Source organism: Nocardia sp. CA-135953 (assembly GCF_050955735.1).
Classification (GTDB): Bacteria; Actinomycetota; Actinomycetes; order Mycobacteriales; family Mycobacteriaceae; genus Nocardia.
Window position 1 is genome coordinate 4,690,982 of record NZ_CP192082.1, and the last position, 57,671, is coordinate 4,748,652.

Annotated in this window: 43 protein-coding genes, 1 tRNA gene, 2 rRNA genes and 3 pseudogenes (2 of these 49 running past the window's edge); 15 read left to right on the forward strand and 34 right to left on the reverse strand. The window is 65.3% G+C overall.

Going from position 1 to position 57,671, the window contains the following annotated elements:
• Positions 1-463, forward strand: the 3' portion of a protein-coding gene (locus tag ACQPXH_RS21620; protein WP_433598358.1) for a DUF2165 domain-containing protein. 107 nt of this gene lie to the left of the window's left edge; the window shows 463 of its 570 coding nt (coding positions 108-570); its start codon lies off the left edge, out of view; it ends in the stop codon at positions 461-463.
• A gap of 124 nt (positions 464-587) precedes the next feature.
• A pseudogene (locus ACQPXH_RS21625) lies at positions 588-761 on the forward strand (MFS transporter); the annotation flags it as partial.
• A gap of 5 nt (positions 762-766) precedes the next feature.
• On the opposite strand, the gene ACQPXH_RS21630 reads toward ACQPXH_RS21625, so the two are convergent.
• Positions 767-1,504: a GntR family transcriptional regulator gene (locus ACQPXH_RS21630; RefSeq protein WP_433598359.1), complete on the reverse strand. Its 738-nt coding sequence runs from the start codon at positions 1,502-1,504 to the stop codon at positions 767-769.
• Positions 1,505-1,697: 193 nt separating this feature from the next.
• On the opposite strand from ACQPXH_RS21630, the gene iolC reads away from it, so the two are divergent.
• From iolC to ACQPXH_RS21670, 8 genes are all read left to right on the forward strand, one after another.
• A complete protein-coding gene (gene iolC, locus ACQPXH_RS21635) occupies positions 1,698-2,663 on the forward strand; it encodes a 5-dehydro-2-deoxygluconokinase (RefSeq protein WP_433598360.1) in 966 nt (321 codons plus the stop codon).
• Complete coding sequence (locus ACQPXH_RS21640) at positions 2,660-3,583, forward strand: Cgl0159 family (beta/alpha)8-fold protein (protein WP_433598361.1); 924 nt, start codon at positions 2,660-2,662, stop codon at positions 3,581-3,583. Before iolC ends, ACQPXH_RS21640 begins: the two co-directional genes overlap by 4 nt.
• A 5-nt stretch (positions 3,584-3,588) precedes the next feature.
• The gene (iolB, locus tag ACQPXH_RS21645) at positions 3,589-4,470 is read left to right on the forward strand and encodes a 5-deoxy-glucuronate isomerase (RefSeq protein WP_433598362.1); all 882 of its coding nucleotides are present in this window, start codon (positions 3,589-3,591) and stop codon (positions 4,468-4,470) included.
• A gap of 93 nt (positions 4,471-4,563) precedes the next feature.
• Entirely contained in the window at positions 4,564-5,454 is an 891-nt protein-coding gene (locus tag ACQPXH_RS21650; RefSeq protein ID WP_433598363.1) for an alpha/beta hydrolase family esterase, read from the forward strand.
• A gap of 327 nt (positions 5,455-5,781) precedes the next feature.
• The gene (gene gndA / locus ACQPXH_RS21655; RefSeq protein WP_433598364.1) at positions 5,782-7,227 is read left to right on the forward strand and encodes an NADP-dependent phosphogluconate dehydrogenase; all 1,446 of its coding nucleotides are present in this window, start codon (positions 5,782-5,784) and stop codon (positions 7,225-7,227) included.
• 76 nt (positions 7,228-7,303) lie between these two features.
• Positions 7,304-8,689: a hypothetical protein gene (locus ACQPXH_RS21660; protein WP_433598365.1), complete on the forward strand. Its 1,386-nt coding sequence runs from the start codon at positions 7,304-7,306 to the stop codon at positions 8,687-8,689.
• 16 nt (positions 8,690-8,705) lie between these two features.
• Positions 8,706-9,170 carry a YbaB/EbfC family nucleoid-associated protein gene (locus ACQPXH_RS21665; RefSeq protein WP_433598366.1) on the forward strand — a complete coding sequence of 155 codons (465 nt, stop codon included), beginning with the start codon at positions 8,706-8,708 and terminating at the stop codon, positions 9,168-9,170.
• 61 nt (positions 9,171-9,231) lie between these two features.
• A complete protein-coding gene (locus ACQPXH_RS21670; protein ID WP_433598367.1) occupies positions 9,232-10,896 on the forward strand; it encodes a hypothetical protein in 1,665 nt (554 codons plus the stop codon).
• A 338-nt stretch (positions 10,897-11,234) separates the two neighbouring features.
• Here ACQPXH_RS21670 and ACQPXH_RS21675 read toward each other — a convergent pair whose 3' ends face one another.
• Positions 11,235-11,906 carry a hypothetical protein gene (locus ACQPXH_RS21675; protein ID WP_433598368.1) on the reverse strand — a complete coding sequence of 224 codons (672 nt, stop codon included), beginning with the start codon at positions 11,904-11,906 and terminating at the stop codon, positions 11,235-11,237.
• Between the two features lie 4,095 nt (positions 11,907-16,001).
• Here ACQPXH_RS21675 and ACQPXH_RS21680 point away from each other — a divergent pair.
• The 3 genes and pseudogenes from ACQPXH_RS21680 to ACQPXH_RS21690 all read left to right on the forward strand — a co-directional run bounded on the left by ACQPXH_RS21680 (position 16,002) and on the right by ACQPXH_RS21690 (position 26,000).
• Complete coding sequence (locus ACQPXH_RS21680) at positions 16,002-25,367, forward strand: sigma-70 family RNA polymerase sigma factor (RefSeq protein ID WP_433603529.1); 9,366 nt, start codon at positions 16,002-16,004, stop codon at positions 25,365-25,367.
• A pseudogene (locus ACQPXH_RS21685) lies at positions 25,292-25,738 on the forward strand (Uma2 family endonuclease); the annotation flags it as partial. The gene ACQPXH_RS21680 and the pseudogene ACQPXH_RS21685, both read left to right, overlap by 76 nt.
• Before the next feature lie 127 nt (positions 25,739-25,865).
• Positions 25,866-26,000, forward strand: coding sequence for a hypothetical protein (locus ACQPXH_RS21690; RefSeq protein ID WP_433598369.1), 135 nt, complete (start codon positions 25,866-25,868; stop codon positions 25,998-26,000).
• Between the two features lie 74 nt (positions 26,001-26,074).
• Here the strand turns inward: ACQPXH_RS21690 and ACQPXH_RS21695 are convergent, their stop codons facing one another.
• The 7 genes from ACQPXH_RS21695 to ACQPXH_RS21725 form a co-directional block, all read right to left on the reverse strand.
• Positions 26,075-26,539 carry a DUF6294 family protein gene (locus ACQPXH_RS21695; RefSeq protein WP_433598370.1) on the reverse strand — a complete coding sequence of 155 codons (465 nt, stop codon included), beginning with the start codon at positions 26,537-26,539 and terminating at the stop codon, positions 26,075-26,077.
• A 139-nt stretch (positions 26,540-26,678) separates the two neighbouring features.
• A complete protein-coding gene (locus tag ACQPXH_RS21700) occupies positions 26,679-29,519 on the reverse strand; it encodes a tetratricopeptide repeat protein (protein ID WP_433598371.1) in 2,841 nt (946 codons plus the stop codon).
• Between the two features lie 481 nt (positions 29,520-30,000).
• Positions 30,001-30,441, reverse strand: coding sequence for a hypothetical protein (locus ACQPXH_RS21705; RefSeq protein WP_433598372.1), 441 nt, complete (start codon positions 30,439-30,441; stop codon positions 30,001-30,003).
• Positions 30,442-30,483: 42 nt separating this feature from the next.
• Positions 30,484-30,888 (reverse strand): hypothetical protein, encoded by a 405-nt coding sequence (locus tag ACQPXH_RS21710; protein WP_433598373.1) that lies wholly within the window; start codon positions 30,886-30,888, stop codon positions 30,484-30,486.
• Positions 30,889-31,036: 148 nt separating this feature from the next.
• Positions 31,037-31,159: a hypothetical protein gene (locus ACQPXH_RS21715; protein WP_433598374.1), complete on the reverse strand. Its 123-nt coding sequence runs from the start codon at positions 31,157-31,159 to the stop codon at positions 31,037-31,039.
• Between the two features lie 565 nt (positions 31,160-31,724).
• Positions 31,725-31,798 (reverse strand) — tRNA-Pro (locus ACQPXH_RS21720).
• A gap of 93 nt (positions 31,799-31,891) precedes the next feature.
• Positions 31,892-32,644, reverse strand: a complete 753-nt coding sequence (locus ACQPXH_RS21725; RefSeq protein ID WP_433598375.1) for an acyl-[acyl-carrier-protein] thioesterase — start codon at positions 32,642-32,644, stop codon at positions 31,892-31,894.
• Between the two features lie 123 nt (positions 32,645-32,767).
• Here ACQPXH_RS21725 and ACQPXH_RS21730 point away from each other — a divergent pair, with 123 nt between their 5' ends.
• A complete protein-coding gene (locus ACQPXH_RS21730; RefSeq protein WP_433598376.1) occupies positions 32,768-33,292 on the forward strand; it encodes a hypothetical protein in 525 nt (174 codons plus the stop codon).
• On the opposite strand, the gene ACQPXH_RS21735 is transcribed toward ACQPXH_RS21730, so the two are convergent.
• The 16 genes and pseudogenes from ACQPXH_RS21735 to steA form a co-directional block, all read right to left on the reverse strand.
• A complete protein-coding gene (locus ACQPXH_RS21735; protein WP_433598377.1) occupies positions 33,289-34,290 on the reverse strand; it encodes an LLM class flavin-dependent oxidoreductase in 1,002 nt (333 codons plus the stop codon). The two genes, ACQPXH_RS21730 and ACQPXH_RS21735, sit on opposite strands and share 4 nt — an antisense overlap.
• A gap of 17 nt (positions 34,291-34,307) precedes the next feature.
• On the reverse strand, positions 34,308-34,607 hold the full coding sequence (locus ACQPXH_RS21740) for an ArsR/SmtB family transcription factor (protein ID WP_433598378.1): 300 nt from the start codon (positions 34,605-34,607) through the stop codon (positions 34,308-34,310).
• 72 nt (positions 34,608-34,679) lie between these two features.
• Positions 34,680-35,051, reverse strand: coding sequence for an Lrp/AsnC ligand binding domain-containing protein (locus ACQPXH_RS21745; RefSeq protein WP_433598379.1), 372 nt, complete (start codon positions 35,049-35,051; stop codon positions 34,680-34,682).
• A pseudogene (locus ACQPXH_RS21750) lies at positions 35,006-35,194 on the reverse strand (AsnC family protein); the annotation flags it as partial. The pseudogene ACQPXH_RS21750 and the gene ACQPXH_RS21745, both read right to left, overlap by 46 nt.
• A 210-nt stretch (positions 35,195-35,404) precedes the next feature.
• Positions 35,405-36,820 (reverse strand): ribosome biogenesis GTPase Der, encoded by a 1,416-nt coding sequence (gene der / locus ACQPXH_RS21755; RefSeq protein ID WP_433598380.1) that lies wholly within the window; start codon positions 36,818-36,820, stop codon positions 35,405-35,407.
• Complete coding sequence (gene cmk / locus ACQPXH_RS21760) at positions 36,817-37,527, reverse strand: (d)CMP kinase (RefSeq protein ID WP_433598381.1); 711 nt, start codon at positions 37,525-37,527, stop codon at positions 36,817-36,819. Before cmk ends, der begins: the two co-directional genes overlap by 4 nt.
• Positions 37,528-37,559: 32 nt before the next feature.
• Positions 37,560-38,870 (reverse strand): pseudouridine synthase, encoded by a 1,311-nt coding sequence (locus ACQPXH_RS21765; RefSeq protein ID WP_433598382.1) that lies wholly within the window; start codon positions 38,868-38,870, stop codon positions 37,560-37,562.
• Between the two features lie 102 nt (positions 38,871-38,972).
• Positions 38,973-39,620 (reverse strand): SMC-Scp complex subunit ScpB, encoded by a 648-nt coding sequence (scpB, locus tag ACQPXH_RS21770; RefSeq protein ID WP_433603530.1) that lies wholly within the window; start codon positions 39,618-39,620, stop codon positions 38,973-38,975.
• Between the two features lie 332 nt (positions 39,621-39,952).
• Entirely contained in the window at positions 39,953-40,756 is an 804-nt protein-coding gene (locus ACQPXH_RS21775) for a segregation and condensation protein A (protein ID WP_433603531.1), read from the reverse strand.
• A 185-nt stretch (positions 40,757-40,941) separates the two neighbouring features.
• Complete coding sequence (locus ACQPXH_RS21780) at positions 40,942-41,886, reverse strand: ParA family protein (RefSeq protein WP_397056378.1); 945 nt, start codon at positions 41,884-41,886, stop codon at positions 40,942-40,944.
• 226 nt (positions 41,887-42,112) lie between these two features.
• Positions 42,113-42,469 carry a cupin domain-containing protein gene (locus tag ACQPXH_RS21785; RefSeq protein ID WP_433598383.1) on the reverse strand — a complete coding sequence of 119 codons (357 nt, stop codon included), beginning with the start codon at positions 42,467-42,469 and terminating at the stop codon, positions 42,113-42,115.
• 203 nt (positions 42,470-42,672) lie between these two features.
• A complete protein-coding gene (gene xerD, locus ACQPXH_RS21790) occupies positions 42,673-43,623 on the reverse strand; it encodes a site-specific tyrosine recombinase XerD (protein WP_433598384.1) in 951 nt (316 codons plus the stop codon).
• Positions 43,624-43,636: 13 nt separating this feature from the next.
• Positions 43,637-44,296, reverse strand: coding sequence for an NUDIX domain-containing protein (locus ACQPXH_RS21795; RefSeq protein WP_433598385.1), 660 nt, complete (start codon positions 44,294-44,296; stop codon positions 43,637-43,639).
• The gene (locus tag ACQPXH_RS21800; RefSeq protein ID WP_433598386.1) at positions 44,297-46,018 is read right to left on the reverse strand and encodes a CTP synthase; all 1,722 of its coding nucleotides are present in this window, start codon (positions 46,016-46,018) and stop codon (positions 44,297-44,299) included.
• Between the two features lie 127 nt (positions 46,019-46,145).
• Entirely contained in the window at positions 46,146-47,093 is a 948-nt protein-coding gene (locus tag ACQPXH_RS21805; protein ID WP_433598387.1) for a copper transporter, read from the reverse strand.
• The gene (gene steA, locus ACQPXH_RS21810; protein ID WP_433598388.1) at positions 47,090-48,304 is read right to left on the reverse strand and encodes a putative cytokinetic ring protein SteA; all 1,215 of its coding nucleotides are present in this window, start codon (positions 48,302-48,304) and stop codon (positions 47,090-47,092) included. The genes ACQPXH_RS21805 and steA overlap by 4 nt, the downstream gene beginning before the upstream one ends.
• Positions 48,305-48,463: 159 nt before the next feature.
• Here steA and ACQPXH_RS21815 point away from each other — a divergent pair, with 159 nt between their 5' ends.
• A complete protein-coding gene (locus ACQPXH_RS21815; RefSeq protein WP_433598389.1) occupies positions 48,464-48,883 on the forward strand; it encodes an SRPBCC family protein in 420 nt (139 codons plus the stop codon).
• A 5-nt stretch (positions 48,884-48,888) separates the two neighbouring features.
• Here the strand turns inward: ACQPXH_RS21815 and recN are convergent, their stop codons facing one another.
• The 9 genes from recN to ACQPXH_RS21860 form a co-directional block, all read right to left on the reverse strand.
• Positions 48,889-50,658, reverse strand: a complete 1,770-nt coding sequence (gene recN / locus ACQPXH_RS21820; protein WP_433598390.1) for a DNA repair protein RecN — start codon at positions 50,656-50,658, stop codon at positions 48,889-48,891.
• Entirely contained in the window at positions 50,636-51,628 is a 993-nt protein-coding gene (locus ACQPXH_RS21825; protein ID WP_433598391.1) for an NAD kinase, read from the reverse strand. Before ACQPXH_RS21825 ends, recN begins: the two co-directional genes overlap by 23 nt.
• Complete coding sequence (locus ACQPXH_RS21830; RefSeq protein WP_433598392.1) at positions 51,625-52,446, reverse strand: TlyA family RNA methyltransferase; 822 nt, start codon at positions 52,444-52,446, stop codon at positions 51,625-51,627. Before ACQPXH_RS21830 ends, ACQPXH_RS21825 begins: the two co-directional genes overlap by 4 nt.
• Before the next feature lies 1 nt (position 52,447).
• Positions 52,448-52,750, reverse strand: a complete 303-nt coding sequence (locus tag ACQPXH_RS21835) for a hypothetical protein (RefSeq protein ID WP_433598393.1) — start codon at positions 52,748-52,750, stop codon at positions 52,448-52,450.
• 13 nt (positions 52,751-52,763) lie between these two features.
• Entirely contained in the window at positions 52,764-53,660 is an 897-nt protein-coding gene (locus ACQPXH_RS21840) for an HAD-IIA family hydrolase (RefSeq protein ID WP_433598394.1), read from the reverse strand.
• Positions 53,661-54,214: 554 nt separating this feature from the next.
• Positions 54,215-55,072, reverse strand: coding sequence for a tetratricopeptide repeat protein (locus tag ACQPXH_RS21845; protein ID WP_433598395.1), 858 nt, complete (start codon positions 55,070-55,072; stop codon positions 54,215-54,217).
• A complete protein-coding gene (locus ACQPXH_RS21850) occupies positions 55,069-55,803 on the reverse strand; it encodes a hypothetical protein (RefSeq protein WP_433598396.1) in 735 nt (244 codons plus the stop codon). The genes ACQPXH_RS21845 and ACQPXH_RS21850 overlap by 4 nt, the downstream gene beginning before the upstream one ends.
• Positions 55,804-56,131: 328 nt before the next feature.
• A 5S ribosomal RNA gene (gene rrf, locus ACQPXH_RS21855) occupies positions 56,132-56,248 on the reverse strand.
• Between the two features lie 113 nt (positions 56,249-56,361).
• Positions 56,362-57,671: ribosomal RNA gene (locus ACQPXH_RS21860) — 23S ribosomal RNA — on the reverse strand; it runs 1,822 nt beyond the window's last position.

Sequence of the window (57,671 nt, forward strand, 5' to 3'; positions counted from 1 at the left end):
CAACTGCATCGACACCGATACCAACCGGCGCGGCGTGCAGGCCGTGCTGTCGATGCAAGCCACGATCCACCACCCCAATGTCGACTGGCATGCCATCACCAACAGCACGGTCGTCCTTATCGCCTACATCCTTATCGTGACCTGGGAGTATCTGACCGGCTTCGTGCTGCTCGCGGGGGCAGTGACCGGCTGGTGGGCACTGTTCGGCCGGAATTCCGCCAGAACCGCAGTGGCAGCGAAGTTGTCGAGCCTCGGCTGGACCATGGCGGTACTGCTGTTCGCGGGCGGCTTCCTCACCATCGGCGGCGAGTGGTTCCGGATGTGGGCGAACAAGCAAGTGAACGCCACGTCGGCGGCACTGCAGAACTTCCTCCTCGCGGCCGTGGGACTCATCCTCGTGCACATGTCGACCCGCTCCGAAACCCGAGTCGGCGTGGAAAGCGATACTGTCCCCCAGCAGTAGCAGATCACCGCTGAGCTTGCCGGTCCACGCCCGGCGAACATTCGAACGGCGGATAGCGGGAACCACGCTGCGAGGTGCACACGACACCGACCTATCGGATCGGGCTGTCGATGTTGCCGCGTACATGATCGCGGTATTGCAGCGGACATCATTCGGCGTATCCGGGTTGGCTGCCGCCGAGCGGTACCACGCGAGTCCCGCGACATTATCCGGATTCGTTGTGCTGCAGGTCATCGTGTACGCGGGGATGCAGATTCCGGCGGGGTTGACGCTGGATCGGTTCGGCTCGCGCGCGATGACCCGTCAGCGACTCAGCACCGTGGTATCGAAGAAATGGCGCGAGGCTCGGTAGACATGCCTGCCCATTTCGATGGGACGCCCGGAATCATCGAAGGCGACCCGCTGCATGGTTAGCAGCGGCGCGTTCGTGCGCTCGTCCAGCAGTTGCGCCTCGGCCCTGGTGGCACCGCGCGCACCGATCCGCTGGCGCGCGAGCGCGATGTGAATTCCCTTGGCCCGCAGGCATTCATAGAATCCGTGCACTTCGAGCTGGTCGGGCGCGGGTGCGAATTCGGCGGGCACGTAATTGGTCATGACGGCCAGCGGCTCATGCCCGGCACGGCGCAGCCTGCAGAAGGTCACGAAGCGAGCGTCCTCGGGCACGCCGAGTTCGTCAGCGATATCCGGATCCGGAGCGCCGAGCTGATAGTCGAGCAATTCGGTGGTCGGTTCCTGACCTGCCGTGAGCAGATCGTCGTACAGACTGGTCAATTCGACCGGCCGACGCACCTGGTTCTGCACCACCTGCGTGCCCACCCCGCGCCTGCGCATCAGCAGTCCTTTGTCGACCAACGCCTGGATTGCCTGCCGTGTGGTCGGCCGCGACAGATTGAGCCGTTTGGCCAGATCGAGCTCGTTCTCGAGGCGATCCCCCGGGGCGAGCCGACCTTTCAGGATCGCGTTCTCGATGCCTTGTGCCAGTTGGAAATACAGCGGGACCGGGCTCGAGCGGTCGATCGCGACATCCAGTGGCGCGGGCATCGTCGGCTCCTCGGGGCGAGCGGGCGCAGGTGAGCGCCAGTTTCTTCCACTGTAAGTCACATCGCGCAGTTCTTGTTGATATGTCCGTAAGTCAGTATGTCCTGACAAAGTCTTGACAAGCGGGTATGACGGGCGCAAAGTCTGGATACGCGGCTATGCCCGTCCCCCGAGGCCCGAACCCTGGAGTCAGCCTGTGAACGCTCAATTCGAGGTCGTATCGACCGGTCGGGTCGGCGTCGACATCTATCCACTGCACGCCGGAGTCGGGCTGGAAGATGTCGACACCTTCGGCAAGTTCCTCGGTGGCAGTGCCGCCAATGTCGCCGTCGCGGCGGCGCGGCTCGGCCGGCGCACCGCGCTGTGGTCCGGCGTCGGCGCCGATCCCTTCGGTCGATACGTGCGGCGCGAACTGGTCCGGCTCGGCGTATCAGATGCCCTCGTGCAGACCACCGATCGCCTGCCGACCCCGGTGACCTTCTGCGAGATCTTCCCGCCGGACGATTTCCCGCTGTACTTCTACCGCGAACCCAGCGCGCCGGACCTGCAGATCACCTGCGGCCAAGTCGATCCCGACATCATCCGCGGCGCGGGCGTGTACTGGTCGACTGTCACCGGTCTGTCCCAAGAGCCCTCTCGTGCAGCGCATTTCGATGCTTGGTCGATCCGGGAACGGCGGCCGCTCACCGTGCTCGATCTGGACTACCGGCCGATGTTCTGGGCCGACGAGAAACAGGCCGGCACACAGGTACGTGAGGCGCTGACCCAGGTCACGGTGGCGGTCGGTAACCGCGAGGAGTGCCGCGTCGCCGTCGACGAGACCGATCCGCATCGCGCCGCCGACGCACTGTTGGATCTGGGTGTCGAACTCGCCATCGTCAAACAGGGGCCGGACGGGGTGCTCGGCAAGACCCGCCACGAATCCGTCGCGGTGCCCCCGGCCACCGTCGAGGTGCTCAACGGCCTCGGCGCGGGCGACGCCTTCGGCGGCAGCCTGTGTCACGGCCTGCTGGCCGGATGGGAGCTGGAGACCGTCCTGCGCCGCGCCAATGCCGCCGGGGCAATTGTGGCCGCCCGGCTCGAATGCTCCACCGCCATGCCGACCAGCGCCGAAATCGACGATCTCGTCGCGCTGTCATTGATTGGAAAGGCCCGGAAATGAAAGTGGCGTCGCGCAGCGATTCGACGAGGACTGGCGAAGGAGTGCTGTCCTACGCCGAGCTGACCGAGTTGCGTGCGGCCGATCCCGGCGCCATCGCCAGAGCCTTCGCCACGCGGACCCGTCGCGGTCTGGTGCGCGGCGACGGCCGGTTGATGATCATCGCCGCCGACCACCCGGCCCGCGGCGCGCTGGCGGCGTCCGGCAATCCCTTCGCCATGAACAGCCGCAGGGAACTGCTGGACCGGCTGGTCACGGCATTGGCCCGGCCCGGCGTCGACGGTGTGCTCGGCACTGCGGACATCATCGAGGATCTGCTGCTGCTCGGGGCGCTCGAGGACAAGGTCGTCTTCAGCTCCATGAACCGCGGTGGCATCGCGGGCGCGGATTTCGAACTCGACGACCGGATGACCGGATACACCGCGCGGGCGACCGCCGCGGCCGGACTCAACGGCGCGAAGATGCTCAACCGGTTCGATCTCGCCGATCCGGGCACGCTGTCGATGATGACCGCGAGCGCCGCCGCCATTGATGAGCTCGCCGCGCTCGGTTTGGCCGCGATGCTCGAGCCGTTCATATCGCATCGGCCCGATGGGCCGGGGACCAAGGTGGTCAACGATCTGTCACCGGATACGGTCATCAAGAGCGTGCACCTGGCGCAGGGATTGGGCTCCACTTCGGCCTATACCTGGCTGAAGCTGCCCGTCGTCGCGGAGATGGAGCGAGTCATGGATGCCACCACCCTGCCCACCCTGCTGCTCGGCGGCGATCCGCAGACCGGCCCGGACGAAACCTACGCGCGCTGGTCCAAAGCCCTTGCGCTGCCGGGTGTTCGGGGCCTCATCGTGGGCCGTGCGCTGCTCTATCCGCCGGATGACGATGTCGCGGGCGCGGTCGATACGGCCGTATCGCTGGTGCGGTGATCGCGATGCACAGCAAACATTACGTGCCCGCCGCCCGCACCTATCGCGCGCCGTACACGGTGGCACTCACCCAGGAGGCGGCCGAGTGGGATCACGCCAGCCTGCACGTCATCGAACTCGCGCCAGGGCAATCGCATCGCACGCACAGCCGTGCCGATGAGATCGTGGTGGTTCCGCTGTCCGGTTCGTGCACCGTGGCCAGTGCTGCCGAATCGTTCGAATTAGCCGGACGCGACAGTGTTTTCGACGGCCCGACCGATTTCGCCTACGTCGGACGGGACAGCGCCTACACCGTGACCAGTACCGGCGGTGGGCGATTCGCGCTCGGTGGCGCACGTGCCGAGCAGCAGCTGCCGTTCCGCTATGTGCCCGCCGCCGAGGTGGCCGTGGAGTTGCGCGGTGCGGGCAATTGCAGTCGCCAGGTGCACAATTTCGCGACCGCGGACACCTTCGAGGCCGAATCGATCATCGCCTGCGAGGTGATCACCCCGGGCGGGAACTGGTCGTCGTATCCGGCGCACAAACACGACGAGTTCTCCGATACCGAGACGCCGCTCGAGGAGATCTACTACTTCGAATTCGCCTGTGGCGCAGACGATTCGCCGGGCTTCGGCTATCACCGCGTGTACGGGACCCCCGAGCGACCGATCGATGTGCTGGAAGAGGTCCGCGACGGCGACGTGGTGCTCGTGCCGCACGGCTACCACGGCCCGTCCATCGCCGCGCCCGGCTATCACATGTACTACCTGAACATCATGGCCGGTCCCGGACCGGAGCGGGCCTGGCGGATCAGCGACGACCCGGCGCAGACGTGGCTGCGCGGCACCTGGACCGATATGGCGATCGATCCGCGACTTCCCATGAACGCCGAGGAGACTCCGCGGTGAGTCGATCGACCACACCGAATCGCGGCACCCGCTGGACCTGGCGGCACAAGCTCGTCACCTGGCCGAGGCGAGGGCGGTGGTATACCTCGGCTGGTGAGCGATGAGTTGGTGACCGGTGAGTTGGCCATTGACGGGCTTGCGCGCAGCTTCGCCGTGCGTCCGCCACGTGTACCGAATGCGCCGCTGGTACTGGTGCTACACGGCAATCACTCGGGCAGCGCGCGGACGTACACCAGGCCGATCATGTACGACTGGACCAGTTTTGCCGCCCATGCCGACGAATGGGGCATTGCCGTCGCGTATCCCGACGGTCATGGTGGCTGCTGGGCCGATGGGCGCGGTGTCACCGCTGCCGACGAGGCCGGGGTGGACGACGTGTCTTTTCTGCACGCGGTAATCGATTGGTGCGCCGACCGGTTCGGCGCCGCACCGGATCGGACACTTGTCGCCGGAATATCCAACGGCGCGTTCATGTCCCACCGATTCGCAGTGGAAGCCGCCGATCGAGTGCCGGTATTCGCCGCGGTCGCAGGCGGCTTCCCGGCGGCATTGCTCGATATGCGGCCAACCCATGCGGTATCGGCGATGCTCATCAATGGTGACACCGACCCGATTCAACCGATCACCGGCGGCCACTCGCGCCACTACGGAGCGAACGGCGAACCTCGCGGCCGCACACTGGGATTGCTCGAAACCGCTCGTCACTGGCAGGCACTCGATCGCTGCCGGCACGACGGCGGCACGATCACGACCGAGCACTCGGGCCGACACACGATGACCGGCGGCGTCGGCGGGACACAGGTCACGGCATGGACGGTATTCGCCGGCGGCCACACCTGGCCGGGCACGCCTGTCCCCGCCGAATGGGCCGACTCCCCCGGCGCCGCCGTAACCACCGAATTCGACGCCGCAGAACAGATCTACCACTTCGCCCACCCCCTCCTGACCCCACCAGCAACCCGCAAGCTCACCCCAACGGCGTGACCACCCGACGAGAATGCGCTGGTGGCGGGGCATTCTCGACATTTGCCGCCAGTGATACATGGTGATCGGTTGACCAGCCCTGGGAAATGGTCGGGTCGGTACCGAGCCCCTCGTGACCGAGGAACCACTCGGTCACCGGGTCGCCGATCGGGCGGCCGAAACAGCCATGACCGCCGTCCACGCGGCGCCTACCGCGAACAGTGAACGGACCTCGAACGCGGCCCTCGGATGAAGCGGGCGCTACCGCGAACACCGGCGAAACGCGAAAAGGCAGTAGGGCTAGGCTGCTTGCGGTAGGTGAGAAAGCCGAACGGAGAGGGCTGATATATGGCGTCCGCAACAGCATCCGCGCAGATCGGGGTTACCGGCTTGGCGGTCATGGGTAGCAATATCGCCCGGAACTTCGCCAAGCACGGCTACACGGTGGCGCTGCACAACCGCAGCATCGCCAAGACCGACGCACTGCTTGCCGAACACGGCGGCGACGGCGACTTCGTGCGCACCGAAACGATCGAGGAGTTCGTCGCAGCGCTGGAGAAGCCGCGCCGGGTGCTGATCATGGTCAAGGCGGGCGATCCGACCGATGCCGTCATCGAGGAACTCGCCGCTGCCATGGAGCCCGGCGACATCATCATCGACGGCGGCAACGCGCTCTACACCGATACCATTCGCCGCGAGGCCGCCATGAAGGCACGCGGGTTGAACTTCGTCGGCGCGGGCATTTCCGGTGGTGAGGAGGGCGCGCTCAACGGTCCCGCGATCATGCCGGGCGGCCCCAAGGAATCCTACGAATCCCTCGGTCCGCTGCTGGAGTCCATTGCGGCGCAGGTCGACGGCACGCCGTGCTGCACGCATATCGGACCCGACGGCTCCGGGCACTTCGTCAAGATGGTGCACAACGGCATCGAGTACGCCGATATGCAGCTGATCGGCGAGGCCTACCACCTGTTCCGCGACGCGCTCGGCTTCGACGCCAAGCAGATCGCCGATGTGTTCACGCAGTGGAACTCCGGCGAACTCGAGAGCTACCTCGTCGAGATCACCGCGGAGGTGCTGAACCAGGTCGATACGAAGACGGGGCAACCGCTGGTCGATGTCATCGTCGACGCGGCCGAGCAGAAGGGCACCGGTCGCTGGACGGTGAAGTCCGCACTCGATCTGGGTATCCCGGTCACCGGTATCGCCGAGGCGGTCTTCGCACGGGCGCTGTCGGGCTCGCGTGCGCAGCGCAAGGCCGCGGTCGGACTCGCCGCGGGCAAGCTCGGCGAAAAGCCTACCGACGTCGCGCAATTCACCGAAGACATCCGCCAGGCGCTCTACGCGTCGAAGATCGTCGCGTACGCCCAGGGCTTCGATCAGATCGCCGCGGGCAGTACCGAATACAACTGGGACCTGCGCCCCGGCGACATGGCCACCATCTGGCGCGGAGGCTGCATCATCCGAGCCCGCTTCCTGAACCGGATCAAAGAGGCATACGACCAGAACCCGGAACTCCCGAGCCTGATCCTGGCCCCGTACTTCCGCGAGGCGATCGAAACGGCCATCGACAGCTGGCGCCGCGTGGTCGCCACCGCCACCCTGCTCGGCATCCCGGTGCCCGCGTTCGCATCCTCGCTCTCCTACTACGACGCCCTGCGCGCCGAACGCCTGCCCGCCGCGCTCACTCAGGGCCAACGCGACTTCTTCGGCGCGCACACCTACGAGCGCATCGATGCGCCAGGCAAGTACCACACGCTGTGGAGCGGCGAGCGCAGCGAGGTTTCGGCCGACTGATTCGAGCGCCATCCCAGCTCTGGGAAGACCCCAAAATTAGGGGCCGGGTGTAACGCGCTCGCATGAGGAGGACTGTTTGGCGGACGAACCACACGAACCGGCCGCCGAGCAGCGGCTCGCCGATGCGCTGAAGGCGCTCGGACCAACGGGTTGGCAGCAAGCGGACGCGGTGTTCGCGGTCACGGTGGCAGGGGAAGTCGGGCAACTCGCGTACTCCGTCGGCGATCAGGTCGTTCCGCTATCACCCTCGGAGTCGCTCCTCGCTCTCGTCCGAGAAATGCGTACGCTCACGGCCCGCTCCAATGGCGGGCCGTGGTGGCGCATGCTGGTCGTGCTGGCAGAGTCCGGCGAGATCGACATCGATTACGACTACGGCGAGCAGCCGTTTCCGCCTGGGCAGCTGTTCGGTCCGGAGGCATATCGCGCCGACCTCCAGACGTATCCGCGCGCCAAAGTACCTGTGTGGATGGGTGCCTACATCGGCCACGGCGACCGCCAACGTCGCACACCGCAGCAGGCCGCCGCCCAGGCGCGCGCAGATCGATCCGGTCAGGTGTGGGCGACACTGGCGGAATACGAATTTCCCCCATTTCCGCAGATGTGGGCGCGCTGGGCGACGATCGCCGCGGCATTCGTCGCCGCCCGGTCGGAGCACGGTCCGCGGATGGAGCCGTGGACGGGAGTGTTCGAGGGCGCGGCATTGCACGGGTCGACGCTGCACGCGCTCCCGGCCGGGCGGGCCGTGCTCTCGGGCGGGGTGTGGAATGCCCCGACCTTGGACGCGGTCTACAACGGCGGCGAGCCGATGCCGAATCTCTATGCAGGCGCACCGGATTGGGTAGCCGATCCGGTACTCGACCCACGCGCCGCATCGGGTCTGCTGTCGTTCTGCTACTGGTGGGAGTCCGGGCGCTGGTATCGCGGGGCGTCGCCGTCGGCGGAGGAGTGCGCCGTTGCGGTCCCGGGGGTGTGGACCAGGGAAACGGTGCTGGGGATCGTCGCTGAACTGCTCGGCGCGGAGCCGAATCCTAGTGCACGCGAAGCGATTCCCGCGCTGCTCGCTGCGGCCGAGGGCGGTGGCGTCACGCGCCAGGAACTGGTCGCGGTGTTCGGTGAGGACGGCCGGTTCGATATCGACGGTGCGCTCTATCATTACTCGCTGGCCGGATTGGCGCCGCCGACGCCTGAGCCGATGCACGCCGCGGAGGCGATCTCCCGGGTGCGCGATTACATCACCGGGCGCGTACTGGACACCACGGGATATCCGCTCGAGCAGTTGGCCGCCGAACGATTCGGCGTCGGCTGGATGGTGCACGTGCCCGTGCCTGCCGGGATGGTCGCGACCGATCGGGCGATCTTCTATGTCGGCGACGACGGTGTGCTGGAGCAGTCGTCATCGTCCATTGATCCGCCGGTCTATATCGCCGACTTCGAACGCCGATACGCCGAACGCCACGGCTGAGACCCGGAGGGACGTCATGGACCGGTGGGAACGAGAAGGGCTGCGCTCGGCCAACTTCGGGATACGCAATCAGGTCGAGAACATTCTCGACGCACTCGCCGAGCAGCGCGCCGACCAGGCCGAGGCCCAGCGAAAGTTGGACACCGCACGGAGCTGTGCGACCTCGGCAGATGGTCTGGTGGAAGTGACAGTCGACAGATCCGGCGTCCTCATCGATGTGCGGTTCACCGCGGACGCCGCGCATAGTACCGCCGAACAGCTGGGCCGCTCGGTCACCGAGGCCGGGCGCGAGGCGGCCCGTCGCGTGCGAGAGCAGACCACACAAATACTGGCCCCGGTCGCCGCGGCCATCCACGCCATGCCCGACCTGCCTGATCTGGTGCTCGGCGCACCGAGCCTGCGCGCGCCGAGCGAAGTCGAGAATCGCGACGAACAGCCGCACTATTCCCAACGCCGGGAAGGCGGGCCCCGTCCACAGTAAGATTCATTGCCAGGCAATCGCCTCCTCGGTTTCGCTGGTGAGGGTTGAAGGGTGACCGGGCATGGGCCAGTCGTTGCATATCGATCCGAATCGCCTGCATGCCCTCGTCACCGAACTCGCCGCGGTCGCCGAATCCGCACATCAAGATCTGGCCGACCTGAAGAATGCCTTGGCCCATGAGGGCAAGCCATGGGGTGACGACGAGCCGGGGCGAATGGTCGGCGATACCTACGAGCCGCAGGCGACGAAGGGGCTCGAGGGGTATCAGAACCTGGTCGAGAATCTGCGCGGATTGAGCAAGGGGGTCAGCGAGGTCAGCGAGTCACTCCACGACCAGGACCAGAACAGCGGCCGACAGATCCGCGGCACCGGCTCGAAACAGCCGGTGTCCATTGCGCCGGATTCGACGTGGCCCGGTACCGATACACCCAGAACCAGTTCGCCCACAACCGATTCCGGATCAAACTCGGCCAACGAGAACGCAACGCCGACACAGCTGAGCGGTACGACTCCCTCCGCATCCCAGCCCAACGCGATCCCGAGCGCCTACCCGAAATCGGAGCCCACCGACTACAACCCGATCAGCACACCCATATCCGCCGGTCCGCAACCCGTATACCCGGATTCGGACACACCGCCGATCGGATCGGACACCGCGCCGCAACCTGCCGCCGAAAGCTCGGCCGCGGCAAACGAAGACGCCGCGTCACCGCCGGTCGCGGATGATTCGATCCCAGCCACACCAGGCGCGGCATCGCCCGCCACGGCGGCGCCACCGCGGACCGGTGATCCCGCGGTCGCCGAGAAGCCCGCGGGCACACCGTGGTCGCGAACACCGGGGACGGCTTTTCCTTCGATACAGTCGGGTACCCCCTGGTCGGGTGCGCGTACCGGTGCTCGCCCACCGGGACAGGTCTTCGCGCCGCCGCCGACCGGCGTGGGTCCGGCGCAGCCCACCGACCCGAAGCGAGACGGCAAGTCCCGCAAGAAGAAGCGCGAATCGACCGCGGCGGAGCACATCCGAGTACCGACCGATGCGGCGGCACTGGCGGCGGCCCAGGAACTCGCCGACCGGCACGAACTGCGGATGGTCGGCTTCGAGACCTCGGGTATCGGAGCGGAGATGGTCGCCCAACTGGCGGCGGCCATCGATGACATTCTCGGCAGATTCCCGTTCGTCGAACTCGGCGGGATCGAGATCACCGAACTCGGCGACCGGATATCCCGGGTAACTCGGAATCGAAGCGATGACGGGCCGGAAGCGGCGAGCACCGCGTCGTGGATCCAGCTCGACCGCACACTCGTTGCGAATCCGGCCAAGTTCAGCGAAAAGATCTACGCCGCAATACAATCCGGGAGCTCCGTAGCCGGATCCGAGGAGCGACCGATGTATTCGACGATCGTCGGCGACCTCGGCCGGATCATGGCGGAGCGGGCGGGGCAGCCCATCCGGCGGTTGGCGCAGCGGTCCCTGATCACCGAATATCAGCGGATCAACGGCCCCTGGGACGGCGGGGATTCCCTGGCCCGCATCGTCGGTGGCTACCGGCGGTGGCGAGACCAATTGGGCGGCAACAGCATCGTTGACGGCCGGTTCCAGCCGCACGCGGCGTTGGTCGCGGCATTCGCCGAGTTGGAGTTGCGTGGCGACGACGCGTGTGGGCCGGCACGGGTGCTGTATCGGTTGTTGGTGGAGGGCGCTAGAGGGCGGTCGACACCCTGGTGAGTGTCGCTATCCCACCCGACTTCCCGGACTGGCTGACACGCTGGGTGATCGGCCACTTCCCGGTCGGTAAACCCAAGGACATTCGCGCCGCCGCCGACGCATGGGCGCGCTCGGCCGAACGTCTCGAAGTCACACTGCAGCACCTCGAACGACTCGCACGCGACGTGCCTGCGGCGATCCAGGGCGAGGCCGGCGAGGCGATCCAGAAACAGCTGAAAACCGAGATCGCCAACACGCGCAATCAAATCGAATTCGGCGACGGCATGGCCAGCCTGCTCTACGACTCGGCCAACGCGATCGAACTCGAGCAGTACATCGTCATCGGCATCGCAGCGGTGCTACTGGCCAACCTCCTCATCGACACCGCCGTACCGATGAAAGCCGCCAGCGACCGCATCGCCGCCGATGTCGCCGCCACCGCCGCCCGCCGCGACACCCTCGCCTTCATGTTCCAACGCATCGCCGCCTTCATGCGGCGATTCCCCGGCATGGGGCTCGCCGTGCGCGCGACCATCATGGGCGCGGTCTCCATGGGCGGCGTCGTCGCCGGTGCGCAATACGCCCAGATCCTGCAGGGCCGAGGCAAACCCGGACGCCGCACCAGCATGGATTGGGGCCAGGTGGGGGTGGCGGCGACCGCAGGTGGTGCCGGTGGCCTGATCGGCTCCCTGGTTACCCGCGCGATGCTGCCCGGGCTCACTCGCCTCGCCGCCGGTGCCGCGACACCGGCAGGACGCACGACCGGACGCGTCGTGGCCGTCGTGCTCGCCAGCGCCGGCGGTGGAGCCGCAGGTGGGGCCGGTGCCGCGGTGCTTGTATCCAAGCTCACCGACACCGAACTCACCGGCCGGCAGGTTGTCCAGATGATCCTGATGGGCGCCAGCAGTGGCGCCATCGCGGGCCTCGGCACAGCAGTGCGCGTGACCCGAGCCTCGAGCGCCGCCCGGCTCCCCGAGGGGACCGCCCCCGAGATCGGCGGATCCAGAGGCAGTCGCGATGACAGCTGGCACGACGGGCTCCCGGTCCGATCAGCGCCCGACTGGGCCCTACCGCACGGCAGCGCCGACACGCCTCGGCCACGCGAGGAAACCATCCCTGAGATCGGCGGATCCCGGGACGACAGGCGCGACGGTCTCCTGGGCCGAGAAACCACCGACGAAGGCCAAGCACCCTGGCAGCCGCCCAAAGACGCTGTCGCCGACATCAACGAGCTCGGCAAGTTGCGCGATAACGAGAGCGGCGGGTCACTAGAAGATGCCTTCCGCAAACTCGATGAGGACGGCACCCCGCCGCCCTCGGATCCCAACCAACCGTCATCGGGCACCCCGCAGACCCCACCCGGATCGCCGACATCTCCCGGAGGCACATCCGAACCCAGCCACGGCTGGAGTTCCTGGGACGAAGCCCTGCGCGGACTCACCGAGGGCAGCTTCGGAGCAGCGCCGGCCGATCCCATGGCCGCGGCGGGAGGTTCGTCGTCGACCAACCTCCCCGGCACCGCCCACTACCAAAGCAGCCGACCCGAGTCGCCTCCACAGATGGGTCTGGCTGGGAACGTCGTCGCCGCCGAGGGCCAGCCCAGCACCACACCGGGATCCGTGTTGACGATGACCGCCAACCCCCATGCGGAGAGCAACACTCACGTCGGTACCGCCAAGGATCTCGGCGGTACCGGAGACGGCAACGGGCCAGGCGTGACCGCGGGACCACCTGTCGCACACGGGGATTCGCCGATCGGAGGGGGACCGGGCGCAGGTTCGGCCAAGTCCGGGCGCGGGCCGGGCGAACTGCCGCCCGACCCCGACGAGGCCGTCCTCCTCGACCTCGACTTCTTCGATTACGAGCCGGTTCCCACCGAGCCGGTCATACCGGGCGGTGACTCCCCCGCGCCGATGCCGCAGACCGCGGGCGCCACAGCGGTCGAATCAGGGCCGGGCAATGGGTCCGGTTCGCCTCCGTCGGCCATCCCGACGGAGGCAAAGAACCCAACCGCGTATGCGGGTGCGACACCTGGTCCCGGCGGCCCACCGACTGCCACACCTGAGGCCAACAGGCCCCCCACCAACCAACCGGCCGGGCAACCCAACGCACCGCAGCCCCAACCCACGCCGCAAGCCGCACAAGGCAACGCACCCCAGCCACACGCCACGCCAAACGCCGCACAAGGCAACACACCCCAGCCACACGCCACGCCGCAAGCGGCACAGGGCAACGCCCCGCACCCAGCCAATCTGCAAGGTGCACAGGCCAACTCGCCACAGCCGCCGCACACCGCCACACCGACACCCGGCGCACCCGCAAACAACCTTGCAGCCCAGGCGATCCCACCCACAGCCCTGGCCGGCGCGGCGGCACTGGCCGGGCATGGGCCGTCGAATCCCGACACCACCGCAGAACACTCGGCATCCCTGCCCGCGATGTCGGGCGGGCAGCCCGCCGACAACGACCAGACTTCCAGCGATCCCAAGGAATTCCCCGACCAGGACGAGATCGGCACCGTCGTCAAACCTCCGATGCCCAGCTACGTCCCCGCACAACCGCAGGTCGACGAATATCCGAACAACGCGCCCGACGAATACACCAAACCACCGGGCACCACCTACACCATCCCCGGCCAGCCGGACACACCAGACGGCCCACCGCCCAACGCAATCCCGATCCTCCCGCACCCGCCCACCCCGGCTGTGCCGGAAAGTCGACCCGCCATACCACTCACCGACCGGCCACAGGTCCCGATCCCGGACACTGCCATCCCCGGCATGCCCGACGAAAACGACCGCGGGCAGAAGCCGCGCCTACACGACTCCGAACCACCCCTGCCCCGCCACGACAACGCCCCCGCGCCGCACCTGCCCGCCACACCGGCCGACCGCCCCACCGAACTCACCCCACCCTCCCACTACGCGACCACACCGAACTCGGAAACCCCCAGCGCACCAACCGATCCCACCGTCGAGCCACAACTCAACCGCGACAGCACCCAATACATCCCCGACCCGACCATCCAACCCACCCGCGGCGGCGCACCCGCCTCCACCCTCGCCGGCCCATTGCCGGAACCAGTGGTAGCGGCACGCCCCGTCCCGATGGCCTCGGCCAACGACCCCAAGAAGCGCAAATCCAAACCGAAGGCACAGTCGGAGCAACCCCAGACACCACCGCCACTCCCCGCGGCCGAACCGCCGCCAACGCCAACACCTGGAGCGCCGAAACCTGGTAAGCGCACCAACCCGTCGACGCCACCCATCCGCGACCAGTTCATTGTCCGCCGAGACGGCGGGGATACCGGCGTAGTAGGTGAGGAAGGAGAGCGAGTCCGCCCCGCCGGACGTGCCCGCGCATGGGTGCGATCGCTACCGCAGAAGTTCCCCTGGCTCACCGAGGATCTGATCGAAACTGCAGTACTGCTGGTTTCGGAGACGGTGGCGAATTCGCTGCGGTGGACCCAGCACGAGGTCGCGGTCATCTTGACGGTGACCGACTCCGGCGACGTCCGCAAGGTCCGGTTCACGGTCACCGACAAAAGCCCAGTCGTCCCGGAAGGCACCGACATGCCCGACTGGGACGCTGAACGCGGCCGCGGCGGCCCGTTGGTAGACATGCTGTCGGCCGACCACGGAACCATCGTGCAGGACAACGGCACCGGCAAATCCACCTGGTTCGAACTGCATACGCCACCCGGTGCCGCAGAACTCGGCATCCCGAGCGCCGCTCCGGACAACGACGACTCCGGTTCCGACGCAGCCACCGCACCGTCGCCCCCCGAGCCAACTCCGACGGCGGTCGAAACCGATTCCGCGGCAACCGAAGATCGAACTGCAACCGAACTCGGACAGTCCACTCCCCCCCGAGCGTCAGCCGGTGCCAGGTCCGTACCGGCCGAGTCGAAGGCTGTTTCGGATCCAACAGACCCCAGAGACCCCGGCAAACCTGGGCTGCCTGTCGCCGACCCGAACGACTCGGCGCAAGCAATTCCGAAGTCGCCAGAAGAACAGCGGTTTGTCGACTGGTATCGCGCACGACTGACGGGCGAGTCCGAGCAGCCGAGGCAGACATTTTCCGAATACCTCGAAATGCATTATCTCGAAATGCAACAGGTGCAGCGATGGCTGATACGTGCGGGACTCGAGACGAATAGTCCGGAGGTGGAGGCGAGGGGGCGGTTTCCAGCACCCACCGAAGACGACACCCCAGCCTGGTTGTCTGATGTTCGACGGTATCTGGGGGTGCTACCGCACCGGATGGACGAGTTGCTGGGCGCTCCGGAAGGTACGTGGGAAGCCGCCGAGCAAGGCGACCGGGAATTGGATCTGGAATATGTGCGGGCATTGCTGCGCCGGGCTCCGGACGCACGTGAAACCTATCGAGACCTTGCGCAACACCATTACCCCGCACTACTCACTCGGGACGGCGTAGCAGCTTATCCTGAGGGTTACTCCCACTTCGGCGAGTACCTGAATTTCCTCATGGAATCCGCACAGGTGAGCCGCCAGTGGCTTGCCGATCGGATAGGGAAAACGAGAAGAGTCGTCGGGAATTGGGTGAACGGGACGCAATCTCCTCCGAAGAAGAGGATCGACGAGGTGTCCGCGGTGCTGCCGTTCCAGCATGGCGTGACATACGACGAGGTTGCCGAGAGCTTTCCCTACTTGCCGAGGGAATCGCTGATATATCCGAGTCCGTATGCCGAGGAGTCATTCGGCGATTATCTGCGGCACTTTCGGCGCGTGAATCGACTCAAGATATCCGAAGCGGCGCGGGTTCTCGGACTGGACGAACAAACAGTGGTACGCCATGAGGAAGGAGCAATCGACGCGGGTGAGGAGCGCGTCATGTTGCGAACCTACCGACGTGTTCTGCACCATGCCGGCGCTTGGAACGACATGGTCGACGCGTGGGGATGGGAATTCACCTACCGGATGGATCGGAACGGCGAAGCGATTCCCGATCCAGCCTTCTATGATTCGGTGCGCGACTGGATCAGAGCAATACGCCTTTATCACGACCTGACTCGGGAGGAATTCAACCGAAGAGTAGTCGAATCGCGCGACGCTATTGCCGACACGGTGAATCGCAGGACACCTCTCATTGTCTACCTCCGGCAGATGCGGGACGCATTGGGCATTCCAAACGAAACACTGGTGGCAGCATTACGTCGCTTCCACTCGCGTGCTGACACAGCGACGGAGGAAGCAGCCGAGGACCGCCTGTTCTGGGATTTCATCGCGACCAAGCCGGATTCGCCGGAAGAAGGAGAGATCCGGAACAAGATAATCGAAAAGTACATGCATGTCGCAGAGAATGTGGCGCGTCGTTGGGAGATACCCAATCAGCAGCCTGACGACCTCTTGCAGATAGCATGCGTGGCGATCATGGTCGGCGCCGCACGAAACTTCGTTCCGCCGGGAAACTTTGCGGCCTTGGCCCGGGACCACGCATACTATGCCCTCGCTCGAGCATACTTCGAGTACCGATATCCGAACATAGATCAGCAGACACGACAACTGGTCATCAAAATCGATGCATATGTCAACAAAAGAGAAGAGCGGGGCTCGTCACCCAATGAAGCCGAGATCAGCGACGCACTAGGGGTTGAACCGGCGAAGGTTACGGAAGCTCTGATTCTGAGCACGCAAGGGCCTGAAGCGCTGAGAGAACCCACCGACCGCGAATCTTATGCAGGCCAGCGCGACGATGCGGAACAACCCGCACCATCTATAGACCCGACTTTTGCGGCAGAAATGCGGGAGGTTCTGTCGAATCTTCCCCACGCAGAAGAAATCGTTCTGCTGCATTTCCACGAAGAAATGGAGCTGACCGAAGTCTGCGAGCAGTTGGGGATCACGCTGGAAACCGCGCAACGAGTCATCACACAAGCGGCCCAGGCACTCCGAGCAAGATTCGCCGAAGCAGACCAAGCAGGCGGGGAGACGGTCGGCGGATCCGGAGCGGGCGGTACCGACGGGAACGCTACCCCCGGCCCGAAAACTCAGTTCTACAACGACATCGATCCAGCAGTCGATCATGGATTCATCGACCGGCGCAAGGCCGACGCACCCTGGGTGCTGAACAACTTCGGCCCGGTTAATCCCGGACCACAGAAACCGAAAAACGCACCGTCTACAGGCACAGCGCCCGAGACTGCACCTGTCGAACAGGAGCATCCCGCATACACCTTCGGTTCATCTGTCGCGGAACCCGCCGACGCCCCCTCACCGCTGCCGCGACCAACGGCTCCGGCGGACGGTTCGGCAACGGGCGTGCAGCAAACCGAGTCGACACCACCCGCGCCAGCCCGAACACTGTACGACGGTGCGGAAATGAGTTTCCGTCCCGAACTGGATGATTTCTGGCGGGAGCCGGTCGAGGCCATCGTCCTCGATCAGGACGACGACGGCCGCTTCCTCGGACCGGACGAACAGCCATACAATACCGTGGGCTCGGATCCATTTCTGCTGCATCGCAACGGAAAAATCGTCACCGCACGGTATCGCGAGCATCCGAATCTGCACAACGCATATCTTGCTCAGCACGCCGATGAGAATGAGCGGCGTGAAAACGCGAGACATCACGGTCCGAGCATGTGGGCCGGATTTGGATTATGCCGGATGGTCGAGGGAATACCCGAATTTGTCATCGCGTTCAGCGGCTTGTTCAAAGATGATATGCAGAAGACACCCAAGTTCTGGGTTCAGCTGCGGCACCGCTTGAGCCAGAACTTCGATCTCTCGACGATATTTTTCGAATTCGGCCACCATAATCTCGGTGGGGCATGGTGGGATCACCCGGAAAACAACGGCGAGTGTTCAGCGGCAGCACTGGTTCCGGAACCGGGTCTGTCCAGGGATAGGTTCGCGGTGAGCAAGCGGGTAGCCGAACACCTCCGCGGCGGCGGTGACGACTTCTGGTTCGAAGTCGAACATGTCGGGTTCCCTTATGGCGGTGGCCTGTCGATCAACATGATTATCCATCCGGTGCTCGGCGACCCGGCCCGGCTGACAGCGAACATCAGCCCGGCCAGTACGACGGCTACGGCCGAATATCAAGATTTCGATCCCGGCCCGGAACCCGAACGGACCTACCCGGCGTTCCGCACGGTCCATGACGTATTGACCCGATGGCTGTCCGCTTCGGGATTCGCCTGGGCGGAAGGCACCGAAGCAATCCTCATTCCGGCTCCGGCGGCCGTGCGCACACCGCGGGACTCCGCATCGCGGCAGACGGCGGAACCGGCATCGGGTCAGGCCGCGCAACCGGCAGAGGATCCCGACGCGAACTCGCAATCCGACGTCGCACCGAGGCTGTCCGATCGAGCGGCGGATCCGGCAACCATGACGTTCGAGGAGTTCCGTGACGAGTACCACTGCGTCATGACCGCGGTGGCCGCCAAGGAAAAGAACCCCGGTCAACCGCTGACCGAGGAAGAGCGCCTCCTTTCGGAGCAAGACTGGAGGGCGTTCAGCCGGAGCAGGGGGTATTCCGAAGCAGATATTGCCGAGTACGAGCGGTGGTTGGAGCTCTCCGGCCAGAAACAAGGACTTCCCGGTGCGGTGAACGACCCGTGGCGCCGAACCCACACCATCACATTTCCCGGCGGCTGGGAATCGGCACTGTACGTCAGGCATGTGGAAGCGCGCATGGCCCAAGACGGCGCCGAGCCGATCCCGCCAGAAGTACTCGAGTCCTACCGAACCTGCAAAGCAGTTGCCGACCAAAGTCTCATAGCGCCTTGGGGCGGCGACAAGCAGACGAGCGAAATGGAAGCTCCCCTTCCCACCACCCCGGACACCGCCGATGACTGGCTTTGGGTCGACGATGAATCAACCGCCCAGTCGGGAACAACCGATCCGGCGCCGCCAGCCGCGACACCGCAGACACCGGCATCGCCGGATTCCGCGGTCATCGAGGACGACGAAAGTGATTCGGCCACTGGGAATTCCGGCGAATCTCATCCGGCACAGACCGTATCCGTGTCCGAAGACCGCCCCACTGCGGTCCCCCCAGCACCGGCAGGCAGCGTCCCCACTGTGGTGGAGGCATTGGACCTACCTCCGCAGCGCGCCCGGGATGCCGCCGGTGCGCCGAACCCGGTACAGCATCGCATGGGTGTGCCCTGGCACGGCTTCGCAAACGCTCCCGGGGTCGACAACAAGGCACGCGCGAATCCCGAAGGCGCGCCGCCGAATCCGACAGTCACTTTGCCCACAATGCCGTTGGCTGCGGGCGGTGGTGGCGGCAATGGGGGTGGATCCGGCTCGAGCGGGACCGGAACGGGCGTGACTGGACCGATCGATGTTGTCGGCACGATTGCCGGGGAATTCGGTGGGGACCGCGCGACCGAAGATGTCGAGGACCTACTGCCGGGCGAGCGCGCGCACGCCGAAACCACCGACCGCGAACTGAGAACTGCTGCGCACGAGTCGGATTCGGGACAGTCCGACGACACCGCGGCAGGTGCGTCGAGCCAGCAGGCAGGTAGCGACACCACCCAGCTGCCGGCGTCAGCCGCAACGGACTCCAGCACCACTGATGTATCCGATTACGTCCTCAAATGCCTCCCCCAAGCCGCGCACGCCGCTTGGGCCGTCGGCTACGACGGCGCGAACCTCCCCGCCGCAGACGCGGAAACCTGGCCAGAACTGCAAGCCAGTCTGCCCGGCAGCTTCACCAAGGTTTTATTACCACCCAAAACCACCTCCAACACCGGCACCTATCCCCTCACTTACCTTCTCGACGCCCTGGAAAATCCGAAGAACAAAATCAAAGCCATGGTCCTCGTCGTCGACGACGGCAGTGCGGCCCACGTCTTATTCGCTGTCTGCGTAGGCAATAGCGAAACCCTCATCTTCGACACCGACGTCCCCCAGCCGTCCACCACCACTCGCTTCGACACCACCTCCGACGAAGAACACCGCGCCCTACAGATCCCCCGCGTGCGCACTCGCGACCAGTGGAAGCCGCTCTTCACCGATATCAAAGACGCGTTCGTCCTCAACCTCGCGGAAGACGCCGCCGGTCTTCTCCACCCCATCACCCCACCACATATCGACGGCCCCACCGAGGAACAACAACAGTATCTAATTCATGGCCGACCCGGCAACAACGCCGAAGGACCGGACGAATCAGCGGAATCCGACCCGCAGGGCAATCCCGCACCCGATACCGACGGGACTGCCGCTTCGTCGAATTCCAGCTTCCTGCAATGGATCCGCGGCAAGAAACGCCCCAAGACCACGGGCGGTTCCGCCCCTTCCTCTGCCGAGAACCAGCCCGCCGCGCAACAACAACCTACCAATTCGGCCTCCGACGAGCCTGCGTCTACACGAGAACTGCTCGTCGTCAACAAGCCATTCGCGCATTTGATACTGGGCACGATTTATCTTCCAGGCGGACAGGTCGGTAACAGGATCGGCAGCATCGCCGCAACGAGTGCCCTGCCGTACGCGCTGATGCATGCAGGGCAATCGCCGAAGTTGGCCGCCACGGCGGGTGCCCTGGCATGGGGCACGAGGCTTCTCGACCTGCACGCAGGCATCGTCACCGATCGCCGCGACCGGAAAAAGGTGATGGTCTACGCGCAATCGATCGGGGCTGGAGCCGCAGCGACAGCCACCGGCTTGATCCTCTTCGACGCGCCCCATCTCGGACTCGGATTGACTGCGGCAAGTGTGCTCGAAGGTATTGCGGCGACCTACTATTTCCGCACATATCTAGCAGTTGTCGGGGACATCCTCACCAAGGGCCAGGCGCCATTAGGAAACGACTTCAAAAATACCGCCGGGTCCATAGCAGATATCACCGGTCAAGCACTGGGTCCCGGCTTGTTCGGCATCGCGCCCGCGGCGCCATTCGGCCTCAACGCCCTCTCCTACTTGACGAATCTGCCAAACCTCTGGAAATTGCCCTTTCCCACCCAGATCTTCAACAAACCGGGCAGCTTCCTCCGTGATCTTGGTGAAGGCGCGCGGGTACTGTGGCGGGACACATTTCTCCGCGAATTCACCGGGATCGGCACGCTCAACAACGCCGCTTGGGCAATGATGGGATTCCGCACCACCACAGTGCTGGAAGCCTCCGACCTGCCGGGCTGGGCCGTCGGCGCGGTGGTCGCCGCACCCGCGGTTGGTGGGATGCTGGGTGGCATTCTGCGGAAGCTGACCCGCAAGGTAGAGGCCAGTACCTTTTACCCAGTCGCACTCGCCAATATGGCCGGGTTCTTCGCGCTCCAGGCAGCGACCACCAACCCCGCTGTGATAGCGGCCGCATCATTGCTGGACACGATGGTGATGACGGCCATGAACAGCCGGGTCGGCGCATACGAGACAGTGGCCATCCCCTCGGAAATCCGAGGCCGAGTGGGGGGTGTGAAAGGCACATTCCTGGGTTCTGGCCCCTCTGTCGGCCTGTGGGTGAGCAGCGCGCTGGTGGGCAGCTCCGCGGCGACCACACACAGCGGCGACGTTCTCGCCGCGCTGGCGGCGACCATCACCGCAATCACCGCCGCCGGCTACACCGCTCTTCTTCTTGTCCGGAAGGGCCGCGTCTTCGTCCGAATTGTCACACGAGGCCGTGGCTTGTTCGGAGGACTGTCGTACAAGCCCTTCCCCCTGACCGCACCGGCCCAAGCGCATACCCAGAAACCAGCTGGCACTGGCCCGACCGAGCAAGCGACGCCAAACACCCCAAACCCTACCGTCATCCAGAACTGTGCCATCCAAATCAGCCGCGTACACCGAGCAATCGGCGACGACACCGGACCCGACCCCAACGACAAAGACCCCCGATGGGATGCCGAAGACAACTGGCGGATGATCGAAAAGACCCTCGGCGCCCAACTTCGCCCGATGAAAACCAAAGGCACCGACCCCGTTGCCAAGGCCGTCGAAATCATCCGCGACAAGAGCAACGATATCGACAGGGTCGCCGTCACCGTCGACGAACATATCCACTACGTCGTCGACGTCGAGGGCGAAATCCTCGTTTTCGACACCCTCATCGACGACCCCGACAACGACACCCTGCACGTACGCAACGTCAAGGGCGACAACAAATGGCAACCCTCCTACAGCACCTTCGAAAACAGCTTCTATGCCGCCTTCACCCACCGTGAGGGCACCACCGCATCCGGCCGCCGACAGTTGCCCGGACCTCTGCACATCAAACATCCACCCAAGCTCCAGGGTCGCCCCGACACTCCGCGGGATCCAGCCGATCCCCACGAGTCCGCACCGTCGACATCCGACAACGGCACTGGGCAGGGTCAAGACACACCGGACATCGACCAGCACACCACTGAGGTCCAAGGACGAAGCACCGAGAACGACCGACATACCGACGCCAACGCACGGACCGCACCGGACGCGGCCGATCATACTCCCGCAGAATCGAGTATTGCGGACACTAGCGAAAGCGATTCCAGCACAACCAGTTCCGGCAAATCAATAGCTCTTGATGGCACCAGCTCCGCCGCACCGACCGACGACGAATCCCGTGCCCGCGGGGGTGGCGGCAGCCCATCCCCCGGCCCACAAACCCAATTCACCTACGACGTCGACGACGACGCAGTCGACCACGGATTCTTCAAACGGCGCAAAATCGAGGCCGGCTTCGTTCTCAACAACTTCGGCCCAGTCCAACCCGGGCCACGCAAGCTGAACCCGAAAAACCCGAATCAGGCATCGGATAGCGACCCGGGGCAGTCCACGAACGAGGCCGCCCCCCAGGGCACACAACCGAATCCGCACGCAGGCGGGGGCGAAGGCAACGGCGGTGGCTCCGGCTCGAGCGGCTTGGGCGGACCAGTCGCAGATATCCACGCACTCGCCGAAATGCACACGTCCGACGGCGGTATCCCCTCCTCGGGCGATCTGCCGAGCGAGCAATCGGAAACCAACACCACCAGCACCGAACCGAGCACCGTTGCAGACCAACAGAATTCAAAACCAGGAGGAGCCGCCGCGGCAGAGTCGGCGGGGTCCGCCGCAACCGATTCCAGCGAGACCACAGCTGCTTCCGAACAACCCATACTGGACGCGACCGTCGACTCGCCGAGCAAGCACGGCGATACGGATGCCGCGCCATCGGCGGTATCCCCATGGAGCGGAGGGGAACCAGCGTGTCGAGTACCGGCGACACCCTGGAATAAGCGCCAGAAAACACCGCACCCAACCGAAGCACACGCGCCCGAGCCAGCGGCGCTGCCAACAGATCCCGAGCACGCACTGTCCCGAGCTGGTGAGTCGGGTAGCAGCCATGCCGAGAACGAGGCCGACACCAATATTCCCGAGCGATGGCTAGCGGAACGTGCTCGTGACCGGGAGCGCATCGCTGCAATTCAATCGGGCGATGTCGCGGCTTTCGATGAGTTGTACAGGAACTACTGGGGACTCGCCACCAGCGTCGCCGCGGAAATTCTCAGTGACCCGACACACGTCGAGGATGTGGTGGGCGATTGCTTCGTCGCTTTGTTCGCCGCCATCCGTCGAGGTGGCGGGCCGACGGGAAGTGTCGGCGCGTATTTGGCGGTGTCGGTCCGCCGTGCCGCAACCGCATTCCGCAATCGTCCCGACCAACCGCTCCTCATAGGTGGCTTTCAACATTGGGTAGACCAGTCTGCGGGCAATCCGGGAAGTGAGCTATCGGGGGATTCCGCAATCAATCTCGCGTTCAAGGCACTACCGGAAAATCTACGAACAGTCCTGTGGCTCACCGCAGTAGACGGGCGTACCCGCGAACAGGCGGCGGAGCAGCTCGGGTCGACGCCAGACGAAGTGGGGAGGCTCGCGGCCTTGGCCCGCCGCATGGTAAGGGCCATCGTCGCCGGTCAGCCCACGCCGACGCCGACCACCCGAGCAGCGGACTCGGAGTGGCCCGCGTTGGGTCTCCTGAGCAACCCGACGAATCAGCCGATTAAAGAACCGTCGGGTGACCCGACGTTGTCCGAACAGGAAAAGCTCCTCCGTTTGCTCGCCACGGGCATGACCTATCCGCAAATCGCTGCGGAGCTCGGAATTTCCTTGGGCGCGCTGCAGGCACGACAAGCCAAAATCGCACGCGAGTTCGGGACCGGTGAGAGAGCCGAAATACTCGCGGCAGCGCGAATCCGGGGTCTCCTCACCGACGAGCTCGGATCGACGGCCCCCGAGCAAGAGGCACCGCCTGATCCGCAGGTCGCTTCGTCTGCTGGATCGGCTGATCCGGTGGTAACGCCTGCTCAGTTGAATTCAGTAGCGATCGAAAAACTTTCGCGCCGCGAAGCCCAAGTTGTCGGCCTGGCAGCATGTGGACTATCAACCCGTGCCATCGGGCTGCGGCTGAAAATCGCACCGCACACCGCAGAGGACCATCTCGGTCGCGCCGCCAAAAAGCTGGGTACCAAGGGACGGGACGCGACGATAGCCGCGGCAACACGCCCGGAGAACCCGTCCGAAGACGACGAAAGCAGTTCGACCACAGCGCACCATGATCCTGATAACAGCGCGGAAGTTGCGGCTGACCAAACCGACACCACCCCCACGCCGGACCCGGCAGGCGCATGGGCCGATGCGGCCGAAACACCCTCGACCACAGTGGATCCCGCCGATCAGGCGAACAGCCAACCCGTTACCGAAAACTCACGGGCCACACCGAATCCGCCTGTGCCACAAAACGATCATGCCAATGCCAGCACGGTTGATACGGACATGATCCGGCAGGTGCTACCTGCAGAGGTGCACACTGCGGAGACCCTTGACAACGAGCACAGCTCCGTCTTCAACGTATGGCGCTGTACCGAACGATTACTGGGTGATCTCGGTCTGGCGGACGAGCCGATACCCATGGGATCGGACGGCCGACCACAGTGGCCGCTGGGCCTGATCGGAGCCACCGCACAAACGAACGGGTATTCAGGTGTGGCCCTCGCACCTGGGCAAACCTTTCGAGCTATCGGCCTCGACGCGAAGAATGCTGCGGTGCGCCACGCGCGCATACACAACATGACACTGCCGCACGAACGTTCACGCATGCGCGAACTCAATTCGCAGCATGCCACCACGCGCTGGGACCAGGTGTATGTCTCTGCGAAGGACAACGCGCTCGCTCTGCATTCCCGGTTGACAGGGCGCCTGCTGAACCATAGCCAGGTCGAGGTCACCCTCCGCCTCGATGACGCCGACAACACAACCGGAACGTTCGAGGCACGACTCCCGATCGATGCCCCGGAGGTGGTCGGCCCGTCGTTGGCAACCATGTCGGGCGGGTTCTGCATCCGCAATGGAATCGTGGTCACCGCGATCGCGCTGCGGCACGAGGGCGAGGACACCGATCGGCAACAGCTGACCGAAGATTTCGGCGGTAGCGCCGCTCCGGCGGACAGTCGGCGCGAGCCGGCCGCCCCGACGCTCCGGCCCAGTTCCGGCCCGGCGACCGCTGGCGCGTCAGCTTCGAGACCAACATCTTCCTGGGAACCAGCGGAAAGTCCGACTTCGTGACCCCGGACTTCCTCGTTCACCGCTGCCTCGATGCGCCGTATCAGGACGTTCGTGCAAGCGATGTGCTCCTGGTCGGCGAAGTCCTGTCCCCATCCAACACACAGACCGATATCGAGGCGAAAAAAGGCCGCTACGCAAGCGCCGGTATTCCGTGGTATTGGGAAGTGACATTGGACCGCGACGTCAGCGCCATCGCAACGGTCCGTGCCTACGGCCTCGACATCGGGCACGCCCAACTGCCGGACGGCGTCCACCCCCTGCGCGCTGCCAACTACATCCTGGCCAGCGAATGGAACCCCGCGAACCCGGACGGTATCGCGATCGATGCCCCCTTCCCCATCGCCATCCCCTGGACCGAACTCGAATACTGACCCGAGCCCCGACATCCGACTGCAGCGCAGTCCAAGATCATCATGTGCTGGTGGCGGCAAACAGCGCTGTTTGCCGCCACCAGCACATGGTGATCTTGGTCAACGAAGCGGTGGCGCTGGAAATTCGATGTACCGGATCCTGGCCGCCAACACCCTGGTCAAGGAACGAAGACGGCTGGCGCGGCACCCGCAATCGGTCTGCCCGGAACTGGTGGCCACCGCAGGTGTACTCGTGGGACATATGACCGTCCGGTTGTCGTAGCAGCAAGGGGGCCTGTCATCCTTGTGTTGGCAGCTCCGCGGCCGCTACGTCACCGATCGCTAGGATCCCTCGTTTCAGCAGTGGTTCTGCAGCTCGATCCTGGTCACGGTCCGATACGCCTCTGGCGGATAGGTTTTCCGATCGTCGCGGTCTTTCTTCAGGTCCAGGTCCCAGTGGTATTGGACCGCAGAGGACGGCAAATTGATGACGAACTGGCCGAGATCGCCGCCGGTCGGCCAGTTGTTGACGATGTTGCCGAGATACGTGTGGTTTTCGTCGAACAGCGCAGCGTGCATAAGCCAGGCGTCGTTGTCAGAACCGCTGGTGACCAGGCCGTGGAACGTCGCGTAGCCATCGCTCTGTAAGATCCACGTCGCGCCACTGAATAAGGTGCAGTCGCCCACCTTTATGTCGTGGTTCCAGGTGAAGACCCTGTCAGGGTCAGCATGTCCGACGGGCATGGCTGCGAGGGTCGGTGTGGTAGCTAGTCCGAAACAGACGACGAGCCGAATTATGGCGTGACGAAATGTTGTGGTCATGATGTTGCTCCCCCGGGATATCAGCCTCGCTGACCAATATTGTCAACGTCCGGCCAACGGCCGTCAATAGGCCGTCAAGGCGGGTTGCGTTGTCGCCCACAATCGTTCGAACGTTCGCCCCGCGCACCGAATCCGGCGATCATCCAGTGCATTCAGCTTGTGCCGTCCACTCGGCAACGTTCCTGGTTACGTCGATGGTGCCGCGGTCGTCGGGGCCGTAGAGCCGCCGCCAGATCTCCGGTAAATCCGCACCGAGTTCCACTGCGGCGGCGTAATCACCTTGTCCGGCGCAGAACTGGGCCAGATTCCGTCTGGTCATGAGTGTGAACGGGTGCTCGGTGCCGGAAACCTTCTCGCGCATCGCGAGCACTTCGCCATACAGCCGGGCGGCGCCGTCGGGGTCACCGCAGGCCGCGGTCCACCTCGCGAGATTGTCCTTGGCCCACATCGTGTCGGTGTGCTCAGATCCGAGCACGTTTTCACAGACGGGCACGAGCTCGATCAACTGTCGTCGCGCCCGTTCCGGGTCACCTGCTTCGCCGATCCAACGCGCATACTGGTCACGGGAGTGCAGCACGTCGGGATGCATTGGACCGAGCAAACGTTCGAGCGCCGGTAGGAACGCGGTGTACTGATCGCGCGCACCGACGATGTCACCGGCCTGCCCGGTACTGAACCCGAGATCGGCGCGGATCCGCAGCTTCTCCCGTTCGTCTTGCTCCAAGCCCAACAACTCGGTGAGCATCACCACCGCTTGCGCGGCGCCACCGGTCTGAACGTGCCAGTTGGCAAGTTGCACACGCGGCAAAAGGGTTTGGGGGTGGTTATGACCGAACATCGCCGTGCAGTCCTCGACGAGTCCGGCGAACATCGCACGCGCCGCGAACGGCTCACCGGCGTCGCCGGTCCATCGCGCGAACCGGGCGCGGGCCGCCAGCAGATCGGGGTGGTCCGGCGGCAATGCTTCTTGGAAGGCCACCATCCAGTTTGCCCAGGAGGCTCGATTATCGATCGGACGCCGCCTCGTGTCCGCCACGTCGAGGAATGCCAATGCGCGAGCGGAGTTTTCGCTGGCCAGATAGTGCCGTGGCGCTGCGGTGTGCGCATAGACATCGATATCCGGGCCGGTTACGGTGTCGAACGCGGCGGCGAGTGCGGTATGCGCGTCCAACAACGCGGTCGGCCATTGCGCACAGACGATCTGACGCAGCGAATTGGTGAACGCCGCGTGCGACAGCCCGACTCGTTCGTTGTCCTGACCGGGATGACCGCGTGCGACAAGTACACCGAGGTCGACCACCGCATCACGCAGCTGCGGCAACGTCACCGGCCGTCCGAGCCGCCGTAGGGCTTCGCAGATCAGAGACAGTGGTGCGGTCGGACCGACGCCGACCGCCGCAAGCAGAGCACCCATCGGCAGCGCGATGTCGGCGTGTACCCGACGCTGATGGGTCGTGCGGAACCTGAGCGCCACCAGTGCATCCAGGTCCGCACCTTCGCAACTGCCGTCTCGCCAATCGATTTCGGTGATCAACCGCGGCAGCAGCCAGCCGCCGCGCATATCGTCAGGCAGTTCGTGGATAGTTCGATCGAGTCCGTCGGGGATCGCGCCTTCGGCGATCCTCAACTCCCGCAGTACTTCCCGCGCGGTCGGCGGTTGCAGGTGAACACGCCGGGCATGGGCAATATCCGGATGATCCACGACGTCGGTCCCCGACCGGATACCGACGATCACCCGCACGTGGCTCAACCGCTCGTCGGTGGTGAGGATGGTGATGGCGGCGACAACACTGCTGCGGCACCCTTCCTCCGGCTGGTCGAGGCCGTCGATCAGGATGCGGATCCGCCTGCCTGCCTTCCGCATCCGATGCAAGGGTCGCACGATCTCGATCTCGAAGGCGCTGAACCGCTCCCGATCGGTCAGCTCCGCATGTACCGCCTGGTGCGCCGCCGCGAACTCGGCGCCGAAGCGCGCGCCGAGTTGGTTACCCAGTTCCAAGAGCACCGACTCGACGGTGCTCGTGACATCCAGAAATACAGCCGCCGTGACGAATTCGGCGGTCAGCGAACCCAACGTCTCGACCAGGACGGGCCGGATCAGCAGCGACATCAGCGTAGATTTCCCCGCCCCAGCCGGCCCGATCAACGCCTGCAACCGATCACCGCTTGCCTCCACGATGTCGGCGAGGGTCTCCTGCACGCTCGTCGTCAGTGAAACACTGTGCACCAGATGATCCACCAAACCCGCCGCGGGCCTACCGGTCACCGCGTCTCTGGATCGGGACCGGTTGGGCACCAACCACAGTCCCTGGTCGCCGCGGCGCACCTGAGTTCCATTGAACGACAGGTGCCGTGGTGTCTGCCGTTGACACGAGCTGTTCAGCTCCGGGGTAAGGTCGGCGCACAGCAAGTTCGTTCCGCTACCTGGTAGTCCGGTATCGAAGGTACGCAACAGAGTTCGACTGAAACACCCGTCGTAGGCATTACCGTCATCTGAGGCGACGAGCAATTCCATTCGCCCAGCGGACTTTTCCAGTATCCGCACCCAGCGGCTTCCCGCACCGAGCGCACCGGTTCCCGCCTCACATGCATCGACGAGAACGATCAGCCCATCCAGCGATCGCGTATTGCCCAATTGTTCGGCAACGACATTGACCAGGTGAAAACCGGAATCGGAATCCAGTGGCATCGCCGAATCTGCCGCAAGTAGATAGAAATCGTCGTCGTTGGTGGTGAACCCGTGGCCGATGAAGGCGATCAACAGCGTCGCCCCCAACTCGTCGGCGCGTTGGAACGCAGCCTTGATGCGGCGCTTGAGTTCGATGATCGTCGGATCGAGCACCGGGCCATCCCCCACCGGAAGCCAATGACCAACCGTGGTGAAAACCGAGTACAGCGCCGTGGCCAGCTCAGCAGTGAACCCGAGCCGCGGAAATGCCGTGCACTCGGATGCGATGACCAAAGCCAACCTCTCCGCCATGAGAGAACTATCGGCGAGGACGACGCGCGACACAACCGCATCCGACGAATCACCGGGGGGCCAACATACTCCGCATCCGGGGCCGCCCAGCCGTCGCTCGGCAGCTTGGCAAGGCCAAAGGGAGCGTGTGGAAGGCGTTGCGGGGGCGAAGGTGCGATACGTCCGGCCGAACCAGCTGACTGACTTGGCCGAACCGGGAACGGTCCAAATGTCACCGACCTCCAACGCCACCTGGCCCGCACCGAGGCACCCACACCCCTCTACCGCTGCCAGTCGATGGCCGGTGACGCAACGAGTAGGACGACAGGGTGAGCCGCGCACGTAGCAACCCGACTCACCTGGATACCGCTGGGATGCCGTCTCGATGCGGACCAAGGCCGCCGGTTTGGACACCACAGCCAAGGTTCCCGGCCTCCTCCGTGCCTGGGCGCGAGCCGTCACCGGCGGCTGGGTCGGCTTGGTCGAGCTCCTGGCCTCACGGTCACGCCGACCGCCACGGCAGGAGCCGACGAACCGCCTTTCGTCCTGAGGTGATGTGCGGGGGTTGCGACATCAGGGAATCCTTGCCCCGAATACGCCACCCGAACGCCACCCACCGGTCGTCGTCATCGGTGATCACGTACTCTTCGGCGCCCCCGAGAATGATCGCCTCGACCGCCGCGGCCGCCTGGGACGACTTGTCCTCGAATTGGATTTCGTAGTCGGCGATGGCTCGGATGCACCAGCCCGTTTCGATGCGCACCGCGGCATCGCCCATATCCACCAGTTTGATGTGTGGATTGGCCCCGCGCACTTCGGCTTCCGTGGACGAGGATCCGCTGGAGAGCACCAGGGTGCCGGGATTCGAAAACGTCTGGATGGCGTAAGGCTCGGCGATGGCAAACACCTCCGAGCAGAACATCTCCCATTCCGTCCCACTCACCCCGGCCTCCCAGCCCACTCGCAATCTTGCCCCACCTCGGCACTACTTATCGCACGGATTCACCACCGTGTCCGAGTACTGCCACGCCGAGGATTGCGAGGGTACTCCCCCGTACACGCCGCCCCCACGAGCAGCCGTTCGGTACTCCCCGTCCGCGCAGGTGGTGGCGCCTTGGGCAACGAGTTTGGTCCCCGCGGCGGGTTTGGTGACCTCGTTGTGGCCGCCGGCCACCCGCTTCCAGCTCCCACCCTCCTTGCGCTGGAGTTCGACATCGATGTACAGCGAGTCGATGGCCGCCGTGCACTTGATACTGCCCTTTCCGACGATGTCGGTCGGCGTGCCTTTGGAATTGTGCGGATTCATGGCCTTCACGGCTTCCACTTGGCAGGCCGCGTTGCCCGGCCCGGGCGCCGCGTCGGCGGCGGGCAGTGCCACACACGTGGTCATCAAGACCGCCAGCACGCCAAACCGCGACCCCTCCGATGTTCCTCGCGTACTTCGTCATTCGCCTACCCCCAGTTGATGGAATCTTCGGTTCTTCATCTGGTTGGACGTCGAAGCACCCCGATCGATTCCATCGTTCAGCGAATTTTTCTCATCCGCCCTCCGCCATCGCCCGAACCCGCTCCAGCACACCATGGCCTTTGGGATCGACCAGCACGGCCTGCGGCGCCGACAGCCACCGCATCATCGGATCCGGCCCGCTCGCAGCGCTCATCCGGTGATCGCCAGCCCAGGGACCGGTCCCCGGTTTGGCTTCCGCTTCGGCGGTATGCCAGTGCACTCCGCCACCGGATTCGAGTTCCGGGTGAAACGCTGGCGGTCAGGCTGCCAGCCCGACCGCCAGGCCAAGCGCCTCTCGTCCCGTGAGCTTCGAGACCGGACCCCCGCGGGGCTACAGGCGCGACGTCGATCCAGCCGCACCGGGCAAGAAGTGGCCCTGCCGCGGCGGCGGCTTCTCGCCACGCCGACCGCCTGGCGGCTGACCAACGGGGGCCCGCCCCCGCGCCGGGGCTTCGTGCATGTCCTTCGAGCGGGGCGGCTTCTACGCAGTTTCCGTCAGATCCGAACTCGCCCACACCAAACCACGTCAAACGCGGCGGCCTGACCGACCCCCGGGAGACTTCCAGCCTCAACCACTTAGCCAGCTCGCGAAACAGGTCGTCGTACAACCCTATCGGCGGCGACAGAGGGCAACGTCAGCGGCAGTGAGCGGCCTTGGTCCCTCCGCCCCCTGGGCACCGGCGGACGGTTCAAGTACCGTCCTCTATCCCCTACTTCTGTCGGGCTGACAGGATTTGAACCTGCGACCACCTGACCCCCAGTCAGGTGCGCTACCAAGCTGCGCCACAGCCCGTTGCGCCTGATGTTCGGGCGCTCGGAAAGATTACCTCAGGGGGCGCTCAGACGCCGAATCGCCTGGTTATCGGTGTGGTGGGTGGGGCGCGAATCAGCGTGGGGTGATGCGGGCGGTGGCTCGGGGGTCGTCGGCTACGGCGAACCAGGCGTCGAGGGTGCTGCCGGCGCGGCGGCCGATTACGCGGACCTGCTCGCCTGCGGTCAGTGGTTTGGTGTATTCGATGACGGTGCGGTGCGGGCCGGAGGTGAGATCGGTGTGGGTGGCGAGGAGTTCCTGCAAGGCGCTGAGGTAGACCGCGTTGTTGACGTGGTCGAGCCAGTCGAAATCGGCGACGCGCAAGGGGAAGGGCAATTCCTGGACGTGTGGGCCGGTGGGTAGTGGGTCGGTGAGTGCGGCTTTCCAGCGCAGGCGATGTTCTGTGGTGCTGGCGAGCATGGGTGCCATGAAGCGGTCGCTCATGCGCACGGGCACGCCGGATTCGGCGCCGAAATGGATCAGGAATCCTTCGGTTTCGACCAGACCGCCGTTGCTGCCACAGATCTGCACGCGCATATTGCACCAGCGGTTCGACAGGGCCGAGCACCAGCGGCGCAGGGTGACGTGCTCGCCGAATTCGATGGGCTCGAGGACGTCGATGACGGTGCGGCGGACCACCCAGCCGCGGTGGATGTCACCGTCCTCGACGGCTTCGAGGTGTTCGAAGCCGATGTCCTGCAGGTAGCGGGCGATGGCGTCGAGGCGCAGACGCTGCTCCCGGTCCGTATCGGCGAGGCGGACCGGCCAGCCGGTCTCGAACGGGGATCCGACGGTAGGGCGTTCCGGCAGCACGCTGGGAATGACCATAAACGGATAATGCCAGGTCCTGCCCTACAGCAGCACCCTGACCCGCTCAGCGTGTCAACCGGCAGCAATGTGCTCCCGCCAATGGTGATAGGTATTCGCCCTCGGTTGAATAACGTTGAAGCTATGAGTCCCCCGGCCACGCCGTGGTCGAACCAGCCCAAGGGCCTCCCGAGCAAGGAGTCCACCGGCGCGGAGCTGGCCATCGACCCGGTGATTCTCACCGCTATCACGCTTCCCCCGAAGCGAGGGCAGCACTATCCCGACCTCGGCATGCTCATCGGAACCAGTTTCGCGGTCCTGCTGTCGTTGGTGGCCTACCTCTCGGTCGCGTCCATCGGTTCGACACCGGTCCGAGATTCGGCAACCGGCGGATCCGCGGCGGCCACCGCCGCCCCGGCGAACGCGGTCCAGGTCGATCGGGGGCTGACCATCGGCAAGGTCACTGCCAACGACGGCAAAACGCTTGCGGTGCAAGGGATATTGGGTGCCATGACGAACGTTCGTGCCAACACAAGTACCCGGGTACTTGTCCTCACCGGCAGTAGCGTGTCGGATGTGACGGTCGGAGCCGCGGTCGTCGTCTACGGCAATAAGGAAGCCGACGGCACAATTACCGCGAACCTGATCGTCGGCGGCTCGGTGAGCTAGGGGGCCACCGGCTCGGTGATGAGACCGCCGGTGAGTTCGACCGACCGGAGTCGGTCATCGATTTCGGTGGCGTGGTGGGCGACGATGAGTTCGTCCGCATCAATGGAGCCCGCGAAATCCGCCAGGTACGAACGGACTTCGGTGGGAGTGCCGACGGCGGTGTATCGGGTCATTGCGCTGAGCTGGCTGCCATTCGGCGAGGCGAGGAACGCATCGATCTCCGCGTCGGTGAAGTCCGCGTCCGCCGCGCCACGCCGAATCATGGCTCGCGCGCGAGCACGGTGGGAGATCGTCTTCTGCGCCACCGCCGCATCGTGGTCTTCGGCCGCGAATACATTGACACCGGCCATCACATACGGCTCGGCGAGTTGCTCTGACGGCCGGAAGCTGTCGCGGTAGACGCCGACCGCCTGGTGCAGCGCGTCCGGCGCGAAGTGGGATGCGAAGGCATACGGCAGGCCGAGTTGCGCGGCGAGTCGCGCACCGAATAGTGACGACCCCAGAATGTAAAGCGGCACAATGCCTTCCGCGCGAGGCACGGCTTGCACACCGGGTACTCGCGAGTTGCCCGACAGGTAGCCCTGCAACTCCAGCACATCCTGCGGAAAGGTGTCCGCCGAGGAAGGATTGCGGCGCAGTGCGAACATGGTCTTCTGATCACTGCCGGGCGCGCGGCCGAGTCCGAGATCGATCCGCCCGGGGAACAGCGTCTCCAGGGTGCCGAACTGCTCCGCGATCACCAGCGGCGAGTGATTGGGCAGCATGATGCCGCCTGCGCCGAGCCGAATGGTGTCGGTGTGCGCGGCGACGTAACCGATGAGCACGCTGGTGGCGCTGGACGCGATCGAGCGCATGTTGTGGTGTTCGGCGTACCAGACGCGTCGATAGCCGCTGCGCTCGGCGGCCCTGGCCAGCGCGACGCTGTTGTCGAAGCTGTCGCGTGCGGTGCTGCCGGGTGCGACCGACGCCAAGTCGAGGATCGACAGTGCGGTGGGCATAAGACTTCCTTCGTAGCTCAGAGAACGCGGTCGAGTTCTTCGGTGAAGGCCCGGATGCCGGCTTCGTCGCGGCGGTAGTAGGTCCACTGGCCGCGTTTAGTGGCGCTGAGAAATCCGGCGCGCTGCAGGATCGCGAGGTGTGCCGATATGGTCGAGGCCGAGGTCCCCGCCTTCTGCTGGATGAGACCGACGCACACCCCTAACTCGCCGGTGTCGTCGCCCCGCGCTGGGAAGTTCGCGTCCGGATCCTTGAGCCACGCCAGGATGCGCAAGCGGGTCTCATTCGCCAATGCCTTGCACTCGTCGAGCACATCCACCTCCCTTCGGCATTTCGCTAATTAACGAACTTACGCCGGAGCCTGCGACTCGGCATCGTGACGCAGCACACGTCAGACGAGCAGGGAGCCCGAACGTTTGACGGTACGAATGATCGGAGCGGTTTCGAGCGTAGCGATGCCGGGAAGTTCGGCGATGCGCTCGGTGAGGTAGCGACCGAGATCTCGAGGGTCGCGGCAGTTGACCGCCGCGACCAGATTGGCAGCGCCGGTGGTGACAGCGCCGGTGGTGACAGCGGCGAAGGAGACTTCGCGGTGGCGGGCCAGCGCCTCACCGACGCTGAGGTGGCGGCCGGTTGCGTGACGATCCAGAGTCGGGCCTCGGTACCGAATCCCAGTGCAGCGGACGGGATGTCGAGCTGGAATTGCAGGACTCCGTTGCGGCGCATGGCTTCCATCCGGCGACGCACCTTGGTTTCGGACCACTGGGTGGCGGCGGTGAGGTCGGAGTAGGAGGTGCGGCCGTCGTGGTTGAGGGCGCGCAGCAGGGATCTATCGTCTTCGTCGCCCCTGCGCTGGGCCGAACTCACCCGCGACCAGGCCAGACAGCGCCTGCTCGACGACGACACCTCTCCCGACTCCTTCGTCGACGTCCTCCTCGACGGCTACACCGAGATGCTTGCCGCGCCCCGCCCCGAAATCACCTCGACCGGTGCCGATATCACTGGTCGCCCGGCTCGTTCCCGGGCCGAGTGGGTATCCGACCACCCTCGCCGCGTTCCGCTGACGCCAAATGGCAACGGACGTCGTTGCTCGGCAACGACGTCCGTTCCAGGGGCCTACTTCCGGCGTTCCCGCTTCTCACGCACACGTACCGAAATACGAACCGGAGAACCGTCGAAGCCGAACTCCTCACGCAGTCGGCGCTCCAGGAACCGGCGGTAGCCCGCCTCCAAGAACCCCGTCGTGAAGAGCACGAAGGTCGGCGGCCGGGTAGTGGCCTGCGTGGCGAACAGGACGCGCGGCAATCGGCCACCACGCATCGGCGGCGGCGTTGCCGCGATGACTTCCTTGAGCCAGTTGTTCAGCCTACCGGTCGGGATGCGCTTATCCCAGGACTCCAGTGCGGTTTCCATTGCGGGAACGAGCTTTTGGACGGCGCGGCCGGTATGCGCGGAGATATTGACCCGCTGCGCCCACGGCACGCGAACCAGATCCCGGTCGACTTCCTTGTCGAGTTGCAGGCGACGGTCCTCGTCGACCAGATCCCACTTGTTGAAGGCCAGCACGAGCGCGCGACCGGAGTCGGCGACCATGCTGATCACCCGCAGGTCCTGTTCGGTGATCGGCTCGGAGGCATCGATCAGCATGATCGCGACCTCGGAGGCCTCCAGCGCCGCCTTCGTGCGCAGCGAAGCATAGAACTCCATGCCACTGGCATGGGAGACCTTGCGACGCAGCCCTGCGGTATCGACGAATTTCCAGATCCTGCCGCCCAATTCGACCAGCGAATCGACCGGGTCGACGGTCGTGCCCGCGACATCGTGCACCACCGAACGCTCATCACCGGAGAGCTTGTTGAGCAGGCTGGACTTGCCGACGTTGGGCTTGCCGACCAGCGAGACCCGGCGCGGACCGGTACCGCCGGTGCCCTCACGCGGGGTCTCGGGGAGGACTTCCAGGACATCGTCGAGCAGGTCACCGGTGCCGCGACCGTGCGCGGCACTGACCATGCGCGGCTCACCGAGACCGAGCGACCACAGCGCGGCGGCCTCGGCCTCGACGCGTTCGTCGTCGACCTTGTTGGCGACCAGGATCACCGGAATCTTGGAGCGGCGCAGCTTCCTCACCGCGGCCTCGTCCGTGGCCGTCGCACCGACGACGGCATCGACCACCAGCAGGATCGCGTCGGCGGTCTCCATGGCCAGTTCGGCCTGGCGGGCAACCGACTGCTGCAGGCCCTTGGCATCGGGCTCCCAGCCACCGGTGTCCTGCACCAGGAAACGGCGACCAGCCCAGTTCGCCTCATATGAGATGCGGTCGCGGGTCACGCCGGGAATGTCCTCGACGACGGCTTCACGACGGCCGAGAATACGGTTCACCAGGGTCGATTTGCCGACATTCGGGCGGCCGACGACCGCCACCGTCGGCATCGCGAGGTGTTCGCCCTCGTCGAACTCACCGTCGAGACCGGCTATCTCCCAATCGGTTTCGTCGCTCCAGACGCCGTCGCCGGCGAGAACGTCTTCACTCACTGTGTCCTGCCTGTCCGGCCGATCGAAACCTGGCGCACCACAACGCGATACAGCTCGTCGATGACCTCATCCATATTCAGTTCGCTGGTGTCGACCTGCACCGCGTCGTCGGCCGGACGCAGTGGGGACACCGCGCGAGTGGAGTCGAGGGTGTCGCGACGCTGCACGTCGGCAAGTACGCCCTCGTAGTCGTCGCCGCGGCCTTCGGCGATGTTCTGCTGGTTGCGCCGCTGCGCGCGGGCCTCGGCGGAGGCGGTGAGGTAGATCTTGGCGTCGGCATCCCGCAGCACGACGGTACCGATATCGCGTCCCTCGACCACGATTCGCTGTGCGGCGGAAGCGATTTCACGCTGCAGAGCGACGAGCAGCTCGCGCACCTCGGCCACGGCGGACACCGCGGACACCGCCTTGGTGACGGCATTGCCGCGGATCTCGGAGGAGACGTCCTCACCGTCGAGCAGGATCAGCTCACGGCTGGGGTCGGTACCGATGGTCAGCGGCAGTTCCTTCACCGCGGCACCGATCGCTGCCGAATCGGTCAACTCGACCCCGGCACGCAGCACCCGCAGCGTCGCGACGCGGTACATCGCGCCGGTGTCGAGGTAGTTGGCGTCGAGCCGGGTGGCCAGTCGCCGCGACACACTGGACTTGCCCGTGCCCGAAGGCCCGTCCATGGCGACGACCAGCGGCGTGGTTCCTTCAACCATCGCAGGGACCTCCACAGGAATCACTACACCGTTCACAACGACACCGCCTCGTAAAGTTTGCCGACTTCATCGCGGCCGATCACGCGCAGCGTGCCGGGCCGTTGGTCGCCGAGTGCGACCGGACCGATATTGGTGCGCACCAACCGCGTCACCGGATGACCGACCGCGTCGAGCAGCCGGCGCACGATGTGCTTGCGCCCTTCGTGCAACACGATCTTGACCAGCGAACGTCCCTCGCCCAGCTCGAGCACCTGGAACCCGTCGACCTTGGCCGGACCGTCTTCGAGTTCGACACCGTCGCGCAGGCGCTTGCCGACCGATTTGTTGACCTCACCGTTCACTGTCGCCAGATAGGTCTTCGGGACCTGGAACGACGGGTGCATGAGCCGGTGCGCGAGGTCGCCGTCATTGGTGAGCAGCAGCAGCCCCTCGGTGTCGGCATCAAGCCTGCCGACGTGGAACAGGCGCTGACCGGCTGCGATGCGTTCGGCGACGATATCGCCGACGCACGGGCGGCCCAGATCGTCGGACATGGTGGACTGCCAGCCCTTGGGCTTGTTCAGCGCGATATGGACCAGTTCCTCACGCACCATCACGCGGGTGCCGTCGACGCGGACCACGGCATGCTGCGGATCGATCCGCAGACCCTGCTCGGTGACAATGGCGCCGTCGACCTCGACCCTCCCCTGGGCGATCATCTCCTCGGCGGCGCGGCGCGATGCGACACCGGCCTTGGCGAGAACCTTCTGCAGCCGCTCGCCCTCGCCCCACGGCAACTTCTCGTGGCCCCCCTCGGCGGGCTGGTCGACGTGCTGTTTCTTGGCGGGCTTGGCGTTGCTCAGCAGCGGGGCGGAGACCACGTTCTTCTGCGGCTTCGGATTCTTGGGCTTCTTGCCAACGGGCGCGGACATCGAGGCCGACGTTGTGCGGCGCGACGGATTGCCTTGCTGCGCAGCGCCTCCCGGTGCGGAGCCGCGCGAACCGGCGGTACGTGGGGCCGAGCTGTCCGGTGCGCCGGCGCGATAGCCGTCGCCGCGCGAACCACGATGATCGGAGCCGCCCTGCGACGAACCGCGATAACCCGCCCCGCCCTGCGACGAACCGCGATAACCGCCACCCTGCGACGTGCTACGCCGATCTGATCCGCGCTCGGCGGAACCGCGATAGCCACTGTCGCCCTGCGAGGTGCCGCGGTAGCCGCCACGCTGATCGCCCTGCGACGAACCGCGGTACCCGCGGTCGCCGCCTTCTGAGCTCCCCCGATAGCCCCCTTGCGAGGAGCCGCGCTCGGAACCGCCCCATGCGGCCCCGCGCTGCGTACTTCCCCGTTGCGCCGAACGCATATCGCGTGCGTTTCGGCCTGCGCCGCCCCTGGTGGGCTGGTCGCTTCTGTTCCTACGATCCGGTGTGCCATCTCGGCGAGCGGGCGTATTCATTTTGTCCTGTCAGTCTTCTTCGGTACCGAGATCCAAATCGGTCTCGGCGGATTTCTTCAACCTGGTGTAACGGGGGTCCGTGTCCAGGCTCTCGTTGATCTCGTCGATCAGGTCGACGCCCGGCAGCAGGGGCGCCAGTGGCGGCAGATCGGACAGCGATGCGAGTCCGATCCGCTCCAGGAACAGTTCGGTCGTGCAGTACTGCGTGCCATTCGTTTCCGGGTCGACCCCGGCCTCGGCGATCAATCCGCGAGCCAGCAGGGTTCGCATCACACCGTCGACGTTCACGCCGCGCACCGCGCTGACCCTGGTCCGGGTCACCGGTTGGCGGTATGCCACCACCGCCAATGTTTCCAAAGCGGCCCTGGTCAATTTCGACCGGGCGCCGTCGAGCAGCATCCGTTCCACATACGGCGCGTACTCGCTGCGAGTATAGAAGCGCCACCCGTCACCCACGAAACGCAGATCGATGCCACTGGCCCGCGCGGACAGTTCCGCGGCCATTTCGTGCAGCGCCCGCTCCACCCGCGCCGGTTTGTCCTGCAACGCGTCGGCCAGCAGTTCTACCGGGGCCGGAGCGTCCACAATGAGCAGCATCGCCTCCAACGCCGAGCGGAATTCATCGTCGTCCAGCGGTTCGGGCGTGAACTCCGCCACTTCGTCGTCGGAACCCGCGCCGGCGTCTTTTTTGTTCTTCGCCGCACGTGCGGTCTTCGTCGCACTTACAGAAGCTGGGGTGCCGTTCCTACGACTCCCCCGCCGCGTCTCACTCGGTCCTCCACCGGGCGCGCTCGCATCCGCAGCGTCTTCGATGCGCTCATCACTCGACGATGGCGCCTCGTCGCCCGAGCCCGCCGCGCTCGCGCCCGATGCATCGCCGCCCCGGGCGATCACTGCACGGTCACCGCCGTCGACCTGCTCGCCCGCGACCCCGGTGTCATGCTCGATGCCGTTGTGCTCGAGGGGTGCCGCGTCGTCGGTGCGCTCACTCACCCGTAGTCCTCCTCGATGGTCACGGTGTCGGCGGGTTCGTCCTTGGGGTCGCCGGTCCAACTGATCGAGAGCGGGCCGAGCGGGTCGGGCTGGTCGAACTCGATCGTCTTGCCCCGGTACAGCTCGAGCAGTGCCAGGAAGCGGGCCACGATCTGGATCGGCACATCACAGTCGGCGACCAGTTCGCCGAAGGTCGTCCAGCCGCCCGGTCCGCGCAGTTTGAGCTGTTCGAGCACGAGCGCGGCCTGTTCGGCGACCGAGAAGGCGTGCTGGTGCAGATGGTCGAGTCCAACCCGCGGCGCCGGGCGAGGCCGGAAGGCCGTCGCGGCGATCGCGGCGAACTGGTTTGCGTCAACACCCAGCTTAACCTCGGGCAGCAGGTCGGCGTATCGCTCCTCCAGCCCGACCGCGCGTGGGTAGCGTCGCAACGCGACCGCCTCCAGTTCCCCCAGCAACTCGGCGACCTGTTTGAACGCGCGGTACTGCAGCAGCCGCGCGAAGAGCAGATCGCGTGCCTCGAGCAACTCGAGATCCTCGGCGTCGGTCACCTCACCCGACGGCAGCAGTCGCGCCGCCTTGAGATCCAGCAATGTCGCCGCGACGACAAGGAATTCGGTGGTCTGATCCAGGATCTTGTCCGCACGCAACGCCTGCTGCCCGATGCTGGCGGTCAAAGCCTTTGTGTAGGCGATGAATTCGTCGGTCACCTGATGCAACGCGACCTCGGTGACATCGAGCTTGCGCGAACTGATCAGATTCAGCAGCAGATCGAACGGCCCTTGGAAGTTGCTCAGCCGCAGCTGGAACCCGGAGGTCTGGGCCGTAGGCTCGCTCTCACCGCCAGGTCTGCTTGGCGGATCATCGGCGGCCGAGTCGTTCGCAGCCGACGCGGTACGCCCGGCGTCGGAGTCTCGATCGACGAACTCATCGGACTCCGAGCCGAGCGTATCCGTGTTCGTCGATGGCGCCGGTTCCCTACCGCCGATCACCGGCCGGACCGGTGGATGACTTCCCGCGCCATCGCCCGATATGCTTCGGCCCCACTGGATTTCGGTGCCCACGTGGTGATGGGTTCACCCGCGACGCTGGCGTCCGGAAAACGTACGGTGCGCGCGATCGCCGTGTCGTACACCAGGTCGCCGAACACTTCGACGACGCGCGCCATGACCTGACGCGAATGTAGTAGCCGCGCATCGAACATGGTCACTACGATGCCGTACAGGCTCAGGCGCTGGTTCAAACGGTCGCGCACCTTCTCCACGGTGTCGTTGAGCAGGGCGAGTCCGCGCAGTGAAAAGTATTCGCACTCCATCGGAATGATCACGCCATCGGAACAGGCCAGCGCATTCACCGTGAGCAGGCCGAGCGATGGCTGGCAGTCGATGAGGATGTAGTCGTAGCGATCGCGCACCGATTCCAGTGCGCGGCCCAGTGTCTGCTCCCGACCGACCTCGTTGACCAACTGGATTTCCGCGGCGGACAGATCGATATTGCTCGGCAGCAGGTCCAGATTCTCGACGCGGGTCTCCATCAGGACATCGTCGATCGAGACCTTGGATCCGATGAGCAGGTTGTGCACCGTCAGATCGAGATCGTGGTGGGCCACACCCAATCCCGCCGACAGCGCACCCTGCGGATCCAGGTCGACCAGCAGTACCCGCCGACCGAACTCCGCGAGCGCCGCACCAAGGTTGATGGTCGAGGTGGTCTTGCCGACGCCACCCTTCTGATTGCACATCGCGACGATCAGCGCATCACCGTGGTTTTCGACCGGCGGCGGGTCGGGCACGACACGCAGCGGGCGCCCGGTCGGGCCGAGCGTCGCATCGTCGGGGACGGGTTCGGCGCCGTCGCCCCACAGCGTTTCCGCCGCAGCGGCCGAGTACGGACCCGTCCGGGGACCCGTAAGCGGCTGCGCCCCAGCACTCATCGGCGGCTCTGCCGCGCCGGCTGTCGTCACGATCCGCTGCTCCTTATACGTTCCTGCCCGTTGCCTTCGCCCGACTCCGGCATCTTCTGCCCGAGCGTAGCGAGGCCGATCAGGCCCGACCTCGCTTTCGTACGGTCCAGCTCTCGATAGACGCTACCGCTTGACAGCGCGAGACCCACGCTCGGACACGCGACACCCACGTTTACCTGCGCAGGCGTCCACTCCCCTAGCACCAATCCGGTCGGCCGTCGAAACGGACGTCGAACCGATCGCGAAGATCATCCATGCTGTCCCAATCCGCCTCACCCCGAGCGATACGACCGAGCTGCCGGAAGTACTCGAACCGGACGATACCCGGTGCGAGTACGGCGAAGAACTCGGCGGGACCGTCCACGGACGCCCCGAAGCCATGGACAGTACCCGGCGGAACCACCACCAGACCACCCTTCGCGACCGCATGCCGTTCGCCGTCGACGAGGAATTCCATGGTCCCGTCCAGGACCCGTGGACTTCGTGTGATAGTGCGGTCTGGTCCCATCCGCGCCTGCCCGCAGTACGAGCCGATTCGCTCCGAACAGCCCATCCGGTGTTCTCGCTGTCCCCGAGCAACCGGAACGATCCACCACCGGGCAGCGCCACCGCCTCGACATCGCGCTCCTGAACGATGAAAGCCTTTGCCATCCAACTCACCTCAGGTCGGTATGCCGAGACCACCCGATCACGACATACCGACACAACCGGACCACGGTTCTATTTCTTCCGCGGCGGGTGCCCGAGCACAGCGGGTCAGCGGGCGCGGGGGTGAGCGGTCGCCCAAACCTCACGAAGCGTGCTCACGGTGACCAGGGTGTAGATCTGAGTGGTCGTCACCGACGCATGCCCCAGAAGTTCTTGGACCACACGCACATCCGCACCCCCGTCGAGCAAATGCGTTGCGAAGGAATGACGCAGCGTATGTGGCGAAACGGTGGCCCCGATGCCCGCCCGCTCGGCGGCGGTCTGCAAAACCTGCCAGGCACTCTGCCGCGACAACCGACCACCGCGGGCATTCAGAAACAGCGCGCCCGCAGTGCCTTTCCCGTTCGCGGCGAGCACCGGCCTCCCGCGCACCAGATATGCGTCGACAGCCGCCAGCGCGGGCCTGCCGATCGGAACCATGCGCTGCTTGCCACCCTTGCCGTGCAACACAACAGCGCGTTCCTCGGTATCGAGATCGTCCACATCGAGCCCGACCATCTCCGATATCCGCGCCCCGGTCGAATACAGCAGCTCGAGCAGCGCGCGATCGCGCAATCCACGCGGCCCGCCATCGCTTCCGGCGCCATTCGCATCATCGATCGGCCCGCCGCCGGCCGCCTCCAACAGCCGCAACACCTGGTCGTACGGCAGCGCTTTCGGCAACCGCCGCCCCGGGGTCGGCGGCTTGACCGCATGTGCGACATCGGTACTCGTGAAACCCTCCGCCACGGCGAAGCGATGCAGCCCGCGCACCGCGATCAGCGCACGAGCGACCGAACCCGCGGCCAGGGGCGGATGTGTCTCCCCGCCCGCTCGCAGCACCATCGTGAACTCGGCGACATCGGATTCGCAAACCTGCTCGAGCGCCGTAATCTCGTGCCCGGTCAGGAAAACCCGATAACGGTCGAGATCGCGACGGTACGCACCGAGGGTGTTGCGGGCGGCGCCGCGCTCGACCGCAAGATGATCGAGGTAGGCGTCCACCTCCCGCGCGAGCACCCGCCCGGACCCGTCAGTCTTCGGACTGCCGCTGCGCCTTGCGACGCAGGAATGCGGTGGGCTGCCCCGGCCACGGTGCGTCGGCCGGACGCAACTGCGCCCCGCCCGCCCTGGCAGCGGCGAGCGCGAGCAGACCGGCGACGGCCGTGGCATTGACGATCTCACCGGCCAGTGCGGCCCCCACTGCCTCGTCCACCGGCAGGCGGACCAATTCCAGGTCCGCCTCCTCCAATTCCGGCTCCGGCCGGTCGGTTTCGTACAGACCTCGCGCGGCGTATACCCGCAGCGCCTCATCGGTGAATCCGGGCGAAAGCGCGACATCCACCAAAACCGACCATTCCCTGGCAGCCAGTCCGGTCTCCTCGGCCAATTCGCGCTTGGCCGCTGTCAGCGGATCCTCGCCGGGCACATCGAGCAGTCCGGCGGGCAGCTCGAGCAGCCGCTGATCGATCGGATGCCGATACTGCCTGATCAGCACCACATTGTCGGCATCATCGATGGCCGCGACCGCGACCGCCGCATGATGTTCGATCACCTCGCGCTCAACGACGCGTCCGCCCGGCATTGCCACCTGGTCGAGCCGCAAGGCGAGGATGGCACCGCTGTATATGGTCTTGCTCGCCACGGTCTCGAAGTCGTGGGTTCCCGGCTGGACGCCACCGATCTCACTCATCTACGACGCCTGGTCGGCGTTCGCGAACTCTTCGTCCGGGATATCGACCGGAAGCCGCTCGGCCAGTTTATATTTCAGCGCCGCCGCGATCAGCGCCGCGAACAGTGGGTGCGGGCGAGTCGGACGGCTCTTGAGCTCCGGATGCGCCTGGGTGGCCACGAAGAAAGGATGCTTATCGGCAGGCAGTTCGACGAATTCGACCAGATGCCCGTCGGGGGAGGTACCGCTGAATTTCAAACCGCTGGCGGCGATCTTGTCGCGATAGGCGTTGTTCACCTCGTAGCGATGCCGGTGCCGCTCGGAGACCTGGTCGGTGCCGTAGGCCTGCGCGACCACCGAACCCTTCTGCAGCGTCGCCGGGTAGGCGCCGAGGCGCATGGTGCCGCCGAGATCTGCCTCACCGGCCACGATCTCCTTCTGATCGGCCATGGTGGAAATCACCGGATGCGGTGTGTCCGGCTCGAATTCCGCCGAATTCGCTTCGGCCAGACCGACCGAGCGCGCGGCTTCGATGACCACACACTGCAAGCCAAGACACAGACCGAGCAGCGGAAGCCCCCTGGTCCGCGCATATTTGATGGCGCCGACCTTGCCCTCGATGCCACGGATGCCGAAGCCGCCCGGAATCAGCACCGCGTCCACATCGCGCAGCGCGGCCTGCGCACCCGCCGGGGTCTCGCATTCATCCGACTGCACCCAGTGGATATTCACCTTGGCCCGCGAAGCGAATCCACCCGCGCGCAACGCCTCGGTCACCGACAGATACGCATCGGGCAGATCGACATACTTTCCGACAAGTGCCACCTCGACGGTCTCCCGCGGCTGGTGCACCCGGTCGAGCAGATCGCCCCACACCGTCCAATCCACATCGCGGAACGGCAGCCCGAGCCTGCGCACTACATAGGCGTCCAGGCCCTCACGGTGCAGCACCTTGGGAATGTCGTAGATCGACGGCGCGTCCGGCGTGGAGATGCAGGCGTCCACATCGACGTCGCACATCAGCGCGATCTTGCTCTTGAGCGCCTGCGGCACCTCGCGATCGCAACGCAGGATCAGCGCGTCGGGCTGGATACCGATATTGCGCAGCGCGGCCACCGAATGCTGGGTCGGCTTGGTCTTGAGCTCACCCGACGGCGCCAGGTAGGGCACCAGCGATACGTGCAGGAAGAACACATTGTCCCGGCCCACATCGTGGCGGATCTGGCGCGCGGCCTCGAGGAAGGGCTGCGATTCGATATCGCCGACGGTGCCACCGATTTCGGTGATCACCACATCGGGCACCTGCCCCTGCAGATCCGGCCCCTGCATCGCCAGGATGCGACTTTTGATCTCGTCGGTGATGTGCGGGATAACTTGCACCGTGTCACCGAGGTATTCGCCGCGACGCTCCTTGGCGATCACCGACGAATAGATTTGCCCGGTAGTCACATTCGCGTCCCGGGACAGGTCCCGATCGAGAAATCGCTCGTAGTGGCCGACATCGAGATCGGTCTCCGCACCGTCCTCGGTGACGAACACTTCACCGTGCTGGAACGGATTCATGGTGCCCGGATCGACGTTCAAGTACGGGTCGAGTTTCTGCATGGTCACCCGCAGTCCGCGCGCGGTCAGCAGCTGACCGAGGCTGGAGGCGGTAAGACCCTTACCCAATGAGGAGGCGACACCACCGCTGACGAAGATGTGCTTCGTGGCCGTTCGCGCCTGATTCCGTGTATGACCCACGGGTCTTCACGGTAACACGAAATTGCTGGTCTGATCACATGCCACGCACGTTTGCCACCGAGTCGCTGCCATCAAGGATTCACACCGCGAGCTGTGTCCGCAGCACGGGGTATCGCGGATCGGCGGGTCAGCTCGAAGGCGGCGCGACGAGTGTGAGGGAGGTCGCCTTGGTGCCGGTTCCGTATCGGCCCGCGCCGCCGTTGAGCTGCTCGCTCAGGCCGAGCACGGTGGTGACGCGGCCGATATCTCGGTCGAGATTGTCGACGGTGGTGACGGCGGTGGCGAGCGCGGCGTCGGAACGAATGAGCGCGATCGGGCCGGGATTGTCGGCGGCACCGGATCGGCCCGCCAGCACCGCCCCCGCACCGCGACCACGTAGGGCGCCTGCGAATCGGGCGATATTGCTGCCCTGACTGTTCTCGCCGGACTTCGCGCCGTCGCCGGTGACGACAACGGCGACGTTCGCGGCCTGCGTCGGAGTGTCGCCGTAGGCGAGGAAACCGCCGCCGCGCAACGTCTCCAGCACCAGACTCAGCTCCTGCGGGGTGCTGCGCGGTTGCGCGCTCGCGGGATCCAGCAGCAGCACCAGGCCGAGCAGATCGCCCGCCATACTGCCCTGATCCACCTGGCCGGTGCGCAGCTGCGCGCCCGCGGGGATGACATTGGTGACCGCGGTGCGCATCCGGTCGCCCTCGGCGGCGTCGAGTAAGGCGTCGTTGAGTGCGACGCGGCCGGTCACGGTGGCGCCCGAGGTTTCCAGATCCTTCGCGACGGCCTCGACATCGGCGGGTTCGGCATCGGGGGTCGTGAACACCACGACGCTGCGGTCGGTGAGCGTGCCGCCGAGGATCCGGCCCGCCGATCCGGCGATGAACCGGTCCGCGGCATTGATTTCGTCGCCGAACCGCCGGTTCTGATCGGTGGCCACATCGAGCTGTTTGCGCAGATCCGTTTTGTCCGCGCGCAATCCGGACAGCAGGTCCGCCGCCACGGTCTGTGACCCGAGCACCACGCCGAGGGCGAGGGCCAGGAAGATCGCGACGATCGAAACCGCGTGCTGCCGAATCGAAATCATCGGTTCCCTCCCGTACCGGCTAGGCCCTCGGCCCACAGCGTGAACCGGTTCCAGCTATCGGCGGCCCAATCCAGCGCCTCGGTCCCCATATTCGATGCGAGCATGGCCACGATCACCGCGACCAGTGCGGCGAGGACGACCATCGCGATGGCGGTGCCGGACACCCGGTTCCGGTAGAGCGTGGCGACGGCCTTGGCATCCATGAGTTCGGTGCCGACTTTCAGTCGGGTGAGGAAGGTCGCCGGATTGCTGTCGCGGCGGCCGCGGTCGAAGAAATCGTCCAGCGAGGCGGCGGCGCCGGCGGTCACGATCAGCGATGCGCCGTGGTGGTGGGCCAGCAGCAGGGCCAAGTCGGAAGGTGCGCCCGACGACGGGAAGGTCGTCGCGCCGATGCCGAGATCCTGGATACGTTCCAGACCCTTGGCGTGGCCGTCGGTATCGGCGGGCAGGATCATCTCGGCACCGGATTTCAAGGTGGCGGTGGTGATTTCGTCCGGGTCGCCGACGATCAGATCGGGGTGATAGCCCTGCTTCGACAAGGTGTCCGCGCCGCGACCGACGCCGACCATGATCGGCGCGTACTCCTTGATGAAGGGCTTCAGTCGCTTGAGATCGTCGGCGTGCTCCGGGCCGTCGGCGACCACGACCACATGCCGATTCTTCATGTCGAGCTCGAGCTCCGGCACACCGATACCGTCGATGAGCAGCGCACTCTCGGTGCGAATGAATTCGATGGTGTTGCCGGCGAAGGCCTCCAGATGATCGGCGAGACCGTTGCGCGCATCGATCATTCGCTCGGCGATATCGGATTCGGTCAGCTCGATGCCCGTGACCAGGACCTCGGGCTCCTTCTTGACCAGCTTGTCGGAGTAGACGACGCCCTCATCGATGCGGACCTTGGTGCCGTCCTTGATCCGGAAGGCATCCGAACTCACGGTGTCCAGCAGCAGAATTCCATTGGCGACCAGCACTTCCGGCCCCAGATTGGGGTAGCGGCCCGAGATCGACGGCGAAGTATTCACCACCGCGACCACGCCCGCCTCGACCAACCGATCGGCGGTGAACCGATCCAGATCCATCTCATCGAGTATTACGACATCACCGGGCCCGACCCGCTTCAGCAGACGCCTGGTGTTGCGGTCAACCCGAGCTGTCCCGGTCAGCCCGGGCAGCGCTTCGGTGCTCTTCGACAACAACGCCAACATCTTCATGTGGCCGATCCTGTCCGCAAACCCTCAACCATTGGTGGAGGCGCGCCGTATCACCTATCACATTCGTCACTGTGATAACACGAACACCACGCCGCGCCGAGAGCGCGCCGACAAGTACCCGTATGCTGCGGGTCACAGATATCCCGAATAGGAGTCACCATGGTCAGCAGTACCGTCGACGCCGTGATCGCGGCCCCGCGCGATGTCGTCTACAAGTTCTTCACCGAGCGAGATGGCATCAACCCCTACATCCCGGTCGACTTCACCCTGAAGACCCCCGGCTCGCCCACCCCGACGGGCGTCGGCGCGCAGTACTTCATCGGCAAGGCCGGCGTCGGGTTCGTCGAGGAGACCACCAAGCTGGTCCCCGGCGAGCTCATGGAATACAAGATCATCAAGGGTGCGCCCGTGAAGCGGCACGTCGGCACAATCACCTTCACCGACACCGGCAACGGCACTCTCGTCTCCTACACGATGGAGTCCGAGCCCAGCCTTCCCGTCCCCGCAAAGGTCCTGGAATTCGGTCTGAAGAACCTCATCAACCAGTTCATCAAGGGCGCCCGAAAAGCCCTGCGCTGAACTCCTCAGGCGAGGGCACGTTCGGCGCGGGCTGTTTCGAGCAGTTCCTCGGCGTGGGCTCGGCCGGTTTCGGTGTCATCGAGACCAGCCAGCATGCGAGCCAATTCGATGACGCGCTCGTCCTTGGTCAATGCCCGGACGCCGCTGTTGACCTTGCCCTTGCCGTCATCGGACTTGTCCACCACCAGATGAGTGTCTGCGAATGCCGCGACCTGCGGCAGGTGGGTCACCACGATCACTTGATGGGTGCGCGCGAGCCGAGCCAGTCGGCGGCCGATCTCGACCGCGGCCCGGCCGCCGACACCGGCGTCGACCTCGTCGAACACCATCGTCGCGCCGTGATCCGAACTGGCGAGCACCACTTCGAGAGCCAGCATCACGCGTGACAACTCACCACCGGATGCGCTCTTGCTCAACGGCAACGACTGCGCGCCCGAATGCGCGGACAGCCGGAATTCCACCTCGTCGACACCGGCCGAACCCGCATGCAATTCCTGCCCGTCCACCGTCAGCGGCGCGGAATCCTGTGGGCTCGCAGGCACCGGCCGCACCACGACCTCGAGCTTCGCCTTACCCATCGCAAGCCCACCGAGTTCGGCGCTCACCGCCGAAGCGAGCTTGCCCGACGACTTGGTGCGCGCCGCAGTCAATTTGCGTGCCGCTTCCCGAACGCGTTCCGCAGCGGTATCCACCTCCGCCGCCAGCGCCGCCAACGCCTCTTCGGAGACATCGAGCGAGCCGAGACGCGTGCGCGCCTCATCCGCCCACGCGATGACCCCGTCGATATCGGGTGCGTACTTGCGCGTCAGCGGTTTCAATTCGGCCTGCCGGGTGAGCAGCGAATCCAATGCGCCCGGGTCCGAAGGCAAATCCGACAGATAGCCGCTGAGCTCGGTGGTGAGATCGACGACCACCGCGATGGCCTCACCGAGCCGCGGCCCGAGCGCGGTCAGCGCCGGATCGTGGGCCGATTCGATGCGGGCCCGCGCGGCGCCGAGCAATTCCAGCGCGCCCGAACCGTCTTCGGGCGAATCGGCGGGACCAGCCAACGCATCGTGCGCGATCGCGGCGGCCTCCCGCAGCGAATCCAGATCGCTGAGCCTGCGCACCTCGTCGACGATGCGCTCGTCCTCGCCGGGTTCCGGTGCGATGGTATCGATTTCGGACAGCGAATGCTTCAGCCGGTCGGCCTCCAGCGCGAGTTCCCTACTGCGCGCGGTACGTTCGAGCAGCTCAGTGCGAGCGTCGAGCCAGGATCGCCGCTGCACCTGGTACTTACGCAGCAGCGAAGCGACCGTATCGGCGGCGAACTGATCCAGCGCGGACAGCTGCTGATCCGGACGCTGCAGGCGCAGCTGATCGTTCTGACCGTGCACGGTCAGCAACGGCGCGGTGAAATCGGCGAGGACAGCGGCGGGTACGCCGCGCCCGCCCAGGTGCGCGCGGGAACGTCCGTCACTGCCGACGGTGCGGATCGCGATGATGCTGCCGTCGTCATCGCGTTCTGCCGCAGCCGCTTCCAAGACTTCCTGCACTTGCTTCTGCGCGGTGGTATTCACCTCGTCGACGGTGAACCGGCCCTCGACCACGGCCCGGTCCGCACCCAACCGGACCCGGCCCGCATCCGCCCGCGCCCCGCTGAGCAGGTGCAGGCTGGTCACCACCATGGTCTTACCGGCGCCGGTCTCACCGGTCAGAACCGTCAGGCCCTCATGGAATTGCGCGGTGGCCGTGGATATGACGCCAAGCCCGTCAATCCTGATCTCTGTCAGCACGTGTGATCTCCGTTCGCCGTCGGCCACGCCAGCCCGTCACGGGCAATTGGAACTTGCGCACCATCCGGTCTGCGAATGGTGCGGAATCCAACCGCACCCACCGCACCGGTTCGGCACCGCGGACCGCCTCGAGCCGGCCGCCCTTCGGCAATGCCAGGGTGCGCCTGCCATCCAGGAAAACTATCGCATCATGGCCCGCCGCAACGGATTCGACCGCGATCCTGGACTCCGGACTGGTCACCAACGGCCGTGCGAACAGGGCGTGCGCATTACTCGGAATCACCAGCAGCGCTTCGAGTTCCGGCCACACCACCGGGCCGCCCGCGGAGAACGCGTAGGCTGTCGATCCGGTCGGTGTGGAGATGAGGATGCCATCGCAACCGAACTGCGAAACCGGCCGCCCGTCGACCTCCAGGACCACCTCCAGCACACCCATGCGCGCGGCGTTCTCGATACTGGCTTCATTGAGCGCCCAACCGGTTTCGACGATATCGTCGTCCACCCGCACGTTCACATCGATCGTCATCCGATGCTCGATGCGGTAATCGCCGCGGACCACGCTCGCCAACGCCTCGTCGAGGTGTTCGGCCTCGGCCTCGGTGAGAAAACCGATGCGGCCCAGGTTGATTCCGAGCACCGGCACCCCCGCCGGTCTGGCCAGTTCGGCCGCGCGCAAGAAGGTGCCGTCACCGCCGAGCGAAAGCACCATCTCGCAGCCGACCGCAGCGTCCGGGCAATGCTCGACCACGCGCGCCGGATATCCGCCCGGTTCCGCGACGGCCGTCCCGCCCGGGGTATCGGGCTCACAGTCGAATCGGGTGCTGTCCGCCTCGTCCGCGAGCACGCGCAGCCCGATACCCACGTCCGCGAAAATCTTCGCGACACGATGAGCGGTCTCGATGATCTCCGCCCGGCCCGGATGCGAAACCAGCAGAATCTCTCTGGATTCCGCCGGCGTCAGCGCGTTCACTGTGGACCCTCCTCAATCGCACGTTCGACAAGCGCCGCGACCTGTTCGCCGTCGTACTCGAACTGCCCGTCTTTACGCAGCCACACAAAGTATTCGACATTGCCCGATGGGCCGGGCAGCGGGCTGGCCACCACCCCGACGGTGCGCAAGCCCAATTCGGCGGCGGCCGCCGCGACATCGCGCACCACTTCCACGCGCAATGCGGGATCACGCACCACACCGCCGGAGCCTACTCGCTCCTTGCCCACCTCGAACTGGGGTTTGACCATAGGCAACAGGTCGGCACCCGGCGCGGAGCAGGCCGCGAGGGCGGGCAGCACCAGATTCAGCGAGATGAACGACAGATCACCGACAACCAGTTCGACGGTGCCGCCGATGGATTCGGAGGTGATGGCGCGAACATTGGTGCGATCGAAAACCCGCACTCGATCGTCGTTCTGCAGCCGCCAGATCAGCTGGCCGTAGCCGACATCGACGGCGACGACCTCACGCGCCTGTCTGGAGAGCAGTACGTCGGTGAAGCCACCGGTCGACGCACCGGCATCCAGGCAGCGCTTCCCCTCGACGCTCAGGCCTTGGGGTTCGAATGCTTCGAGCGCGCCGAGCAGCTTGCGCGCACCACGCGACGCCCACGACACCTCGTCGGGCTCCTCGCGCACGACCAACGGCGTGCCGGTCTCCACGGCAGTCGCCGGCTTCACCGCGACCGTTCCAGCAATCAGGACGCGGCCCGCACCGATCAGCTCGACCGCGTGTTCACGCGATCGGGCCAATCCGCGGCGAACCAGTTCGGCGTCCACCCGCGCGCGCCTGGCCACCTCAGATCTTGTCCACCGTGGCCAGTGCCTGTACGAGCACTTCATGCGCCTGTTCCAGGATGCGGGCGCGCCGGGTGATATCGGCGCCGGAATCGGAGGCCGTCGGCGGGGGCGCCGCCAAGCCGGCCCACGCCGGACGCGCGTCGAGTTCGGCGAGCAGACCGTCGATCTCGACGCGGATCCGCTCGGGGTCGGCAGGCTCCGGGCGTCCCTGTGCACCCGGCAGATGCTGGCCGGGCAGCGGTGGCCCGGGGCGCGGTCCATTCGAGCCGGGTCCGTTGGGGCGTGGCATCGGAGTAGTCATCGTGGGGTCAACGCTATCGGATTTCCGAAGCGGACGCGTGCACCCTTACGGCTCTTCCCGGGTTACGGCGTAAGCGTTCCGCCAAGTCGTCGGCGAGGTCGGTCGCCTCGTCCTCGACCGGCGGATGATTCAGTGCATCCAATGACTCCGAGACGTAGGTCGGGATCAGGTCCGCCGGGGCGTCGCGTAGTTCGTCGAGGGTGCTCACGCCGGTCAGGACCAGCAGCGATTCCAGGCCGACGCGGTTGGCGCCCTCGATATCGGTGTCGAGGCGGTCGCCCACGACCAGGGCGCTGCGCGTTCCGGCGCGCACCAGGGCGTCCTCCAGTAGTGGCGGATAGGGTTTGCCCGCTACAACAGGCTCTCTACCGGAGGCGGCACGTAATGCGGCGACCATGGCGCCGTTGCCAGGGGCGAGGCCACGCTCGTTCGGCAACGTCCTATCGGTATTGGCCGCGACCCACAGTGCGTCGGCACTCAGTGCGTAGGCAGCCTCGGCCAGATCCGGCCAGGCGGTTTCGGGTGAATGTCCTTGTACAACAGCATCGGGCGCGGCTCCATTGAAGCGCCGGATCGAACGCAGCCCGACCGCTACGACCTCTTTGGCCAGGTCATCGGTGCCGACGATCAACACCGTTGCTCCGGAATCGAGCCGCTCGGCCAACAACCGCGCCGCCGCCTGCGCACTGGTCACGACATCATCGGTTTCCGCCGCGAACCCGAGCTCGACCAAATGCCGTGCGACCACATCCGGACCGCGACTCGCATTGTTCGTGACATATACAAGCCGCTGTGCCGCATCGGAATCCGCCAACGCCTCCGGCGCGCCCTCGATCACCTCCGGCCCGCGATACAGCGTGCCGTCCAGATCCAGCAGCAGGGCTTCATACCGCTCTCGTAGCCGCTTCACACCACTCTCACTTCATGTAACCGACCGACACCTCCCCGAACCCTACGCCAGCCCGCCGACAGGAAATGACGGCGTCGACCGACCGTATGCCACAACTCCGATTCCGAAACCCACGCTCGAATCGACAGTGCGACGTGTGACACCGCCTAGCCAGCGCATTGCAGAGGGTCCGCAGTCAGCGACGAAGAGCGACCAGAACCGCCGGACATCCGCGGGCCATGCGCAACCTCAGAAGCCACGCCTTCGCTGGCTAGCGCCCAACGCGAGACTGTGCCGCTCTTCCGACAAGATCCGTTCACCTGTACCCGCGCATTCCATACCCTCTTGACGGCTGTCCGACTCGATCGCCCCTGCACTTGTGACCTGAGTCCACTAACTCTTCGGTGTGTGCCTATAGGTCGGTGTCGCCGGTCAGTTCCTCGGCACGCTCTTCGGCATCTGTTTCACCGTCGAGGTCGGCGGAGGCCGCGTTGAGAAACCAGGTGAGGCCCTCTGCGGTGCGGCCCGCGGCGACCAGGGCGTCGGCGTAGAAGAGACGGGCGGCGGAGCCGGTGCTATAGGTCGGTGCCGCCGGTTAGTTCCTCGGCGCGCTCTTCGGCATCTGTTTCACCGTCGAGGTCAGCGGAGGCCGCGTTGAGGAACCAGGTGAGGCCCTCTGCGGTGCGGCCCGCAGCGACTAGGGCGTCGGCGTAGGCGTAGAAGAGACGGGCGGCGGCGGAGCCGGTGCGGGAGGGGTCGAGTTCCGAGGTCTGCAGGGTGACTACGGCCTGGTCGTATTGGCCGAGATCCATGCGGGCGCCGGCGACCACTATGCGGAGCTCGGTGGCCTCGTCACCGCGCAGGGCGCGGGCTTCATCGCCGCGGCCCAGTTCGATCGCACGTTCGGGGCGGCCGAGGCCGCGTTCGCAGTCGGCCATGACGGCGAGCAGACCGGAACCTCCGGACATCCGGCGGGCCGTGCGCAATTCGGAAAGGGCCTCGGCCCACTCACCCGCGTGATAGGCGGTGACGCCAGCGGTTTCGCGGACCACGGCAATGCGGCCGGCGCGTTGGCGGGCGGCCCGTGCATGAGCCAAAGCGAGACGCGGATCATCGTCGATGAGTCGGGCCGCCATTACGAGATGCCGGGCGACCGTTTCGGCATTGCTCTTGTCCAGACTCAGCAGGTCGCGACGCACCTCGGTTTCGAGGTCGGCGGCCTGGACTTCATCGGGCAGATCCGGCTCTTCGGGACGCGCGGCGCGTCGATCAGCCGAACCACCCCCGGCACGTGCGCCCTCGCCACCACGACGGCGATCCTGTGCCTCGTCGCCGCGGGTCCAGCCGCCGCGCTGACCGGAGTCACCGCCACGGTTGAAACCGCTACGCTGTCCGGCGTCATCGCGTCGCTTGAACCCGGTGCCTTCGTTCACATCGCCGCGCTGACCCGAGTCGCCACCACGCTTGAAACCACCGCGCTCACCGGTCCCACCACGGCCGACCCCGCCGCGCTCCGCCGAGTCACCGCGGTTGAAACCACCGCGGTCCCCCGAGTCACCACGGTTGAAACCACCGCGATCGCTCGAACCACGGCTGAAGCCACCACGATCGCCGGAACCACCACGGTCACCAGAACCACTGCGGCCGAAGCCACTTCGATCGCCGGAATCACCGCGCTGACCCGAATCGCCGCCACGTTTGAAGCCACGGCGCTCGCTGGAATCACCGCCTCGGTTAAAACCGCCACGCTCACTGGAATCGCCCCGATCGAAACGGCCGCGATCACCGGAGCCACCCCGATTGAATCCGCCCCGTTCGCCCGCATCGCCGCGTCGGCCCGAATCACCACTGCGGTTGAAACCGCCGCGTTCGTCCGAGCCACCACGGTTGAAACCACCTCTGTCGGCCGAATCACCGGAGCGCTTGAATCCGCCGCGCTCACCCGAACCACCACGGTTGAAACCACGCTCGCCGGAATCACCACGACGGCCAGAATCACCACGATGGCCGGAGTCGCCGCGCTCGAAACCGCCACGGCCGCCGCCGCGGTTGAAACCTCCGCGATCATCGGCACCGCGGTCGTAGCCGCCACGGCTACCGGAGTCGCCGCGCTCGCCGGATCCGCTGCGCTTGAAACCACCGCGGTCGCCGGAACTGCGATCATTGGAATCGTTGCGGCGGTTGAAGTCGCCGCGGTCGTTCGAACCACTCCGGGTCGAGTCGCTGCGTTTGAAGCCGCGCCGTTCACCGGAATCACCTCGGTCGGAAGAGCCGCGAGAGTCGCCACCTCGATCGCGGTCGGGACCGTCCTGCCGGAAAGACTTCCGGCCGTCGTTCTGTTCCGACACGGTGGCCCCTTTCTAGGTTCCGCCAGGGGTTGTCGAACCCCTGAATTCAATCACGTGTCGGCGGTCGGGCCCGAACACGGCATAGATATAGGTGCAAAAACGACGATAGGGGACCCAGATCTGGGTCCCCTATCGTGAAGGATGTTCCGGCGGTGTCCTACTCTCCCACACCCTGTCGAGTGCAGTACCATCGGCGCTGGTGGGCTTAGCTTCCGGGTTCGGAATGGGACCGGGCGTTTCCCCACCGCTATAGCCGCCGTAACTCTATGAAACTATCCACACCCACAACACCCTCGAGAACACACGATCCTCGGGATACCAGCGGGTGTTTGTGTGTTGTTTCAGATACCGCACAGTGGACGCGTAGCTTCTTCGTTGGTAAGTCCTCGGCCTATTAGTACCAGTCACCTCCACCCGTTACCGGGCTTCCAGTTCTGGCCTATCAACCCCATGGTCTGTAGGGGGCCTTAACCACTCGAAGGTGGTGAGAAACCTCATCTTGGAACAGGCTTCCCGCTTAGATGCTTTCAGCGGTTATCCCTCCCGAACGTAGCTAACCAGCAGTGCCCTTGGCAGGACAACTGGCACACCAGAGGTTCGTCCGTCCCGGTCCTCTCGTACTAGGGACAGCCTTCCTCAAGTTTCTGACGCGCGCGGCGGATAGAGACCGAACTGTCTCACGACGTTCTAAACCCAGCTCGCGTGCCGCTTTAATGGGCGAACAGCCCAACCCTTGGGACCTACTCCAGCCCCAGGATGCGACGAGCCGACATCGAGGTGCCAAACCATCCCGTCGATATGGACTCTTGGGGAAGATCAGCCTGTTATCCCCGGGGTACCTTTTATCCGTTGAGCGACACCGCTTCCACTTGCCGGTGCCGGATCACTAGTCCCGACTTTCGTCCCTGCTCGAGCTGTCACTCTCACAGTCAAGCTCCCTTGTGCACTTGCACTCGACACCTGATTGCCAACCAGGCTGAGGGAACCTTTGGGCGCCTCCGTTACATTTTAGGAGGCAACCGCCCCAGTTAAACTACCCACCAGGCACTGTCCCTGAACCAGATCATGGCCCGAGGTTAGAAGTCCAATACGATCAGAGTGGTATTTCAACGACGACTCCACAAACACTGGCGTGCCCGCTTCACAGTCTCCCACCTATCCTACACAAACCGCACCGAACACCAATACCAAGCTATAGTGAAGGTCCCGGGGTCTTTTCGTCCTGCCGCGCGTAACGAGCATCTTTACTCGTAATGCAATTTCGCCGAGTCTGTGGTTGAGACAGCAGAGAAGTCGTTACGCCATTCGTGCAGGTCGGAACTTACCCGACAAGGAATTTCGCTACCTTAGGATGGTTATAGTTACCACCGCCGTTTACCGGGGCTTAAATTCTCAGCTTCGCCCTTTACAGGCTAACCGGTCCTCTTAACCTTCCGGCACCGGGCAGGCGTCAGTCCGTATACATCGTCTTACGACTTCGCACGGACCTGTGTTTTTAGTAAACAGTCGCTTCTCTCTGGTCTCTGCGACCACCCCCAGCTCAGGCTGCAAGAACCATCACCAGACGTGGTCCCCCTTCTCCCGAAGTTACGGGGGCATTTTGCCGAGTTCCTTAACCACAGTTCTCTCGATCGCCTCAGTATTCTCTACCTGACCACCTGTGTCGGTTTGGGGTACGGGCCGT

What these genes read in the sequence shown, in the direction of transcription:
- gndA (WP_433598364.1), top strand. Translation starts at nt 5,782, where the DNA reads ATGGCGTCCGCAACAGCATCCGCGCAGATCGGGGTTACCGGCTTGGCG.
- ACQPXH_RS21805 (WP_433598387.1), bottom strand. Translation starts at nt 47,093, where the DNA reads ATGATTTCGATTCGGCAGCACGCGGTTTCGATCGTCGCGATCTTCCTG.
- ACQPXH_RS21700 (WP_433598371.1), bottom strand. Translation starts at nt 29,519, where the DNA reads ATGGCGGAGAGGTTGGCTTTGGTCATCGCATCCGAGTGCACGGCATTT.
- ACQPXH_RS21850 (WP_433598396.1), bottom strand. Translation starts at nt 55,803, where the DNA reads ATGATCGCAGTTCCGGCGACCGCGGTGGTTTCAAGCGCAGCGGATCCG.
- ACQPXH_RS21735 (WP_433598377.1), bottom strand. Translation starts at nt 34,290, where the DNA reads ATGCCCACCGCACTGTCGATCCTCGACTTGGCGTCGGTCGCACCCGGC.
- ACQPXH_RS21815 (WP_433598389.1), top strand. Translation starts at nt 48,464, where the DNA reads ATGGTCAGCAGTACCGTCGACGCCGTGATCGCGGCCCCGCGCGATGTC.
- ACQPXH_RS21665 (WP_433598366.1), top strand. Translation starts at nt 8,706, where the DNA reads ATGGACCGGTGGGAACGAGAAGGGCTGCGCTCGGCCAACTTCGGGATA.
- ACQPXH_RS21725 (WP_433598375.1), bottom strand. Translation starts at nt 32,644, where the DNA reads ATGGTCATTCCCAGCGTGCTGCCGGAACGCCCTACCGTCGGATCCCCG.
- ACQPXH_RS21695 (WP_433598370.1), bottom strand. Translation starts at nt 26,539, where the DNA reads ATGACCACAACATTTCGTCACGCCATAATTCGGCTCGTCGTCTGTTTC.
- cmk (WP_433598381.1), bottom strand. Translation starts at nt 37,527, where the DNA reads ATGGTTGAAGGAACCACGCCGCTGGTCGTCGCCATGGACGGGCCTTCG.
- ACQPXH_RS21780 (WP_397056378.1), bottom strand. Translation starts at nt 41,886, where the DNA reads ATGAGTGCTGGGGCGCAGCCGCTTACGGGTCCCCGGACGGGTCCGTAC.
- ACQPXH_RS21710 (WP_433598373.1), bottom strand. Translation starts at nt 30,888, where the DNA reads ATGACCACGTGTGTGGCACTGCCCGCCGCCGACGCGGCGCCCGGGCCG.
- ACQPXH_RS21680 (WP_433603529.1), top strand. Translation starts at nt 16,002, where the DNA reads ATGCGGGACGCATTGGGCATTCCAAACGAAACACTGGTGGCAGCATTA.
- ACQPXH_RS21640 (WP_433598361.1), top strand. Translation starts at nt 2,660, where the DNA reads ATGAAAGTGGCGTCGCGCAGCGATTCGACGAGGACTGGCGAAGGAGTG.
- ACQPXH_RS21730 (WP_433598376.1), top strand. Translation starts at nt 32,768, where the DNA reads ATGAGTCCCCCGGCCACGCCGTGGTCGAACCAGCCCAAGGGCCTCCCG.
- ACQPXH_RS21630 (WP_433598359.1), bottom strand. Translation starts at nt 1,504, where the DNA reads ATGCCCGCGCCACTGGATGTCGCGATCGACCGCTCGAGCCCGGTCCCG.
- ACQPXH_RS21670 (WP_433598367.1), top strand. Translation starts at nt 9,232, where the DNA reads ATGGGCCAGTCGTTGCATATCGATCCGAATCGCCTGCATGCCCTCGTC.
- ACQPXH_RS21795 (WP_433598385.1), bottom strand. Translation starts at nt 44,296, where the DNA reads ATGAGTGAGATCGGTGGCGTCCAGCCGGGAACCCACGACTTCGAGACC.
- steA (WP_433598388.1), bottom strand. Translation starts at nt 48,304, where the DNA reads ATGAAGATGTTGGCGTTGTTGTCGAAGAGCACCGAAGCGCTGCCCGGG.
- ACQPXH_RS21715 (WP_433598374.1), bottom strand. Translation starts at nt 31,159, where the DNA reads ATGAGCGCTGCGAGCGGGCCGGATCCGATGATGCGGTGGCTGTCGGCG.
- ACQPXH_RS21765 (WP_433598382.1), bottom strand. Translation starts at nt 38,870, where the DNA reads ATGCGTTCGGCGCAACGGGGAAGTACGCAGCGCGGGGCCGCATGGGGC.
- ACQPXH_RS21835 (WP_433598393.1), bottom strand. Translation starts at nt 52,750, where the DNA reads ATGACTACTCCGATGCCACGCCCCAACGGACCCGGCTCGAATGGACCG.
- ACQPXH_RS21690 (WP_433598369.1), top strand. Translation starts at nt 25,866, where the DNA reads ATGTACCGGATCCTGGCCGCCAACACCCTGGTCAAGGAACGAAGACGG.
- ACQPXH_RS21785 (WP_433598383.1), bottom strand. Translation starts at nt 42,469, where the DNA reads ATGGGCTGTTCGGAGCGAATCGGCTCGTACTGCGGGCAGGCGCGGATG.
- iolB (WP_433598362.1), top strand. Translation starts at nt 3,589, where the DNA reads ATGCACAGCAAACATTACGTGCCCGCCGCCCGCACCTATCGCGCGCCG.